Source organism: Buchnera aphidicola (Mindarus abietinus), from assembly GCF_964059085.1.
Classification (GTDB): Bacteria; Pseudomonadota; Gammaproteobacteria; order Enterobacterales; family Enterobacteriaceae; genus Buchnera_A; species Buchnera_A aphidicola_C.
Genome location: NZ_OZ060398.1, coordinates 237,171 through 294,841, shown reverse-complemented (window position 1 = coordinate 294,841; position 57,671 = coordinate 237,171). Strand labels below are relative to the sequence as shown.

Below are 57,671 nucleotides of genomic sequence, written 5' to 3'. Positions count from 1 at the left end.
ATAGCTTGTCTATAAATATGATCGGTAACGTCTCCAGCAGCAAAAATTCCTTTTATACTAGTTTGGGTTTTATATCCATGAAAATCAGAAAAATTAGTTTGTATGTAACCATTTTTCATTTTTAGTTGTTTTAAAAAAATATTTGTATTTGGAATGTTTCCTATACAAATAAAAGCTCCTGAAACATTTATTAATGTAGAAATATTATTTTGTTTTTTATTAAATATTTTTAATCCTGTTAATTCTTTATTGTTTCCTACAAATTCTTCGACCGAATAATTCATATAAGTATCTATTTTTTTTTCTTGAATTTTTTTATTTAATCGATCGATTAAAATTTTTTCTGCTGTGAAATATGGTTTTCTATGAATTAAATAAATTTTAGAGACTATATTGGATAAATATAATGCTTCTTCTATAGCTGTATTTCCTCCCCCTATGATTGCAATTTTTTTTTCTTTATAAAAAAAACCATCGCATACTGCACAAGTTGAAATTCCTTTACCAAGAAATTTTTTTTCAGAATTTAAATTTAAGTATCTTGGAGATGCTCCAGTTGCAATAATTACAGCTTCAGAAATATAGTGATATTCTTCCCCAGTTAGTTTAAATGGAGAATTTTTAAAGTTTACATTTAATATATGATCGGATATGATTTCAGAATCAAATTTTGTAGCATGTTCTTTCATACGATCCATTAATTTTATTCCAGGTAAAGCATTAATATCACCGGGCCAATTTTCAATATTCTCAGTTTTTGTTAACTGTCCTCCTGGAGTAGCTCCTGTAATTAATGTAGGTTTAAGATTTGCTCTAGCTGCGTATATAGCAGCTGTATATCCCGCCGGACCTGTCCCTATAATGATAAGTTTTCTTTTTTTTAATAATTTCACATATGTTTCCTTAAAAAAATATTTTTTGATTTTTATTAATATCAGGAAATTAATAATTTTAAATCATTAATAAAGATTTAATTCATTCCATTATAAAAATTATAACATGATTTTTTTATTTTTAATATATTTTAAAAAAATGTTTTTTTTACAGAACATTAAAAAAATATATATAAAGTATATAAATAATTTTTTAATTATTTATATATTAAATTTTATTTTTTTAATATATTTAATTTTATTAACAAAAATTATATAAAATTACTAATTTTATTAGTAATTAATAATTATATATTAACTTTTAATTAAATATTAAAGTTTTAACTTTTTATTACTAATAATAATATTTTTTTGTATTTAAAAATACTATATTATATTTTATACATTAACTGAATAAGAAATTATTTTTATTATGATAGATCAAAATTTATTACGCCATCAACTAGAAATTATTAAAAAAAAATTATTAATTCGAGGATTTACGTTAAATGTTAAAAAAATTGAAAAAATGGAAAAAGATAGAAAAATTTTTCAGATTAAAACAGAAAATTTTCAAGCTATTAGAAATACTTTATCTAAAAAAATAGGTATTTTAAAAAGGACAAAAAAAAATACTTCAGAAATCGAAAACAAAGTTTCGATCATAAATAAAAAGATATATAAATATCAAAATAAATTGAATGATTTAAAAGTAGAATTATTTAAAATATATAGTGAAATTCCTAACATTCCATCGGAAGATACAATCTTTAATTGTACAGAAGAAAAAAATAAAGAAATAACGAAATGGGGAAAAATTAAAAAATTTAATTTTAAAGTTAAAGATCATATTGAATTAGGTAAAAAATTAGAAGGATTAGATTCAGAATCTTCAGTAAAAATATCCGGATCAAAATTTGTTGTTATGAAAGGGAAAATAGCATTATTACATCGTGCTTTAAGTCAATTTATGATAGATACTCATACTGTTCAACACGGTTACTTAGAAACCTATGTACCTTATTTAGTTAACTCAGAAAGCTTATATGGAACAGGGCAACTTCCTAAATTCAGTTCAGATTTGTTTCATATTCAATCTTTTGATCAAAAAAATCAAAAAATTCAATATACTTTAATCCCCACAGCAGAAGTTCCTCTAACTAATTTAGTAAGAAATAAAGTTCTTAATAAAAAAGATTTACCTGTTAAGCTAACAGCTTTGACTCCTTGTTTTAGAGCAGAACCTTCTTCTTATGGAAAAGAATCTAGAGGTTTAATTCGAATGCATCAATTTGAAAAAGTAGAAATAGTACAAATTGTACATCCTAAATACTCTATGCAAGCACTAGAAGAGTTAACTCTACATGCAGAAAGAATATTAAAATTATTAAATTTACCATATAGAAAGGTACAGCTATGTGCTTTAGAATTAGGATTTGCTGCTTCAAAAACTTATGATTTAGAAGTGTGGTTCCCTGCTGAAAAAAAATATCGAGAAATATCTTCTTGTTCAAATATGATAGACTTTCAAGCAAGAAGAATGAAATCTAAATATAAGAGCTCTTCTAAAAAAACAAAAAAAAAGTTTCTTCATACTATAAATGGTTCTGCTTTAGCCTTAAGTAGAACATTAGCAGCAATATTAGAAAATTATCAATTAGAAGATGGAACAATAGAAGTTCCAATAGTTTTGCAAAATAAATATATGAACGGATTAAAAATAATTTCTTAATAATATTTTTTTTATTTAATTTTTTTCATTTTTTATAAAAAACATTGGTGAATAATATGAATAAGATTTATAATTTTAGTGCTGGTCCTTCTATGATACCAAAAGATGTTTTAGTTCAATATAAAAAAGAATTTTATAATTGGAAGAATTTAGGAGCATCGGTTATTGAAGTTAGTCACAGAAGTTTTGAATTTATGAGAGTAATAGAAGAATGTGAAAAAAATCTACGGTTTTTAATGAATATTCCAAATAATTATCATGTTTTATTTTTTTCAGGAGGAGCAAGAGGACAGTTTTCAGCTATTCCTATGAATTTAATAAAAAAAAATGAATTTGCTGATTATATTTGCAGTGGTTATTGGTCCAATGCTGCTTTTAAAGAAGCTAAAAAATATTGTTTTCCTAAAAAAATAAATGTTATTGAAAATCATAATAACATTGTAAATGTTACTCCATTTTCAAAATGGAAACTTAATAAAAAATCATCTTATGTTCATTATTGTCCTAATGAAACTCTTGAAGGAATAGAAATAAGAGAAGAACCTAACTTTTTAGATAAAATAATAATAGGGGATTTTTCTTCAACTATTTTATCTAGATGTATAGATATTAAAAAATATGGTTTAATTTATGCTAGTGCTCAAAAAAATATTTCTGCAGCTGGAATAACATTAGTTATTATTAGAGAAGATTTAATTACAAGTGAAAAAAAGTTAGTTCCTTCTATTTTAGATTATAATATAGCAATAAATCATCAATCTATGTTTAATACACCTGTAACCCTTTCTTGGTATTTAGCAGGTTTAGTTTTTAAATGGCTAATTAATAAGGGTGGGGTGAAAAAAATAGAACAAGATAATAAAGTAAAAGCTAATTTACTTTATAAAAAAATAGATGATACAAATTTTTATATTAATAATATTAATAAAAAATATAGATCGTATATGAATGTTCCATTCTATCTAAAAAATGAAAAATTAAATAATATTTTTATAAAAGAAGCTCAATCTTTTGGATTATATGCTTTAAAAGGGCATAAAATAGTAGGTGGAATACGTGCATCCATTTATAATGCTATGCCTATAGAAGGAGTAAAAAAATTGATAAAATTTATGAATTATTTTGAAGAAAAGTATAGATAAATCTTTATTTTTTTTAAAATTTTTTAGAATTTATTTTAAATAAATACTTGAGTTTTTATATTATGAATAAAAAAATAAAATTAGAGACTATAAAAAAAATAAATGGAGACATTTATTTACCTGGTTCAAAAAGTATTTCTAATAGAATATTACTTTTATCTGCTATGTCAAATGGAAAAACTGAAATAAATAATTTATTAGATAGTGACGATACCAAATATATGCTCGAAGCATTAAAAACTTTAGGAATTAAATATAAATTATTTAATAAAAAAAAATCTTGTATAATTTATGGAAACATCAAAGCTTTTCAAGTTATTAAAAAAACAACCTTTTTTTTAGGAAACGCAGGAACAGTAGTTAGGCCTTTAACAGCACTTTTTTCTCTAGAAAAAAATAATGTGGAATTAACTGGTGATCCAAGAATGCTTGAACGACCAATAAAACATTTAGTTAATGCTCTTCAACAAGGAGGTGCTAAGATTAATTATTTAGAAAAAAAAGGATTTCTCCCAATTTTTATTAAAGGAGGATATATTGGAGGAGAAATTTATCTGAAAGGGAATATTTCTAGTCAATTTTTAACAGCTTTATTAATAGCGTCTCCTTTATCAAGAAACAATACAAAAATTTTTATTTTAGGTAAATTAGTATCTAAGCCATATATAGAATTAACTATTCAATTAATGAAAAAATTTGGAGTTCTAGTTAAAAAAAATAAATATTCTTCTTTTTTTATTCAAGGAAATCAATCTTATAAAACTCCTGAAAAAATTAATATAGAAGGAGATGCTTCATCGGCTTCTTACTTTTTAGCCGCTGCAGCAATTAAAGGAGGAATGGTTAAAGTTCATGGAGTTGGAAAAAATAGTTTACAAGGAGATATCAAATTTGCTGAAGTTTTAGAAAAAATGGGCGCTAATATTGTCTGGGGTTCTAATTCTATAACTTGTTCAAAAAATCAATTAAATTCTGTTCAATTAGATATGAATCATATCCCAGATGCAGCTATGACTGCAGCAATAGTTGCATTATTTTCTAAGGGAACAACAAAAATTAAAAATATATATAATTGGAGATTAAAAGAAAGTGATCGTTTATTAGCTATGGCAACAGAATTAAGAAAAATAGGAGCTTTTATCAAAGAAGGAAAAGATTATATTTTAATTAAACCTCCAGAAAAATTTTTACATGCAGAAATTAATACTTATAACGATCATCGTATAGCAATGTGTTTTTCTTTAATAGCTTTATCTACCGTTCCAGTGACTATTTTAAATCCTCAATGTGTAAATAAAACATTTCCAACATATTTTGATGAATTTCAGAAAATTAGTACTTTTAATTAGTTTTTTCTAAATAGTATCCACTGATGTATTTACAAAAGTTTTTTTATATCTTAAATTTAAGATATTTAAAAAAAATTAATAATTTTTAAACAACTAAATTAGTTAACAAATTAAAAAATTATAGAAATTTAATATATTTATAATTAAATTACACTAATTTAGTTTTAACAGGAGAAAAAAATGAAAATATATGCTCCTGTAATTACTATAGATGGACCCAGTGGGGCCGGAAAAAGTGTTATATGTAAGGCTATAGCGAATAAATTAAATTGGTTTTTTCTTGAATCAGGAATTATTTATAGAGCTTTAGCATTAATAGTTATAGAAAACAATATTTCTATTTTAGACTTAGATTTAATTTCAATTTCAAAAAATTTAAAATTTAAGATTTTAAAAAAAGAAAATGATTTTTTGTTTTTTTCAAATGGAAAAAATATATCTAAAAAAATTATTTTTCAACAAGTTAGTGATATAGCTTCACAATTAGCTATGCTTCCTCATATACGAAATGCTTTATTAAAAAAACAACGAATGTTTCAAAAATTTCCCGGATTAGTAGCTAATGGAAGAGATATGGGAACAGTAGTATTTCCGAACGCTGGAATAAAATTTTTTTTAAAAGCTGATTTAATTAGTCGTGTAAATAGAAGAATGCTAGAACTAAAGAAAAAAGGTTTATTAATTGATACAAATAAATTGTTTATTGAAATGAAAAAACGAGACCATCGAGATTATACTCGAACTATTTCTCCTTTAATTCCAGCGAAAAATGCTATAATTATTGATTCAACAAATATGAGTATTAAGGAAGTGCTTACATTATGTATGTATTACATAAGTAAAAAATATAAAAAAGAACTAAAAAAAAATATTTAATTCACGGTTTTATAAAATGGATATTATAAAAAAATATAAACAATATTTAATTAATAGGATTTTAATTAAAAATTTAAAATGAATTTTCTAAAGAACCATTAATATGACAGAATCTTTTTCACAATTATTTGAAGAATCTCTAAGAGAGATTAAAACTCGACCTGGATCAATTATTCAAGGAACTATTATTTCAATTAATAAAGATATGGTATTAGTAGATGCAGGGTTAAAATCTGAATCTGTTATTCCAATAGAACAATTTAAAAATTCTAAAGGAAAAGTAGAAATTTCTGTAGGTGAAATTGTCGATGTAGCATTAGATGCTATAGAAGATGGATTTGGAGAAACATTGCTTTCTAGGGAAAAAGCAAAACGACATGAAGCATGGATTTTATTAGAAAAAGCTTATGAAAATTCAGAAACAATAATTGGAATAATAAATGGAAAAGTAAAAGGTGGATTTACAGTTGAATTAAATGATATTCGAGCATTTTTACCCGGTTCATTAGTAGATGTTCGTCCGATTAGAGATAGTATTCATTTTGAAGGGAAAGAATTAGAATTTAAAGTGATTAAACTAGATCAAAAAAGAAATAATGTAGTGGTTTCTCGTAGAGCTGTTATTGAATCAGAAAACAGTGCTGAAAGAGATCAATTGTTAGAAAGTCTTAAAGAAGGAGCTACTGTTAAAGGAATCGTTAAAAACTTAACTGATTATGGAGCTTTTGTAGATTTAGGTGGAGTAGATGGATTATTACATATTACTGATATGGCATGGAAAAGAGTAAAACACCCTAGTGAAATAGTTAGTGTAGGAGATGATATTTTAGTAACAATTTTAAAATTTGATCGAGAAAAAATTAGAGTTTCATTAGGATTAAAACAATTAGGGAAAGATCCTTGGATAGAGATTGCTAAAAAATATCCAGAAGGCACTAAATTAACCGGAAGAGTAACAAATTTAACGGATTATGGATGTTTTGTAGAAATTAAAGAGGGAGTTGAAGGATTAGTTCATGTTTCAGAAATGGATTGGACAAATAAAAATATTCATCCTTCTAAAGTTGTAAATATTAATAATACTGTAGAAGTTATGGTATTAGATATTGATGAAGAAAGAAGAAGAATTTCGTTAGGATTAAAACAATGTACTTTAAATCCTTGGAAAGAATTTTCAGAAACTCATCAGAAAGGATGTCATGTTATTGGAAAAATTAAATCTATTACTGATTTTGGAATTTTTATAGGTTTAAAAGGCGGTATTGATGGTTTAGTACATTTATCAGATATTTCTTGGACAATTCCTGGGGAAATAGCGGTTCAAAAATATAAAAAAACTGATGAAATTAAAGCTGTTGTATTACAAGTTGATTCTGAAAGAGAAAGAATTTCTTTAGGAATTAAACAATTACAAGAAGATCCTTTAAACCAATTTATTAATTCTAATAAAAAAAATACAATAATTTCTGGAAAAATAATTTCAACTGATACTAAAAGTATATTGGTTAGTTTAGAAAATGGTTTGGAAGGAATTATTAAAATTTCTGAAGTCTCAGAAATATTTAAAAAAAATAAATACAATAATTTCTTTAAAGTAGGTAATATAATAACAGTAAAAATTAATAATATTGATAGAAAAAATCGAATTATTTATCTTTCATTTCAAGAAAAAGAAAAAAACAAAGAAAAAAAGATAAATAATATAAAGAAACCTAAATTGAAAGATGAAAATTTTTCTAATGTTATGTTTGAAGCTTTTAAAGCAGCAAAGAATAGCGAATAAATTTTATTTAAATATGAAAAATATATATAAAAATATATTAATTTTATAAAAAAAAATTTCTGGAGTACTGATGTACTTCAGAAATGTAATTATAATATTTTAGGAGTATTAATTATATGAATTTGCCCTTAATAATAGCTAATTGGAAATTAAATGGAAATAAAAAAATTTTTTCTACATTATTAAATTTTTTAAAAAAAAATAAAAAAGTTTTTAAACAAAAATGCAAGCTTAACATAGCTCCTTCTCATATTTATTTATATAAATTTAGAGAAATTATAAAAGAAAATCAATGGATTAATTTAAGCGCTCAAAATGTTGATATACATGTTTCCGGGGCTTTTACAGGAGAAATATCAGCGTTAATGTTAAAAGATATGTTGGTAACTCACGTAATTATTGGTCATTCTGAAAGAAGAAATTTTCATAATGAAAATGAATACCTAATTGCTGAAAAATTTAATTTATTAAAAAAACAAAATTTAATTCCTATTTTATGCATAGGAGAAACCATAGAAGAAAAAAAAGATAATAAAACCATAGAAATTTGTAAAAAACAAATAGATATTATTTTTGAATTAGTTGGAAAAAAAGCATTTTATAATACTATTATTGCTTACGAACCTATTTGGTCTATTGGTTCAGGAAATTCTGCTAATCCTAAAGAAGTGCAATTTATTTTAAGTACATTACGTACATATATTAAAGAAAAAAGCTCTTCTTTTTTAGAAGATTTTTATTTATTATATGGTGGTTCTGTCAATGAAAATAATATTCATTTTTTTTGTAAAGAAAAAGATATAGACGGATTTTTAGTAGGAACAGCCTGTTTAAATTTTGATATTTTTTTAAATATTTTAAAGAAAATTTGATAAATACATATATTTTTTATAAAAATAGGCCGGTTTACCCGGCACCATTTTTTAAAATAATTTTTTAGCGGTTTCTAACCAATCTTTTTTGAAAGGACGTCTCATATGTTTTAAAGCATCAATTATATCATGATTAACCATTTTTTCATTTTGTATACCAATACACCTTCCATTACTATTTCCTTGTAATAATAGTTCAATAGAGTACGCTCCCATACGAGAAGCTAAAATTCTATCATATACTACAGGAGAACCTCCTCTTTGAATATGTCCTAAAATAGTAGCTCTTGTTTCTCTTCCAGTTTCTTTTTCAATATATTTAGCTAATTTTTCTACATCACATATATATTCTGTAATGGCGACTATTGCATGTTTTTTCCCTTTTTTAATGCCTCTTTTAATTTCTAATAATAATTCTTTTTTTTTATATTCTAATTCTGGTAATAATATGAATTCACAGCCTCCAGCTATTGCTGCTCCTAAAGTTAAATCTCCGCAAGTTCTACCCATCATTTCTACAATAGAAATTCTCTGATGAGAAGATGAAGTATCTCTTAGTCTATCTATAGCTTCAACGACTGTTCCTAATGCTGTAAAATACCCTATTGTATAATCTGTTCCTGGTATATCATTATCTATGGTAGCAGGTAAACTAATACATGGAAATCCTGTTTCTGAAATTAATTTCGCCCCTATATATGATCCATCTCCTCCAATAACTACCAAAACATCAATTCCATTTTTTTTCATATTTGAAATAGCAATAGAACGTACATTTTTTTTAGAAAATTCAGGAAATCTTGATGAACCTAAAAAAGTTCCTCCTTTATTAATAATATCTGAAACACTATATCTATCTAAATTTTTCATTTTATTTTTAAATAAACCTAAAAATCCGTCATATATTCCAAACACTTCTAGTTTTTCACTAATTCCTGCCCTTACAACACTTCGAATAGCTGCATTCATACCTGGAGAATCTCCTCCACTAGTGAGTACACCAATTCTCTTAATCATTTTTATCTCCAGATAGTTTTAATTATTTATAAAAATTTTATATTTTTTAAATAACACTTATTTTTTTGAAAATAAAAATTTTTTGTAACTCTAATAAAATAATGTGGAAAATATTTTAAGAAGTTTAAAATTTCTTTTATCTAAAAAAAAATAATATAAATTATTTTTTAAATTAAAAAAATAATTTTAAAAATATATATTATTTATTTTTTTAAATTTTATTTTTTAAGAAAATAATATTTAATAGGTATTATTTTTTCATCAAATTCATAAACAATTGGAGTTCCAGTAGGAATATCTAAATTTATAATTTGGTTATCTTTAATATTAGATAAATGTTTCATCAATGCTCTTAAAGAGTTACCATGAGCTACTATTAAAACAGTTTTATTTTTTTTTATTTTAGGAAATATTTCTTTATTCCAAAAAGGAATTACTCTATCTTTTGTCATTTTTAAACTTTCAGACATTGGTTTTTCTAGATCACTTATTTCTCTATATTTTTCATCATATCCTGAATAAATTTGATTAATTTTCTCTAGTTTTGGAGGAACAATTTCATAACCTCTTCTCCATTGTTCTACAACTTTTTCACCATATTTTGAAATAGTTTCTAATTTATTTACACCTTGTAATGATCCATAATGTCTTTCATTAAGACGCCATGTTTTTTTTGTTGGTAACCAAGATTGATTCAGTTCTATTAAAATATTCCATAATGTATGAATGGCTCTTTTTAATAGAGATGTAAAACAATAATCGAAGTAAAATTTTTTAGATTTTAATAATTGTCCTGATTTTTTTGCTTCTAATAAACCTTGTTCAGATAAATCTATATCGTGCCAACCAGTAAATCTATTCAACTTATTCCATTGACTTTCCCCATGACGAATTAAAACCATTTTTGTAATTTTCATTAGAATTCCTTAGTATGTAGTTTTAAAATTTTTTTTAAGTTCTATTAAACAAGTAATTGTTTTTAACAAAATTAATAGAGTTAACAATAATTGTTAAAAATATATTTTTATTAATAAATAATAGTAAAATTTATTAAAAATAAAATTTTCTTTAAAGCTCTAAAAATAACATTGATATGTTTTCTAACATTTCTTTTAAATAATTTAAAAAATTTATAGATTCTTTTCCGTCTATAATTCTATGATCGTAAGATAATGATAAATACATCATAGGAGCTATTTTTATTTCATTGTTTATTACCACTGCTCGATCTTTTATCGTATGCATTCCTAAGATAGCTGCTTGAGGAAAATTAATAATAGGAGTCGATAGTAAAGATCCAAAAACTCCTCCATTAGTAATTGTGAAAGTTCCGTTTTTAAGTTCTTTAATATCTAATTTCCCTTTATTACCTTGTTCAGAAAAATATCTTATTTTTTTTTCTATTTTCGATATGCTCATTTTATTTGCATTTTTTAAAATAGGAGTAATTAAGCCTCTTTCAGTAGAAACTGCAATATTAATATCAAAATAATTAAACAGTATTAAATCATCATCTTTAATAGAGGAATTAATTGAAGGAAATTTTTTTAAACATTCTACTACTGATTTAATAAAAAAAGACATTAAACCTAATTTAATACCATGTTTTTTTTTAAAGAAAATACCGTATTTTTCTCTATATTTAATAATAGAGCGCATATTAACTTCATTAAAAGTTGTTAACATAGCCGTAGAATTTTTAGCAATAAGTAAACGTTCAGCAATACATTTTCTTAAAGGACTCATTCTTTTTCTTGTTATACTTCTGGTGCTTGAATTTAAATCAATTTTATTTTCTTTTAATTGAAATCTTTCGTTATTATTTTTGTTATTAATAGTATTTTTTTGCGTATTATAAAAATTTTCTTTTTTATGTTCTTTTTTTAATAAAGAAAAACTTTCATTTTTTAAAACATTATTTTTTTTAGAAGATAAAGATCTTCTTAAAGATGGACTGAAATGTTTCTTTTTATTTTCTTCATTTAATTTACTTTTTTCTTTTATTTTTTTTTCTTTATTTTCTTTTTCAATAATTTCTCCTAAAATTTGTTTTGATGTTACAATTGATCCTTCTTTTTCAAAAATTTTAGAAATAATTCCTTCATAAGAAGATGGTATTTCCAATATTACTTTATCGGTTTCGATATCTACTAAAATTTCATCTTTTAAAATAACATCTCCAGTTTTTTTATGCCAAGAAGCAACAGTAGCGTTTAAAACAGATTCTGGAAGATCAGGAACTAATATTTCTACTTTTTTCATTTTTTCCTTAACTATTATTAAATTATATTTAGAGCATCAAAAATTATTTTTTGTTGTTCTTTTTGGTGAATATAAAGAAATCCTGTAGCTGGAGAAGCTGATTTAGAACGTCCCACATAACTTATTTTTTGATTTTTAAACATTATTTTTTTAAAATAACTTTTAACGTAATTCCATGAACCTTGATTTTTTGGTTCTTCTTGACACCAAATAATATCATCAATTTTATCTAAAGATTTAAATATTTTTATTATTTTCTTATTTGGAAAAGGGTATAAATTTTCTATTCTAACTATTAAAATATTATTTTTTTTGTTTTTTATTTGATTAATTAATAGTTCATAATATATTTTTCCAGAACAAAAAATAATTTTATTTATTTTTTCCTTTTTAATTTGATTTGTATCATAAATAACTGTTTTAAAATTTCCATTTTTAAGATTTTCTAAAGAAGAAAAAGTTAATGGATTTCTTAAAAGTGATTTTGGAGAAATAATAATTAAAGGTTTTTTATTTTTATTATAAGCATGTTCAATTAATAAGTGATACATTTGTCCAGAAGTTGTAGGAATAGAAATCCGCATATTTTTTTGAGCGCATAATTGTAAAAAACGTTCTAATCTTGCTGAAGAATGTTCAGGTCCTTGACCTTCATATCCATGCGGTAATAATAATACCAACCCGCTTTGTTGATTCCATTTTTGTTCGCTTGAACTTAAAAATTGATCGATAACTATTTGGGCGCCATTAGAAAAATCCCCAAATTGTGCTTCCCATACAACTAGCATTTTTTGATTAGTAGAACTATATCCATATTCAAAAGCTAAAGCTGCTTCTTCCGATAAAACAGAATCCCAAATATAAAATTTAGATTGTTTAAATTTAGAAAAAGATTTTAAAGGAATGTAAGTTTCTCCATTTTTTTGATCATGAATAATAGCATGTCTATGAAAAAAAGTTCCTCTAGAAACATCTTCTCCTGTTATTCGACAAGATATTCCTTGATTTAATAAAGTGGCATAGGCTAATAATTCCGAAGCTCCCCAGTCAAATTTTTTTTTTCCATTTGCCATATCTAATCTATCGTTATAGACATTTTTTATTTTTTTATGTAAATTAATTGTATTAGGTATAGAAAAAATGTTTATCGCTATGTCTTTAATTTTTTCAGAAAAAAAATTTTTTTTGTGATTTAAATAATTTATATCTTTTTTTATTTTTATTGGAAAAAAAATATTCTTTTTTGGTTTTATATGAATATATTTTTCATATTCGATATCTAATTTTTTACGATATTGTGATGATAAGAGTTCAATTTCATCTAATTGTATTATTTTTTCTTGTATTAATTTATTTTCATATATTTCTTTTACTGTTTTATGATTTTTTATTTTTTGATACATAATAGGTTGTGTTACGGAAGGATCATCAATTTCATTATGTCCAAATCTGCGGTAACAGACTAAATCTATAAAAATATCTTTTTTAAATATTTTTCTATATTTTATAGCTAATTTAGATATAAAAATAGCCGCTTCTGGATCATCAGCATTAATATGAAATATTGGTGATTGAATCATTTTGGCAATGTCACTACAGTACTGAGTAGATCGCAAATCTTTTCTATTAGAGGTTGTAAATCCTATTTGATTATTAATTATAATATGGATACTTCCACCAACACTATACCCTCTCGTTTGAGACATGTTCAAAGTTTCCTGAACTACTCCTTGTCCGGTAATAGAAGCATCACCATGAATAATTATTGGAACAATTGTATTACTATTAAATAATTTTTTTTTATCCAAATAAGCTCTAGAAGAACCAAGAACAACAGGAGAAATAATTTCTAAATGAGAAGGATTGAATTTTAATTCTATTAAAATTTCATTTATTTTTTTTAGCTTTGATTTAAAACCCATATGGTATTTTACATCTCCACTATACGATCTTTCTAAATTTTTTGAAGAAAATTCAGAAAAAATATTCCTTATTTTTTTTCCAATAATATTAGCTAATACATTTATTCTTCCTCTATGTGCCATTCCTAAAAATATTTTTAAAACATGTAATTTACTAGATTGTAATATCATTTCGGATAGCATTGGTATTAATGTTTCTGAACCTTCTAAAGAAAATCTTTTTACTCCTGGAAATTTGATATTCAAGTATTTTTCTAAGCTTTCAGCAGAAATTAAATATTTTAAAATTTCTTTTTTTTTATGTGTATCGAATAAAAAACTTTTATCTATAGATTCAACATTTTTTTGTATCCAATTTCTTTCTTCGACATTTTCAATGTGCATATATTCAATTCCAATAGAATTGGAATATATTTTTTTTAAATCGATATAAAGATTTTTTAAAGAAGAATATTCTTTACTATTATTTAAATAGTAAAAATTTTTATTTTGAACGAATTGATTTATGTTTTTTTTATAATAAAAATATTTCATGTCTTCGCTAAATTCTGTTCGAGAATTTTTTAAAGGATCTAGTTTAGCGTATCGATGGCCATATCTTCTAAATGAATCAATTAATTTAAATATTTCAATAGAAAAACTATTTATTTCTTTATTTTCAAATTCATTTTTTTTTAAAAAGTTTTTATTAAAAACATTATCTTTATTTTTTGTTTTTTTAAAAAATTGTAAAAATATTTTTTTCCAATTTTCATCTATCAAACTTGGATTATTCAAAAATTTTTTATATAGATTTTCTACATAAAATTGATTACTATTTATCATATTAATAAAATCATCCCATGATTTTATAAGTTCATTATTCATAAAATTTCCTTAAGGTTCTAAAAATAAAAAATATTTTTTTGTTCATAAAAAACTTTTATTACTTTCAGTATTCATAAATTTTTTTAGATTTTTCTTATATATTGATTTTTTCTAAAAATTTTATAAATTAAGAAATTTATTTATACCGGATTATCTATATTAAAAAACTTAGCATTTAACGCATATTTTTCTTTTAACCATTTAGTTAAAGCTTTTATTCCATCTATTTCGCTTACATGATGTCCTATAGAGAAAAAATGAATTTGGTTTTCTTTAACAAAATGAATAGTTTCTTCAGACATTTCTCCAGTTAAAAATGTATTTATTCCAAATTTTACTGCTTCTTCTAAAAATTTTTGTCCTTTCCCACTACACCAAGCTATTTTATCTATATATTTTTTTTCATTAGGTGCATAATAGAAAGGAATTCTATGATATTTATTTATAATTTTTTCTCTTAATTCTTGTCCTGTTATTTTTTTTTTAAATTTTCCCCAAGGTACTATAGGTAGTATATTACCAATAATTTCTATACCTAATTTGTTTGCTATTTGCCTATTATTTCCTATTTTTTCGTGTATATCTAATGGAAGGTGCCAACTATATAAATTAATATCATTACATAATAATGTTTTAATTCTTTTCTTTAAAATTCCTGTAATAGGTCTAGGAGATCCATTCCAAAAATAACCATGATGAACAATAATTGCATCTGCTTTTTCTTTAACGGCTAAATTTAATAAATCTTGGCAAGCTGTTACTCCAGTAACTATTTTTTTTATATTTTTTTTTCCTTCTACTTGTAATCCATTAGGAGAATAATCTTTAATTATTGTACTATTTAATTTTTTATTAATTATTTTTTCTAAAGTTATATTTAACAATTTTAAAAGAACTCCTCTTTTTTAATTTTCTTTATTATTTTTAGCTTTTTTAAATTCTTCACAAAATTTTTTTTTTGTTAATTGGTAATTAACAATTGGACTAGGATAATTAATATTATTTTCTTTTTTATCTTTCCATTCTTCTGGATTATGTATAAATTTAACAGGTACTTTTTTTAACTCGGGAATAAAAGAATATATAAATTTTCCTTCAGGATCAAATTTCTTACTTTGTATTGTTGGATTGAAAATCCTAAAGTAAGGAACAGAATCGAATCCTACTGAAGCTGTCCATTGCCATCCTCCAATATTAGAAGAAAAATCTCCATCAATCAATTGAGACATAAAATATCTAGCACCCTTTCTCCAATCTATTAAAAGATTTTTAGTTAAAAAAGAAGCTGTGATCATTCTTAATCTATTATGCATCCAACCTATTTTTTTTAATTGCCTCATAGCAGCATCTATTATCGGATAACCTGTTAACCCTTTTTTCCAAAAAGAAAAATATTGATTATTATTATTCCATTTTATTTTTTTTTCCCAAAAAAAAATAGATTCTTCTTTTCCAATTAAAGAGTATGAGTTCAATGTATGTTTATAAAACTCTCTCCATATTAACTCATTTAACCAAGTCATTTTATCATTATTAATATTTTTAAAAGAAATTTTTTCTTTAAATATTTTAGCTAAACATTGTCTAGGAGACAAAATTCCAATACTTAGGTAAGGAGATAATAAGCTAGTTGAATTTAATCCAAAAAAATTTCTATTTAAAGCATAATTAAAATATTTTTTTTTAAAAAAAGTATTTAATTGTTGAATAGCATGATCTTCTCCAACAGGAAAAAGTTTAGTAGAAAATTCTTCTTTAGGAAAAGAAAAATAAGAAATTTTAGAAGAAGTATCTTTTATTCGTTTAAAACAAATATCTGGAGTTGGAAAACATTTTATTTTTTTATTATCTAAATAACTAAAAACTTTATTTTTAAAAGGAGTATATTTTATATATTTTTTTTTTTCGGAGTTATAAATCAATTTTGGTGATACGATAATAGAATCATGATATCCAATCATACTTATATTTTCTAAACATAATAATTTTTTTATTTTTTTATCTCTATTTTTTTCATTTATTTCATATTGTTTGTTAAAAAATAATGTTTTAACATGTTTTTTTTTACAAAATTCGATTAAAAATGGAATCGAGGCATCGAAGTTTGGTTTTTCATAATAAAAAAAAGGAATACCCAATAAATTTAAGTTTTTTTCTAATAAAATTAAATGTTTATAAATAAAAGAAGATTGTTTAAAAGACATAAAATGAGAATTCCATTGTTTGGGAGTAGCTATAAAAATAGCTATAACTTTTTGTATTTTATTCTTACATGCTTGATATAAAGCAGTATTATCGTGTATACGTAAATCGTTTCTAAACCAAACTAAGTTAACATTCATATTTACTTTTTCTTGTTTTAAATTTAAATTTTAAAAAATTTATTTTTTATATTTTAAACTAAATTAAATTTTAATTGAATTTGAATGTAATCTTTTTATAATATTTAATATAAAAATATTTTTTTAATTAATTTAAAATATTAATTATATTAATAATTTTCGATAATTCAAATAAATATTAAATATTTAAACAGGAAAAAAAATGAAAGAAATTGGTATTTTTTTTGGTAGTGATACAGGTAATACAGAACTAGTTGCTAAATTAATTTTTAATCATTTTGGAAAAGAAAAAGCAAAATTATTTGATATAGCAAATAGTGAAAAAAAAGAAATGGAATCATTTAAAACACTAATTTTAGGCATACCTACTTGGTTTTATGGAGAAATGCAATCTGATTGGGATGATTTTTTACCAATTTTAAAAACTATCAACTTTGAAAAAAAAACTATTGCTTTATTTGGTTGTGGGGATCAAGAAGATTACGCAGAATATTTTTGTGATGCAATGCGTGTTGTATATGATATTGTTAATAATAATAAAGGGAAAATAATTGGAAAATGGCCAACAAAAAATTATTCTTTTGAATCTTCAAAAGCTTTATTAAATAAAGAATATTTTTTAGGTTTAACAATTGATGAAGATAGACAACCTAACCTAACTAAAAAAAGAGTATTAACTTGGACTAACAGCCTTATTATCAAATTAAAAAATGCAAAAAAATAATTTTTTATAATTATTCTTCATTGAGAAAAAATAATGTCTTTAAAAATATTAAAGGGAATTTTAAGAGAAAACGTTCGTAAAAAAACAAAATTTAATTTAAAAAATAATTTTTTCATAGGATATGATATTTGGAACTTATATGAATTATCATGGTTAAATTTAAAAGGTATTCCACAATTAGCTTTAGGAATAGTAGAAATTGATGCAAAAAGCATCAATTTGATAGAATCGAAAAGTTTAAAACTTTATCTACATGAATTGAGTAATAAAACTTTCTTTTCAAAAAAAGAATTCAAGGAAAAAATTAAATCTGATTTAAAAAAAATAGTTAAAGGAAAAATAGTTGTTAATTTATTTAGATTAAATCATGAAAACTTTAATTTAATTAGAGAACCTTATGGAGTAAATCTAGATAATGAAAAAATTAATTTTTTTAATAATTTAAAAGATAAAAATATTTTATGTATAAATAATAAAACTGAAATAATAAAAGAGTCTTTATATAGTAATTTATTAAAATCTAACTGTCCAATTACCAATCAACCTGATTGGGCGTCAATAGAAATTTCGTATAAAGGATTTCCTATAAATAGGAAATCATTATTTATATATTTAATAAAGTTTAGAAACACTAATAAATTTCATGAAGATTGTGTTGAAAAAATTTTTTCAGATATTATAGATTTTTGTAATCCTATAGAACTAACAGTTTATGCTAGATATAACAGAAGAGGAGGTATTGATATTAATCCTTGGAGAAGTAATAAAGCTTTTTCTCCTTCATATAAAAGATTTGTTAGACAATAAAATTGTTTACTATGCTATGTTACATAGCATAGTAAATATTACCGAATAGTATTAATTTTTAATTTGATATATTTTTTGTAATTTTTTCATTTTTACTTTCGATATTTATTTTTCTTGGTTTTTCTTTTTCAGGAATTTCATATTCAAATACTATCTTTAATATTCCTAAATTCAAATTTGCTTTTTTAACTTCAAAATGGTGATCTAAATTAAAAATTAAAGAAAAATTATTTTTTTTAATTCCATAATGTAAAATCTTTTCTTTTTTATCAGTAGAAACAGATTTTTTTTGTTTTCCGATAATTTTCAATTGATTTTTATGAATGCTGATATCTAAATCATTTTCAGAGTATCCTGGTATACTGATTTCTAATTCATATTTTTTTTCGTCTTTTTGAATTAAATTATACACGGGATAGTTAGATATAGGTTGTTCTCCTGTTAAAGTGCTAAACATTTTATCTATTTGATTAAATCTATCAGAAAAAATATTTTCATTAAATGATGGTATTAAAGATAAAGTATGATAAGACATTTTATCCTCCCTTTAAATATCATTTTTATAAAATTTATAATTTTTATTATTTTTCATAGAATTTTACATTCTACTAAGTAATATTGTGTTTATTTTTTATTTTTCAATAGTGTATTTAAAAAAAATATTTATTTTAATACTAATTATTAATTAAACATTTTTACTGTTTATTAGCACGGCTAAATCTAATACTTTACTGGAATAACCGGTTTCATTATCATACCAGGAAATTAATTTTACAAAATTATTATTTAATGCTAATCCGGCTTTTTCATCAAAAATAGAGGTACATTTATTTCCATTAAAATCTGAAGACACTAGCTCTTCATTTGTATAACCAATAATGCCTTTCATTTCGTTTTTTGATGCAGATTTTATAGTTTTACATATTTCGGAATAACTTACTGATATTTTACATCTAATAGTAAGATCGACAACCGATACATTTGCAGTAGGAACTCTAAACGCTATTCCAGTTAATTTTCCTTGTAGTTCGGGTAATACTTTTCCTACAGCTTTAGCAGCTCCTGTAGAAGAAGGTATAATATTTTGTAAAGCTCCTCTACCGCCTCTCCAATCCTTAATAGAAGGACTATCTACGGTTTTTTGTGTAGCAGTAGTAGCATGTATTGTTGTCATTAAACCTTCGATAATATTAAATTTTTCATGAATAATTTTTGCTATGGGTGCTAAACAATTTGTAGTGCAAGAAGCATTAGAAACTATTTTTTCTCCTTTATATTTATCAAAATTCACACCTTTAACAAACATAGGAGTTTTATCTTTAGAAGGACCAGTAATAATAACTTTTTTTGCTCCTCCCAAAATATGTCTATAAGCTGTTTCTTTAGTTAAAAAAATACCAGTTGATTCTATTACTACATCTACATCTAATTTACCCCAATTTATATCTTCAGGATTTTTTTTTGAAAAAACTCTAATTTTTTGTTTATTTATAAATAAATAATCATCTTTAACTTCTATTTTTTTATAAAATGTACCATGAGTTGAATCATATTTGAGTAAATAAGCTAAATATTTAACATCAACAAGATCATTTATTGCTACTACTTGAATTTCAGAACGTTCTTGAGCTAATCTAAATACTATTCTACCAATTCTACCAAATCCGTTAATTCCAATTTTAATAGTCATATTTTTTCGCTTTATTTAGGATTATAATTTAAAAACAAGTTTTAATTAAAATTATTAAAAGTACTTGTATACTAATACAATATTATATATTTGATAAATAAAATTTATTTTTTTTATTTTAAAAATAAAAGAAAATTTTTATTTTTTTAGAAAAAATTTTTTTTATTAGAAAATAAATTTTGTTATTAAGCTTACTTTTTGATTTTATAACTAATTTTATATATAAATATTACACCAAATTTAAAAAATAAAAATAAAAAAAATATTAAAAATTGTTTATCAATGCGCAAAAAGTATTTTTTTTAAAAAAAAGAGATATTTGATAAATATCAATATATTTTTATTAAAAAATAACTGAAAGTTAAAAAATAATTTATACATTATATAAATAGCATCTATAAAGTGTTATCTGCTAGATAATTAGGATATAATATTAATTATTAGTAATTATTAAAATTGAATTTCTATTCTTTTTAAAACTTAATTTCGGTTTATTTAATATGTCCCCATCATTTTATTTAGATGATATTTTTAACGACAAAAACAAAAAAGAAAAAAAAAATTTTTTTTCAATAAATGAACTTGTTGTACATTTTGAGCATGGTATAGGAAAATATTTAGGGTTAATTAATTTAAAAAATAATGAGGTTGAATCAGAATATATTATGTTAGGTTATGCTAACAATACAAAATTATATGTACCAATTGCCTCTTTACATTTAATTTCAAAATATAGAGGAATTAAAAAAGAAAATGTTGATTTAGATAAATTAGGAAATGAAAATTGGAAAAAAGAAAGAAAAAAAACCATTAAAAATATTGAAGATACAGCAATAATATTATTAGATATATATTCAAAAAGAAAAGTAAAAAAAGGATTTTCATTTGAAAATAATATAGATTTATATAAAAAATTTTGCAGAAATTTCTTATTTAAAACAACACCTGACCAACAAAATGCTATTGATTCTGTATTAAAAGATATGTCTAAGTCAATTCCAATGGATAGGCTTGTCTGTGGAGATGTAGGATTTGGAAAAACAGAAATTGCAATGAGAGCTGCTTTTGTATCAATATGCAATAAGAAACAAGTACTTATTTTAGTTCCTACAACTTTATTATCACAACAACATTTTTTTTCTTTTGAGGAAAGATTTAAAGATTTTTCAACAAAAATTTCTGTTTTTTCAAGATTTTGTAAAAAAGAAAAAGAAACTATTCTTCAAATTCAAAATGGAAAAATAAATATATTAATAAGTACTCACAAAATTTTATTTAAAAAAATAAAATGGCATAATTTAGGATTATTAATTGTCGATGAAGAACATAGATTTGGTGTAAAACAAAAAGAACTAATTAAAAAATTTAATATAAATATTGATATATTAACTTTAACAGCAACTCCTATACCTAGAACATTGAACATGTCTATGAATGGAATTAAAGATATTTCTATTATTAATACTCCTCCTAATAGAAGGCTAGCTGTTAAAACATTCGTAAAAAATTATGATTCTAAACTGATTAGAAGAATAATTCTTAAAGAAATTAATAGAGGAGGACAAGTTTATTATTTATTTAACAAAGTTAAACATATTTATAAAATAGCAAATAAACTAAAAAAATTAGTCCCAGAAGCTATGATAGACGTGGGACATGGAAAAATGAATGGAAAAGATATAAGAAAAATTATAAGAAATTTTTTTCATAAAAAATTTAATGTTCTTGTATGTACAACAATTATTGAGACTGGAATTAATATAACAAATGTTAATACTATCATAGTAGAACAAGCAGATTATTTTGGATTGTCACAATTACATCAATTAAGAGGTAGAGTAGGCAGATCTTTTTATCAGGGATATGCTTGGTTATTAGTATATGATTATAAAAAAATTACAGAAAATGCTAAAAAAAGATTATCCGTTATTTCTTCTTCAAAATATTTTGGTGCAGGACTAACCTTATCTACTTATGATTCTGAAATCAGAGGAAGTGGTGAGTTATTAGGAAAAAAACAAAGCGGACATATAAAAAAAATTGGAATTTCCTTATATACAAAATTTTTAAAAAATGCCATTTGGAACTTAAAAAATAAAAGTGAATTTTCATTATCGAGAATAACTACTTTTAAACCAGAAATAGATTTAAAAATATCCGCTTTTTTACCATCTAAATATATTTCAGATGTAGATATTCGCTTATTTTTTTATAAAAAGATCTCTAATTGTCAAACTATAAAAGAATTAAAAATTTTAAAAAATAAGATATTTATAAAGTTTGGGATTATTCCTAATGTTGTAAAAAATTTATTTAAAATTGAAAAAATTCGTCTTATAGCAAAAAAAATTGGAATTAAACGAATTACTTTTTCTGAACCAAAAGGTAAAATCGATTTTTTTAAAAAGAATTCGATTGATATTGAAAACTTTTTTAGAATATTAAATTCTGAAACTGAAACTTGGGAAATGAATGGAAAAACATCGATTTTTTTTAAAAAAAAATTTGATAAAAATATAAATTTTTTGAACTGGATAAAAAATATTTTAAATACAGTAAAATAAATAAAAAAATTATTTTAAATAAATATTAAATATTAATTACATATTGATATATTTATATATATCAATTATAGTTAATTTTATAAATACTTAATTGTATTTTTTAAGTTTTTTATTAAGGAACATTTATGAACTTGTATATTTATATTTCCTGTCCTGAAAGTAGAACTATTGAAGTATGGAGATTAAAAACTAATCATTCTATTCAGTTAATTCAAAGAATAAATACATTAGGAGAAGCCCAACCTATTAAAATTATTAAAGATATCAATAAACTTTATGTAGGAATTAGACCAAATTATTGTTTAATTACATATAATATTAATTCTAATGGTACTTTAACCGAAATTTCTCAAACAAAATTACCAGCTTCTCCTAATCATATTGCATCTGATGATGATTATAATTTTTTATTTATTAGTTCATATAAGTATGGCTGTCTCGTAGTTGTACCCTTAGATAATTTTTATATTCCAGGAAAATTTATACAAAAAATATCAAATTTAGATGGCTGTCATTTTTCTCATCTTAATTTATTTACTAATTCTTTATTTGTTACAGCTCTTTTAAAAGATAAAATTTATTTATATCCTTTCAAAAAAAACCAAGGATTAAAAGAAAAATCTTTACATTATATAAAAATAAATAAAAATTCTGGTCCTCGACATATGGTATTTCATAATAAAAAAAAAATGGCATATTCAATTAATGAACTTAATAGTACTGTTAATGTTTGGGAACTAAATAAAGATATTAAAAAAATAAAGTGTGTTCAAAATATAGATAGTTTGCCTAAAAATTATACTGGAAGTCGATGGGCTTCTGAAATACGTTTAAATTCCACTAACAATTTTTTGTATACTTCTGATCGTTCAAAAAATATTATTTCTCTTTTTTCGGTAGAAAAAGAAACAAGTTTGCTAAAATTAAAAAAACATTTTGATACTGAAGAACAACCTCGCTCTTTTAATATCGATGAAAAAAATAAAAAATTAATTGTTGTCGGCCAAAAATCTAATTGTATGAGTATATATACTATACTTTCAGATACAGGATATCTTCATAAAGAAAAATCTATTTTAATAGGAAAAGGACCTATTTGGATAGAAACTATGTATAAATAAAAATTTTTTTGCTATAGAAAATTTAAAAATTTAAAAAATATTTAATTTTGCATTAAAAATATTTTTAAATAAAAAAAAAGCGACTATTTAATGATTCTATCATAACGGAAATAAGTTTTTTTAACGATCTTTCATCAATAATATAAGCCGGCATAATATATATTAATTTTTTAAATGGTCTGATCCAAACTCCGTTTTGAACAAAAAAATATTGAATTTTTTTAATGTTTATCTCTTTTTTGCAATCAATTACAGCTATTGCACCTAGTATACGAACATCATACACCATAGGATGATTTTTTATCGCAAATAAATATTTAGAAAAAATTTTATTAATATTAGAAACTTGTTTTTTCCATTTATTTTCTTGTAATATACTTAAATTTTCTGTAGCCACAGCGCATGCTAATGGATTTGCCATAAATGTCGGTCCATGCATTAAATGTCCTGGATGATTATTACTAATTTTTTTGGAAATTTTTTTAGTGGTTAGAACAGCCGATAAAGTTAAGGTGCCTCCTGTCATTGCTTTTCCTAAACATAAAATATCAGGAGAAATATTGGCATGTTCATAAGCAAATAACTTTCCGGTTCTTCCAAATCCAGTAGCTATTTCATCTAAAATTAATGGTATTTTATAATCAGTGCAAAATGATCTAACTTTTTTTAAATATTTTGGATGATAAAATTTCATTCCACCAGCACCCTGCACTATAGGCTCTAAAATAACAGCAGCTATTTTTTTAAAATTTTTTTTTATTAAATTTTCAAAAGAATTAATATCATTTTTTTTCCATTTTTTCCCAAATTTTGATTTAGGAGAATCTGCAAAAAAATGAGTAGGTAAATAGTTTCTATATAGTTGATGCATCGAGTTTGTAGGATCAGAAACAGACATTGCTGAAAATGTATCTCCATGATACCCATTTTTAATAGTAAGAAAAAACTTTTTTTCAAAATCCTTTTTTTTCCAGTATTGTAACGCTATTTTCATAGCTATTTCAATAGCAACAGATCCGGAATCAGCTAGAAAGACATGTTCTAGTTTTTTATCGGTCATAGAAATTAATTTTTTACATAATGATATTGCTGCAGGATGAATAATTCCTCCAAACATAATGTGAGAAACATTTTTTATTTGATTTTTTAATGCGTTATTTAAACGAGGATTATTATAACCATGTATGGTTGCCCACCAAGAAGACATCCCATCGATTAATTTTTTTCCATTGCTTAATGTTAAAAATATTCCTTTAGCAGAAATTATAGGATAACAAGGTAATGGATTTTCCATTGAATCATAAGGGTGCCAAATATGCTTTGAATTAAAAATTAAATCATTTTTATTCATTTCGAATATATAAAAAACATAAATTTTTGTATAATACTTATTATAAGCTTTTACTTTAAAAATTCCATAAAATATTTATAAGGTTAAATATGAAAAAATCATGGTCTATTCTAGAAACTAAAAAACTTTTCAACATGCCTTTTTTAGACGTTATGTTTTATGCCCAGAAAGTTCATAGAAAAAATTTTGAACCTAATAAAATTCAAATTAGTACTTTACTTTCGATAAAAACCGGTACCTGTCCTGAAGATTGTAAATATTGCTCTCAAAGTTCTCGATACAAAACTAATATAAAAAATGAGAATTTAGTTAAAATAGAAAATATATTACAGGCAGCAAAAAAAGCAAAAAAATCTGGTGCTGAAAGATTTTGTATGGGCGCTGCTTGGAAAAACCCTAAAGAAAAAGATATGATTTATTTAGAAACTATTATTAAGCAAGTTAAAAAATTAGGTATTGAAACATGCATGACATTAGGGTCGCTTTCATTTGAACAAGCAAAAAGATTATCTGATGCTGGTTTAGATTTTTATAATCATAATTTAGATACTTCGGAAGAATTTTATAAACAAGTAGTAACCACAAGAAGTTATCAAGAACGATTAGATACTATAGATGTAGTTAGAAAAACAGGGATGAAAGTCTGTTCTGGAGGAATTATGGGTCTTGGTGAAACTGAAGAAGATAGAATCAAATTATTAATAAAATTGTCTAATTTACCCAAGCCTCCAGAAAGTGTACCGATAAATATGTTAGTTAAAATTCCTGGAACACCTATGGAAAATAATAAAATTATTAACAAATTTGATTTTATTCGAACTATTGCTGTTGCAAGAATAATGATGCCTAACTCATTTATACGTTTATCTGCAGGTAGAGAAGAAATGAGCGATGAAATGCAAACAATGTGTTTTATGGCAGGTGCAAATTCAATCTTTTATGGATCAAAGTTATTAACAACTAAAAATAAAGATGAAGAAAAAGATCGTTTTTTATTTAAAAAATTAGGAATTAAAATGAAAGTTGGAGATTAAGTTAAAAAATAAGTTTTTTTTATTAATCAAAAATTATATTTTTTATTTAAAAAAAATAAAAATCGTTTAAATGTACAAAAAAATATTTATAGATAGAATATAATTCTAAAATTATCCAATTTTAGAATTATATTCATATTTTAAGAAAAATTTTTTATTTTTAATTTTTTTATAAAAATATTGAATAATTACTTCATTTAATTTTAAAAATAAATAAATTTTTATTAATATAAATATCATTATTTAAGGTTAAACATAATGAAAAAAAAAATTTTCTTTATTACAGGAACAGATACTAATATTGGAAAAACTACAGCAAGTATTTTTTTACTAAAAGCTGCAAAAAAAAGAGGTTATTTTACAGCAGGATATAAACCTATTGCTGCAGGGTGTAAAAAAACAAATTTTGGATTAAGAAATAAAGACGCTATTTTATTGAAAACGTATAGTACTGTAAAATTGTCATATGAAGAAGTTAATCCTTATTCATATGAATTTTTTAATCCTCCATCATTTTTCATTAAAAATAATGAAAAAAAAAATATAAGTTTAAAAAAAATTTCTTCAGGTTTAAGTGGATTATCTAAAAAAAAAGCTGATTTTATCATAGTCGAAGGGGCTGGGGGATGGCATACTCCAATATCAACGAATTATTTATATTCTGATTGGGTTATTAAAGAAAAGTTAAGTGTAATATTAATTGTAGGCATAAAAATGGGATGTATTAATCATGCTATTTTAACTAGTCGAGAAATTATAAATTCTGGGGTTCATCTTTCGGGATGGATAGCAAATCATATTAATAAAAATCTTTTTAATTCTATTTTATATGTTAATTTTATAAAAAATAAAATAATGGCTCCTTTTTTAGGTGAAATACCTTATATTAAGAATATAAATGAAAAATATAATAAAAATATTAATTTAATTTTTCCAGAAAAATAACTTTTTTTTAATAAAAAATATGTTTTTTTAAATAGGTTTAAACATTTGATTAAGACTAACTTTCTTATTAAAAAAAAGAAAATTAGCTTAATTTATAACCTATAATATAAAAAAATAAATTTTTAAAAAAAATTATTTTTTATAAACCGGATATTTTTGACATAAATTTAAAACTTGTTTCTTTATATCAAGAATTTTATTCTGATCATTTATGTTATTTAATATATCACTGATCCAGTTAGCTACTTGAGCAGCGTCAGATGTTTTAAATCCTCTCCGAGTAATTGCTGGAGTACCTATCCGAATACCTGAAGTGATAAAAGGTCCATTTATGTCATTAGGAACAGTATTTTTATTTACAGTAATATTAGCTTTTCCTAAGATAAAATCTGCTTCCTTTCCTGTAATTTTTTTATTAGATAGATTAATTAAAAATAAATGATTTTCAGTTTTTCCAGATACGATCTGGAATCCTCTTTTTAAAAAAACATTTACCATTTCTTTTGAATTTTTTATTATTTCCTTTTGATATAAAATAAACCAAGGTTCCATTGCTTCTTTAAAAGATATTGCTTTAGCTGCTATAACATGTATAAGAGGTCCCCCTTGGTTTCCAGGAAATACTGAAGAATTTAATAAAGAATAAAATTTTTCATTTTGATTTTTAGATAAAATTAATCCTCCTCTAGGTCCTCCTAAAGTTTTATGAGTAGTTGTAGTAACAACATGCGCATAATTTATAGGACTAGGATATAGTTTTGCTGCCACTAAGCCAGCAATATGTGCCATATCAACAACAAAATAGGCATTTATTTGATCAGCAATAAGTCGGATTTTTTTCCAATTGCAAATACCTGAATATGCCGAAAATCCTCCTATAATCATTTTAGGTTTATATTTTTTAGCTAACTTTTCTATTTTAAAATAATCAATTTCTTCATTTTTATTTAATCCATATGAAATAACTTTATATAATTTTCCAGATAAATTTACTGTCGCTCCATGTGTTAAATGTCCTCCATGTGATAAGGACATTCCTAAAATACAATCCCCGGGTTTTAACAAAGCAGTGTAAACAGAAAAATTAGCTTGAGATCCAGAATGTGGTTGAACATTAGCATAATCGGCATCAAATAATTTTTTTGCTCTATTTATAGCCAAACTTTCAATTTTATCTATATATTTACATCCTCCATAATATCTTTTACCAGGATAGCCTTCAGCATATTTATTAGTTAACCAAGTTCCTTGTGCTTCCATTATAGACGGGCTAACATAATTTTCTGATGCTATTAATTCAATGTGTTGTTCTTGACGAAATTTTTCTTTTTCTATTGCTTTCCATAATTCTGAATCATATTCAGAAATTTTTTTTTGAGGAAGAAACATTCTATCTCCTAAATTTTTTTATTAATAATATAATTTTTTTATTGTATTAATATTTTTATCATTTATATAACTGATGTAATTTTTAATATAAATTTAAAATTTAAAGTTTTAAAAAACTTTGAATTTTATAAATTTTCAAAAATTTATAAAGAATTTTTTCTGAAAAAAATATTACTTATATAAACACTTCTTTTAGAAAAAGAAGCAATTCACTTTCAGAAAATTTAAAATCAACTTTTTTTTTAAGATCTTTAGTTAATATAGTTTTTTTTTTAATATTTTTTGAAGTAATAAAAATAAAAATTTTTGAATTTAATTTATTTGCTTTTCTTAAATATTTTTTTTTAATAGAATGTGTTATTTCCAATAATATTTTTACATTTGTAAAAATTTCTCTTATCTTTCTACTTAATTTAAGACTTTCTAAATATAAATTAGGATATAGAAAAGCAATGAATAAATCATTTTTTTTTATAAAAAAATTCGATTTTTTCGATATTAATGAATATAATGATATTAATCTTTCCATACCTATAGCACATCCTATTGCCGGAGAAGAATAATTTCCAATTTTTTTTACAAGATTATCGTATCTTCCTCCAGCACATATTGTATTTTGTGACATATTAGAAACTTTATATTTCCATTCGAAAACAGTGTCATTATAATAATCTAGACCCCTAACTAAATTATTATTAATAGTATATTTAACCTTTATTAAATCTAATAATTTACAAAATAAATTAAATCGGAAAATAGAATTTTTATTTAAAAAATTAAATAATTTTGGACCATTTAAAAGCAATTCTTGGATATTTTTATTTTTGCTATCTAAAATCCTAAAAGGATTTTTAAATAATCTATCCTTAGATTGCTGATCTAAATTTGATTTATTTTTCATAAGAAATTTCATTAATTCTTTTTGATACACCATTCTATCTTCTATCGAACCAATAGTATTAATTTCTAAAGTTAAATATTCGTCTATATTTAATTTTTTCCACCAATTTAAATTAAGTAGAATAATTTCTAAATCAATTTCAGGTTCTAAATATCCAAATACTTCGACTCCTAACTGAAAAAATTGTCTATATCTTCCTCTCTGAGGTCTTTCATACCTAAACATTGGTCCAATGTACCATAGTCTTTGCTTTTTTTTAAATATTAAACTATGATCTAGTACTGCCCTGACACAACCAGCAGTTCCTTCAGGACGTAAGCAAATTTTATTTTCACTTTTATCTTTAAAAGAATACATTTCCTTTTCAACAACATCAGTAATTGTACCTATTGATTTTTTAAAAAGTATTTCTTTTTCTATAATAGGCAGTCGTATTTCATCATAACAATGATTAATTAATATTTTTTTTAATATATTTTCTATATAGGTCCATTTGACAACATCATTCGGTATTAAATCATGCATACCTCTTACAATCTGAATAGTATTATTCATTTATTTTTCCTATATTCGGTAAAATTTATAAATGACTTTTATATTTTAAAATTATTATTTAATTGTCCACATGCAGCATAAATATCTTTTCCTCTATTTTTTCTAATAGTATTAAAAATTTTTCTTTTAGTTAAAATTTTTGAAAAATGAACAATATTACTAGCAGTACTAGTATTGTATACAGATTCTGGAAAAGAATTCCAAGGTATTAAATTGACTTTGCTAGGAATATTTTTTAAAATTACAGCTAATTCTTCAGCATTTTTTAAAGAGTCATTTACTTTATCAAGCATAACATATTCTATTGTTATTTTTCCCTTATTAGCTTTAGAATTTTTAAGATAATTATTTGCTGATTCCAATACTGATTGGATATTATATTTTTTATTAATTGGCATTAATCTATTTCTAATTTTATTATTTGATGCGTGTAATGAAATAGCTAACTTAATATCTATTAAACCGTTTAATTTATTTATCAAAGGAACTATTCCGGCTGTAGATAAAGTAACTTTATGTTTAGAAAAATTAAAACCGTGATCGTGTAAAATAATATTTAATGCCATTACTATATTTTTAAAATTTAATAAAGGTTCCCCCATTCCCATAAAAACAATATTAGTTATTTTTTTTATTTTATTTTTTTCATTAAATAATTTTATTACATTCCATAGTTGTCCTATAATTTCAAAAACTTTTAAATTTTTTTGAAATCCCATTTTTCCGGTATAACAAAAGTCACAATTTAAAAGACATCCAATTTGTGAAGAAATACAAACAGTTGCTCTATTTTTTTCAGGAATGTAAACAGTTTCCACATGTTTTTTATTAGTTAAAAAACTCCATTTTATTGTTCCATCAAATGATTTTTTTTCTTGTATAAATTTAGGTGGATTAATAAATGAATATTTAATTAATTTATTTTTTAATTTTTTGCTAATATTAGACATTTTAGAAAAATCATCACAAAAATGATGATATATCCATTTCATTATTTGATTTGCTCTAAAAGGTTTTTCTTGAATATATTTTAAGAAATCACGCATTTTTTCAAGATTTAAATTTAATAAATTTACTTTAGGAATTTCTTTAATATTAGCTATATCATTGAATTTAAACTTCACTTTTATTTTATCCTCTTTTATTTAAAAAATAATTTATATAATTTAAAAAATTAGTTCGTAATTAAATTTATCTTTAAAAATACTTTTTTAAGAAAATTGAATAATTAATGTCAAAGACACATAAGTACTTAGCTGATATAATTAATATTATTTATAATATATATAAGAATACAACATGCATCCAATACTAAATATTGCGATTCGGGCAGCTAGAAAAGGTGGTAATGCTATTAATTATGATTTTGATAATCAAAATATTTTTTTAAAAAATAAAATAGAACATTTTAAAAAAGTAGAAAAAACTATTTTTTTTTCCTATAAAATAATGAAAAACATAATTCTTAAAACTTATCCTGATCATTATATATGTAAAATTAATGAAAAAATTAAAAAAAATAAAGAAAAAAAAATACAATGGATAATTAATCCTTTAAATGGAATAGAAAATTTTAAAAATAATTTACCTCATTTTTGTATTTCAATTGCTGTAATAATAAATTTTCGTTTAGAAATTTCTGTAATTTATGATCCATTAAAAAATGAATTATTTACAGCTGTACAAGGTAGAGGAGCTCAACTGAATGGTTATAGAATAAGATGTAATAATGATCATGTTCAAAAGAACATAATTATAGCAATTAATAAACCTTTTAATAGTCAACAACATATTACTTATTATCAAAAAATATTTAAAAATTTTGCACTTGAAAATATACATTTTCGATGTACAGGATCTAAGATGTTAGATTTTGCGTATTTTTCTAGTGGTAGATTAGATGGATTATTTTATTTTAATTTAGAAAATACATGGGATAATTATATGGCAGGAATATTACAAGTTCAAGAATCAGGAGGATTAATTAGAAATTTTTTTGAAGAAAATATTTTATTAAAAAAAAAATCAATGTTAGTAGGAAATTCTTCATGTTTGAAAAAAGTTTTTAAAAATATTTAATGAGTTCATAAGATATATTATCAATAATAATATTTTATTTTTTAAAATATATGATTTGTATATACATCACTGTTTATAATCTTTTAATTTAAATTAATTAATTTTATGAAAAAATTTTAACTAAATTGATTTAATTTATTTTAAATATACGAAAATTTTTTAAAAATATAAATTTCGTATATTTAAGAATAATTAAATTTTTTTTATTTTATATTTTTCATAAAGCTTTTTATAACCTTTTATATATACAAATAATGTTTTATATAAAAAAATATTTTTTTAAAAAATGATTCTGGTAATAAAGTTAAAAATACACTTATAATTATAGGAATAAAAAATAAATGTTCGTTTAAAGAAATATTTTTTCCATAAATAAAAAACTCTAGAAACTCTGAAATTATTGGAACAATTAAAAATACTATTGATGCATAAAAATTATTAATACTTTTTTGAAGATAAAAATACATTAGTATTGCACCGATACTAACAAAACTGCTTAAATAAAAAACTGCCATTATTGAAATAATAGAAAATTGATTTATGCAAGGATTTTCTATAAAAAAAGATATTAGTATTAATAATATTCCAGAAAAAAAAGAAGGCATAGTATTAAATGTAATAATTGAAATTTGATAAGATTTTTTTTTACATAAAGCATAAATTATTGCGTGACTAATCATTGCAAATATTAAAGAAAAAATACCAATTAAAGAATCAAAATGATGTAAATATAACTCTTTTCCTACTAAAAGAATTAGTGATATTATTGATGTAAAAATACCTAATTTTCTTAAAAAATATATTTTTTCTTTTAATAAAATCATAGATGATATTAAAACAATTACTGGCATATTTGAAAATATGATTGATGCTAATACGGAGTTCAGCGTACTACCTGCATACAGCATTAATGAAAATGGAAAAAGAAAGTAAAAAATAGATATTATAAATTGAAATTTTCTTTGACCTAAAGGAAAAAATAAAGGGGCTTTCTTAAAATAAGCAATACTTAATAATAACGGAAATGACAATAAAAATCGAAATCCGGTAGCAAATAAAGGAGGAATGGTATTCGTCGCTATTTTCATGGCTATCCATGTTGTACCCCAAATAAAAGAAACTAAAATAAATAGTGAGATTATTATCACTTTTTGCACTAAAAATCTCCTGTTTCATATAATAATTAAACTTAATTAAATATTTTTTGTATAAGAAAAAAATAATTAAATATATATTTAAAAAAAATTTTTATATAAAAAAATAAAAGATCTAATTACCTAATAATAACATTAGAATTAAAAAAAAATAAAAAAATGAAAAAAATACTAAACAAAATTTATGAAAAAAAAAATATAAGTGAAAAAGAAAGTTATTTTTTATTTAAAAATATTGTTAAAGGGAGATTAACGTCTGTACAGTTATCAACAATTTTAATCTCAATGAAAATTAGAGGAGAAACAGACTTAGAAATATTAGGAGCTGTACGAGCATTTTTAAAATATTCAAAACCTTTTCCAACTCCATCATGTGTTTTTGCAGATATAGTTGGTACTGGTGGAGATAAATTAAATAAAATTAATATTTCAACAATTAGTGCTTTTGTAGCAGCATATTGCGGTTTTAAAATTATAAAACATTGTAATTATAGTATTTCAAGTCAATCTGGATCTGCAGATTTTCTAAAATCATATGGAATTGATCCAAAAATGACAGTTAAGCAATCTTTATATTTATTTAAAAAAAATAATATTTGTTTTTTACTTGCATCAAAATATCATCCTGGTTTTCAATTTTCAAGATCAGTTCGGAAAGAATTAAAAACAAGTACTATTCTAAATATTATTGGTCCATTGCTAAATCCAGCTAGACCTAAATTAGCTATTATCGGTGTATACAGTAAAAAATTATTAATTCCTATTAGTAAAATATTAAAAACATTAAAATATAAACATGTAATTTTAGTACATAGCAATCAATGTGATGAAGTAACTCTATGTAATCCAACTGAAGTTATAGAACTATATAAAGAAAAAATTATATCTTATACTTTATATCCAAAAGATTTTGGAATGAACTCATATTCAATGGATATGTTAATGGGAGGTACAGTAAAAGAAAACTATGATATTATGAAATCTATTTTAAAAGGTAAAGGAAAACCTGCCTATAATGAAACAATATCAGCAAATGTAGGATTATTATTAAAGTTATTTGGTCATAAAAACCTAAAAGAAAATACTAATTTTGCATTAGAAAGTATTAAAAGTGGTAAAATTTATAAATTTATAAAAAATTTTTCAAAATAAAGGAAAGTTATGATTAATTCTATCTTAAAAAAAATAATATTAGATAAACTTAGTTGGATTGAAGATAGAAAAAAAAAACAACCAATAAAAGAATTTCAGAATTTCTTAAAAAAGTCTGAAAGAAATTTTTATTCTTCTTTAGAAAAGAATAAACTAAATTACATTTTAGAATGTAAAAAAAAATCTCCTTCTTTGGGAATTCTTAATGAAGAATTTAATATTATAAAAATTTCTAAAACATATAAAAAATATGCTTCTGCTATTTCTATATTGACTGAAGAAAAATATTTTTTAGGAAAATTTGAAGATATTAAAGCTGTACGAGATACAGTGCCTCAACCTATTTTATGTAAAGATTTTTTTATTGATCCATATCAAATATATTTAGCGAGATATTATGGTGCTGACGCAATTTTATTAATGTTATCTATATTAAACAGTAATCAGTATATTTTACTTTCAAACATAGCTCATAAATTAAATATGGGAATATTAACAGAAATAAATAATGAAAAAGAATTAGAAAAAGCTATAGCTTTAAAAGCTAGAGTAGTTGGAATTAATAATAGAAATTTGAACAATTTATCAATTGACTTAAATAAAACAAAGAAAATAGCTCCGTTAGTCCCTAAAAATATTAAAGTAATTAGTGAATCTGGAATTAGTAATTACTCTCAAATAAGAAAATTGAGTGGAATAGTAAATGGATTTTTAATTGGTACATCTCTAATGAAATCAAAAAATTTAGATTACGATATTAAAAGATTACTTTTAGGAAACAATAAAATTTGTGGATTAACAAATATAGAAGATGTTAAGAAAGCAAAAAAAGCTGGAGCTAATTATGGAGGATTAATTTTTTGTCCGTTTTCTAAAAGAAAAATATCCATTAAAATAGCAAAAATATTAACAAATTTAATTGAATTTAATTATGTTGGTGTATTTCAAAATTCTTCTATAAATTATATATTATCTATAATAAAAAAAATAAATTTAAAAGTTATTCAACTACACGGAAATGAAAATCAAGAATATATTTCTTTTTTAAAAAGTAAAATTCCAAGAAAAATTTCTATATGGAAAGCATATAGTATCAGAAAAAATATTCCTCCCTTAAATTTAAAAAATATAGAATTTTATTTGTTTGATAACTTAAATGGAGGCAGTGGTAAAACATTCGATTGGTCTATTATAAAAAATAAAATCTTTGATAAAGAAAAAATATTTTTAAGTGGAGGAATTAATAAAAAAAATTGTTTGTCTGCATCAAATTTAGGATTTTCTGGATTAGACTTCAATTCTGGTGTAGAAAAAAAAATTGGAATAAAAAGTAATGAAAAAATTAAATTAATATTTACAATGTTAAGAAATCATTCTTAATATATAAAAATAAGAAAAAGAAATAATGAAACTATTAAACCCCTACTTTGGAAAATTTGGAGGAATGTACGTTCCTCAAATTTTAGTCCCAGCTTTGTACGATTTAGAAAAAATTTTTTTAAATTGCAAAAAAGAAAAAAAGTTTAATAAAAAACTTTCCGAATTATTAAAAAATTATGCTGGTAGACCCACACCTTTAACATTATGCAAAAACTTAACTAAAAATACAAAAACTCGAATTTATCTTAAAAGAGAAGATTTGTTACATGGAGGAGCTCATAAAACAAATCAAGTATTAGCTCAGGGAATTTTATGTTTAAAAATGAAAAAAAAAGAAGTTATTGCAGAAACAGGGGCAGGGCAACATGGCGTAGCTGTATCTATGATTTGTTCTTTATTAGGATTAAAATGTAGAATTTATATGGGGAAAAAAGATATTGATCGACAAAAATTAAATGTATTTAGAATGAAATTAATGGGAGCTAAAGTTATTTCTGTAAATATCGGTTCTTCTAGTTTAAAAGATGCTTGCAATGAAGCATTGAGAGATTGGTCAGGAAGTTATGAATATTCTTATTATATGATTGGAACAGCTGCTGGACCTCATCCCTATCCTAGTATTGTAAAAGAATTTCAAAAAGTTATTGGGAAAGAAAGTAAAAAACAAATTTTAGAAAAAGAAAATCGTTTACCTGATGCTGTTATCGCTTGTATCGGAGGCGGTTCTAATGCTATAGGTATATTTTCAGATTTTATTAAAGAAAAAAATGTTCGTTTAATAGGCGTAGAAGCAGGTGGGGAAGGACTGCATACTAAAAAACACGGATCATCTTTAGCATTAGGAGAAATAGGTATATATTTTGGTATGAAATCTAAAATTTTACAAAATGAAGAAGGGCAAATTCAAAATTCTTCTTCTATTTCTGCAGGACTAGACTTTCCTTCCGTAGGGCCTGAACATGCTTGGTTACAAGATATAGGAAGAGCTGAATATGTTTCTATAAAAGATTCGGAAGCTTTAAATGCCTTTAATATTCTTTGCAAAACAGAAGGAATTATTCCTGCTTTAGAATCAGCTCATGCTTTATCTTATGCTATTAAATTAATGAAAGAAAATCCTGATAAGAAACAATTATTTATTGTAAATCTTTCAGGCCGCGGGGATAAAGACCTTAATACCGTTTATAATTCTTTATTAAAAGAAGGAAAAGAATATGTCAAGATATAAGAATATGTTCGATTATCAAAAAGAAATAAAAAATGAAGGTATGTTTGTTCCTTTTGTAACAATTGGAGATCCTTCTTTTGATATTTTTTTAAAAATAGTGGATGCTCTTATAAAAAAAGGAGCCAATGCTTTAGAACTTGGAATACCATTTTCTGATCCTATGGCAGATGGTCCAATTGTACAAAACGCAAATTTAAGAGCTTTTAAAGCAGGAATTAATATCCAATCTTGTTTTTCTTTATTATCAATAATTAGAAATAAATATCCTAATATTCCTATAGGAATATTAGCGTATGCTAATATTATTTTTAAATATAAAATATCAAATTTTTATGCTAAATGTAATGAAGTTGGAATAGACTCCATTTTGATTCCAGATGTTCCAATAGAAGAATCTCTTCCTTTTTATAAAGAATCATTAAAAAATAATGTATCTCAAATATTTATTTGTCCTCCTAATGCAAATAGTATTTTTTTAAATAAAATTTCTTTATATGCAAAAGGATATATATATGTTTTATCTAGGTCCGGAGTTACAGGAATTGATCAGAGATCTTGTTCTCTTAATAAAAATATGATAGATAGATTAAAAAGATATTCTTCAATTCCTTTATTACAGGGATTTGGAATTCATAAAATTAAAGAAATTAAAAATTCTATAAAAATGGGAATATCAGGAGTTATCTGTGGATCTATTTTAATTAAAATAATAGAAAAGTACCATAAAGAAGTAAAAAAAATGATTACAAAAATTAAGGAAAAAACAGAGTTTCTTAAACTATCTACTAAAAATATATATTTCTAAATAAAAAATTATTAAGATTTATAAATAAAATTTATAAGAAAGTTAAAAAAAGATATTTTTAGAAATTCAGTTTTATGTAAAGGACGATAATATATGTACATTACAAATAAAATATTATTCAATAACTCTAAAAAATTTTTTATAAAGCGTTTTTGGATTATATTTTTAATTTCTCTTTTTTCTGCTTTAATTGCAATGACTGCAAATTATTTTGTTGCTCCAGAATATAGAAAATTAAGCATTTTTTATGAATTAAATAAATATAATACTAATTACTTATTTACAAAAATTCAAACTATGCATTTTTCAGAACAAAAAATATTACTTAAGATACTATTTTCTAAAATTTTTTCTTATTTAATAAGTAATACTATTTTATTAATTGGAATAATAGGTATTCTTGAACTTTTTTTTTCAAATGAAAGTAATTTATGGAAAAAAAAATTTTATAAAATGATTACTTTTTTTCCAAACTTATTACTATTAGTTATCGTATTAACAATTATTATTCAATTTGGTTCTATGATATTTATTATTCCTGGTTTATTTATATCTAGTTTATTATCATTATCTCCTATAATTTTATTTTCCGAAGAAAAAAATGTAGTGTTTTCAATTAAAAAGAGTATCAATATAACTTTTAAAAATATGAGATTTATTTTTCCAAGTATAATTTTTTGGATACTTAGCAAAACTACAATTTTAATTATTAGTTTTATTACCAATAGTATAATTTCTTCATATTTAAATATTTTTTTATTATATTGGATTAATAATCTTTTATTATCTTTTTTAATTATATATTTATTTCATTTTTATATTTTTATTGTTAATGAAGATAGGAATTTTTTATAGTGATAAATTTGTTAGATATATTTTCCATGCTAATTTTTTATATAATATATATTAAATATAATATTTTTTTAGCTTCTATATTTTTACTTTTATCTTCAATTTTTTCATTATTAATACATATTAAAATTTATAAAAAAATAGACTTAGTGAATTTAATTAATTTTTTATTAATAATATTTATTGCATTAAATTCTATGATATATAAAAATTTTTTATTCATACAATGGAAAGTTACTGTATTAAATATAATTCTTTCAATTACTTTATTAATTAATCAATTTTTTATGAAAAAAACTTTTATAGAAAAAATTTTTGAAAAAAAAATAAATATTCCAAATGAAGAATGGAAAAAAATTAATTTTTTTTGGGCTCTTTTTTTTATTTTTTTAGGCACTTTTAATGCTTATATAATTTTAAACTTTTCTGAAATAACATGGATAAAATTTAAAATTTTCGGAATAGTTATATTAACTAGTATTGCTTTTTTATTAAATCTCTTTTATGTTTTTTACATAAAAAACAAAAAAAAATAATTTTTTAAATTGATAAGGAAAAAGTTTTAATATGGAAATAAAAAAAAATCAACCTACAGGAAAAATGGTTTTGCGAATAGTTCCCACTAATTCAAATACTAATTCAAATGGAGATATATTTGGAGGATGGATTATGTCACAAATGGATATTGCGGGGGCTATTCTTGCAAAAGAAATTTCTAAAGGGAAAGTTGTTACGGTTCAAGTTAATAATATAACTTTCTTAAAACCTATTTCTATAGGAGATATTGTTAGCTGTTATGCGGAAATTATAAAAATAGGGACAAGTTCTATTTCTATTAATATAGAAATATGGATCAAAAAAATTTCTTCTACACCTATAGGAAAAAAATATATTGTTGCAATATCAAATTTTATATACGTAGCTATTGATGATACTGGTAAACCTCGTACTATTTTAATTTAAAAAATATTAAAATAGAAATCATAAAAGAAAAAAAAAATTCTATATATATAAAGTTAAAAATATAAATTTTTTTTTATTTCATGTATGTTTTTATAAAAAATAAAATATTTTTATGTTTTAAATAACATACATGAATATAATAATAGAATTATTAAAAATAAAAAATTTTTATAAAAATTCATTTTTTTTTCTAAATAAATAATATTTAAAGAAATTTAATAATTTATTTCGAATCATAAAATAATTTCTTAATCTAATATTGAGATTATCCAAATGAAAAATAAATTTAAAAAATTTAATAATATACGTATTTTGCGCTCTCAAACTAAAAAATTTTCGTTAAAAATTTTAGAACAGATATTAAAAAAAATTAAAATTATCGTTAATGAAAAAAGAAAAAAAGAAATAAAATTACAAGAAAAAATAAGAGAAAAAAATAAAAAACTCAATCATTATCGAAAAATGTTATTGGCTGATGGAATTAGCCCTAATGAATTATTCCCAAATAAAAATTCTAAAAAGGATATTAATCAAAACAATAAAATTATTAATCCTGCTAAATATAAATATTTTAATAAAAAAGGGGAAATTAAAACTTGGACTGGAAAGGGAAGAACACCTGGTATTATAAAAACTGCTATTTTAAATAAAGAAAAAAAATTAAAAGATTTTCTTTTATAAAAAATTTTTAGAATTTAATTTTTAATTTATTAAATATTATCTATTTAATAATGAATTAAATTAAAAGAACTTTTTTTAAATATTATATTCTTAATATTTTTAATTAAAATTAATTAACTTTTTTAAAAAAAATTTGAATAAAAATATTTTTTTTAATAGACTTATTTAGTATTTTTTAAATATTAATTTTGTAAAAAAAATCTTTTAAAAATCATATATAAAGTTTAAAATTAATTAAAAAAAAAAAAAAATAATTAAATTTAAATTTAAGTTTAATTATTTAAAATTTTAAAAATAAAAGAATATACAAATCAAAACTTTATATCATTAAAATTATAAAAATAGAATATTTTTGACAGGATTTAAAAAAAGAAATAATTAATTCTATAAAAAATTTTAATTTTATTTTTTTTAAATACATTAGAAATAAATTGCAAGTATAACAATTTTTTTTATTAATAAAGTTATTTTAAATAATGTCCCATTTTTTTTTCTTTAGTCATTAAATAATTAAAATTATTAGAATTTTTTCCTGCAATAATTGATATTCTTTCAGTAACTTCTAAACCTGATTCTTTTAAAATTTTTACTTTCAATGGATTATTAGTTAATAACTTAATTTTTTTTATATTTAATATATTAAATATATCTATACAAATAGAAAAATCTCTTTCATCCGCAGAAAATCCTAATTTTTGATTTGCTTCTACAGTGTCTAAGCCTCTATCTTGTAAAGAATAAGCTTTAATTTTATTTAATAATCCAATATTTCTGCCCTCTTGTCGATGATAAATTAAAATACCTTGATTTTCAATAGAAATTAATTCTAAAGCTTTTTTTAATTGAAAGCCACAATCACATCTTAAGCTAAAAAAAGCATCTCCTGTTAAACATTCAGAATGTATTCTTGATAAGATAGGAATATCTTTTTCTATATCTCCATAAATTAATGCTATATGATTTTTATAACTATTTTTTTCTTCAAATCCTATAATTAAAAAATTTCCCCATGGAGTTGGTAAATTAGCTTCTGATATTTTTTTAACTCGCATAATAAAAAAATCCTGTTTTTTTAATATATAAAATAAATAACTAATATAATTAAATCCCATCTATATTTAATTTAAATATATTAATTTTTTTAAAATATATATTGATGTTTATATTCGAAATAAAAATCTCAAAAAAATATTTGAGTTAATTAATAATTTCTTACAACAATTACAAAGTTTAAATTAAACTAGTTTATAATTTTTTTTTAAAGTAAATAAATTTATATAAATTTTATTTTTTTATTATTAATAAATAATTAATTAAAAATTAATAAATAGTTTTTTTTATAAAAAAATACTTTATTTTAATTTTTTTAAGCAATATTTTTATACTTTATATAAGTAAACTTTACTAGTTTATATAGCTCGAATAATTAAGTCAATTAGCAGCTGGGAGCTTAGCTGCTTATTAATTTAATAACTTTTTATTAAAAAAAGTATTTTCTAATAAAAAATTCTTTATATTTCTAACATAATTAGAGATATACGAAATATTTCTAAAAATCAATCCTGAAATATTATTTCAAAAATAAAAAAAATTAATTAAAAATTCTTGATCTGATCTTTTGCATGATAAGAAGAACGAACAAATGGACCGCAAAAAGCATTAGTAAATCCCATAGAAAGTGCTTCTTTTTGAAAATCTTTAAATTCTTGAGGAGTTATATAACGTTTTACAGTTAAATGAAATTTACTAGGTTGTAAATATTGCCCTATTGTGATCATATTTACTCCGTTATTTCTTAAATCTTTCATTACTTGAATAACTTCTTTTTCCGTTTCTCCTAAACCCAACATTAATCCGGATTTAGTGGGAATATTTGGATTTCTAATTTTAAAAATATTTAATAAATTTAGAGAAGAAAAATAATTTGCTCCTGGTCGTATTTCAGAATATAAACGAGGAACATTTTCTAAATTATGATTAAATATATCTGGAAGTTCTAATTCTAATATATCCAATGCTATTTGGACTTTTTTTCTAAAATCAGGTACTAAAATTTCTATTTTTATATTCTTTTTTTTTCTAATTTCTTTGATACATTTTAAAAAATGTTTAGCTCCTCCATCACGTAAATCATCTCTAGCAACAGATGTAATAACCACGTAATTTATATTCATACTATGAATAGTTAAAGCTAAATTTTTAGGTTCATCTTTATCAATAGGCATAGGCCTACCGTTTAGTATAGCACAAAAGGGGCATTTTCTTGTGCAAATTTTTCCAAGAATCATAAATGTCGCTGTCCCATTATTAAAACATTCTCTTAAATTAGGACATTTAGCTTCTTCACAAACAGAGTTTAATTTTTTTTTTCTTAATCTATTAATCATTGTATCAATTTTTTCTGAATTCGTTGGAACTTTAATTTTTATCCAATTAGGTTTTTTTAACATAATTTATAAGAAAAAATTCTTTAAAAAATAACAAAAATTCCATTTTTTATATAAATAAAATCCTGAAAAAAATTATTTTTTTATTTTATTAGTTAACTAATAATAATAGCATAAAAGAAATAAATTTTAAGTGATAAAAAATTATTATTAATATTTTCCAAATTCTTTTAAAATTTGTTTTTTTAAAATGTTTTCTATATTTTTTAATTTTTTTGAAGACGCAAATTCAGAAAGATTTACCATTTTTATGGAATTATTTCCACAGGGAATAATATTTTGAAAAGGAATTAAATCCATATTTATATTTATCGAAAAACCATGCAAAGAATAACCATTTTTTATTTTTAATCCTAATGAACATATTTTCTTATTTTTTATATAAACTCCTGGCATTTCTTTTTTGATTTTTCCTATAACATTAATTTTCTTTAAAGTATTTAAAACAATTGTTTGTAATATTTCAATTAATTTTCGAACATGTATTTTTCTTCTCTTTAAATCAATTAAAAAATACACTAATTTTTGTCCAGGACCATGATAAGTAATTTGTCCACCTCTATCACTATTTTCTATAGGAATGTTAGTAACTTTAATAATATTTTTTTTATTCTTAATCTGACCTTGAGTATAAACAGGATAATGTTCAACGAACCAAACTTCATCTAAAGTCGTACTTTTTCGAAGAAAGTTAAATTCATTCATGGCATTAAAAACGATTTTCCAATTTTTTAATCCTAAACTGCGAATAATAATTTTTTTTTTATACACATCAAATTCCTGATTAACGTTAAAAAAATAAAAATTATTTAATGAAATTAAAACTTGATTGTTAAAAGTTATTTATTAAATAAATAATGAATATCGAATATTCATTATTTTTATTTTTAATTCGAAAAAAATTAATTTTTTTATAAAAAATTTATAAAAGTAAAAATATTCTAGATATTTAAAATGGATTTAATTCCAGTAGTTATAAATTCAATTCCTATAGAAAATAATAATAATCCCATTATTTTAGTCATAATATTAATTCCATTTTTTCCAAGAAAATCTACTATTAAAGGAGAAATTCTAAATAATGTCCAACAAAAAAATGAAAAGATTAATATCATTACACTGCAAATTGTTAAGTTTTGTAAACTAGGATGTTGACTACTCCAAACAATAGTAGAGCTTATAGCACCCGGGCCCGCTATTAAAGGCATTGCTAATGGTACTACACTAACATCATCTGATACAGCAGAGTCACATGTTATAGATTTTTTATTTTTATCTGCTTTTTTTACAATTTTTCCAGTTAACATAGAAAAAGCAATGGCAATTACTAGTATACCTCCAGCAATTCGAAAGGAATTAATTGAAATACCAAAAATATTTAAGATAGTTTGTCCTAAAAATAAAGAAATACTTAAAATAATACTGACGGATATATTAGCAATTAAGTTAGTTCGATTTCTTTCTTTAATTGTTTGTTTGCTTGTTATACTAGAAAAAATAGGAATTAATCCTATTGGATTGACTAATGCAAATAAACTAAAAAAAAATTCTATATAAATAAAAAAATCACCGAATAATATATTCATATTTTATCTCCATATTTTTGAATTAAAAATTTAAATAAAATATAATACTATTAGTCATTTTAGAAGAAATAATTAATGCATAAAAAATTAAATTTCTAATTTAAAATTAACAAATTTAAATTAATTAAAAATAAAAAATTTTCTAATAAAATTTAAAAAATAATAATATATTATATTTTTATATTGGACAAGCTATTATATTTTTTTTATCGATTTGAATATCAACAATAGTTACTGATAAAATATCAGATATTCTATAAAATATATGTGTTAAAACTTCTATAATTCCATATTCTTTATTGCATACTACTTCATTTTTTTTAGAATGTAAAAAAAATAAAGGAATAAATACATAAGCACCATTTTCAATAATTCTTGCCTTAATTCCATTTTTATAAATATCTATAATTTCTGCAGAATAAATTTTATCTTTTTCATCAATTTTTTTTAAAAAATTTACATATAGCCAATTTTGTATTTCTTTTTCAGCCATTTTATTTTTTCTACGTTGTTCATTTATTTTAATTAAAATAGATTTTTTTGGTTTTTTTACTGTTTCTTCTTTAATAATAGATTTTATTAATCGATGATTTAAAATATCTCCATATTTTCTGATTGGAGAAGTCCATGTTGCATATGCTTCTAATCCTAAAGCTAAATGTGGCTTAGGAAGTATACTTATTTTTCCAAAAGCTTGAAATTTTCGAATTCTTGCTTCAAGATAATTATCTGATAATTTGTTTATAATAAGATAAAGTTTTTTGAATCCTTTTAAAGTATTAATTTTTTTACTATCAAAAAAAATTCCATATTTTTTTAAAAATTTAACTGTAAATTTAGTATTTTTTAAATCAAATCCAACATGAGTATTATATATTCCAAATCCTAATTTTTTAGATAATATATTAGCAGCACATATATTAGCCGCGATCATTGCTTCCTCTACTATTCTATTTCCAATTTTTCGAGGTTCTATATAAATATTAATAATTTCTCCTATATTATTAACTTGAAATCGATATTCTAACCTTTCTTTAAAAACTAAATTATTTTTTTTTCTCCAATTTAAACGAAGTAAAGAAAATTTTTTCAATAAAATCAACTTTTTTGCTATAGAATCGCTACTTGGTTTCCAAGAACCTATATTATTTAACCAATTAGAAACATTTAAATATGTTAATTGTTTTTTGGATTTTATCCAAGCTGTAAAAAATTTAGTTTTTTTTTCTAAAATGTTTCCATCTTGAGAAATTATAATTTCGCAAACTAATGCTGGTCTTTTTTTATTCGGACATAAAGAACATAAATTTTCTGATAATAATCTCGGTAACATAGGAATATTAAATCCTGGTAAGTAACTAGTAAATGCGCGTTTTTCAGCTGATTTGTCTAATTTACTTCCAGCTAATATATAAGAAGTTGGATCTGCAATAGCAACGATTAATTTAATTTTATTACTTTCTTCTTTTTGAATGAATAAAGCATCATCAATATCTTTAGTATTATCATTATCAATAGTAATAAATTCTAAATTTGTTAAATCTTTCCGATTTAATTCATCTGAAATAAATTCTATATCTTCCTTAATATCTATAGAAGGTTCTTTTTTTTTTAAATTATATTTTGAAAGTATCACACTCCATAAATAAAAAGGATTATTTGAATTTACAATAAATTCTAATAACTCAGCAAAAAATACCTTATAACCATTTAATTTATGTTGTATTAATTTAGCAATTACCCAGTCTCCCTCTTTAAACATTTTTGACATATTATTTTTTTTATTACAAAAAATTGTTCTTTTTATTAATAAATTTTCTGGAATTATATAAAATATATTTTTCTTTTTTTTTATTCTTCCAATAAATTTTTTTAGACTAGGTGCTAATAATTTTCTTATAAATACAATTTCTTTATTATTTTTAAAAATAATTTCAGCTTTTACCTTATCTCCGTGCATTACTTTTTTCATTTCTTTAGGGGATAAGAAATAAAATTTATGAGAGTTAGTTTCTAAAAAACCAAATTCTTTTTTAGTGCTTTTAACTGTTCCTTCTATTTCAACTGTTGATATTTTTTTTTCTAATTTTTTCTTTAACTTTATTAATAATGGATTGTTATAAAACATAATATTAAAACCTAATTGATAAAATACGTTTAAAATTTTTATAAAAAAATTATTTTTTTAATTTTTAGTAATTTTTTTTTATTTTTTATTTTTTTAAAAAATAATACTTTTTACATTTATTACTTAAAAATAAAATTGATAATATGTTAAATAAATTTAAAATTATTCGGGTAGAAGTAAAAATATTAACTCATGACAGAAACATTAAATCCTCCATCAACATAAATAACTTGTCCAGTAATACCTATAGATAATTCAGAACACAAAAAAACAACAGAATTCCCTATATTTAAAATACTAATAGGTTTTTTAATAAAACTATTTTTAATAGAATTATTCATAATTTTTTTAAAACCTTTAATACCATATGAAGAAACAGTTTTAATAGGACCTGAAGAAACTGCATTAACTCGAATATTTTTTTTTCCAAGAGAAGAAGCTATATAACGAACATTTGATTCAAGAGAAGCCTTAGCTAAACCCATAACATTATAATTTGGAATAACTTTAGTGGAACCAATATAAGAAATAGTTACTAAGGAAGAGGAGTCATTTAACATATTTTTAGATTCTTTTGCTAATGCGGAAAAACTATATGAACTAATTTCATGAGAAAGTATAAATTCTTTTCTAGTTAGTACATCTAAAAAATCTCCATCCAATTGTTTTTTAGAAACATAGGCTATCGAATGAACAATTCCATCAAATTTTTTCCAAATTTTTTTTAAATTTAAAAAAAAATTTTTAATGCTATTATCTTTTTTAACATTACAAAAAAAAACAATATCTGAATTTAAAAATTTAGCTAATTCTATAACTTTTTTTTTATTTTTTTCAGAATAATAACTGAATGCTAATTCAGCTCCATATTCATGAATTTTTTTTGCTATTCCATATGCAATTGAAAACTTATTTAAAACTCCAGTAATTAGTATTTTTTTTCCTAAAAGTATTTTTTTTTGATAATTTTTCATATTAGTTTAATTTTATCTATTATTTTTTTTTAAAAAATATAAATTTTCTTAACTTATTATGTGTTTTAAAAGTTAATTAATAATTAAGTAAATTTATGTATTAGTAAAATAAAAATTTTATATTTAAATATATTCTTATATATTATTAATTTTTTCTTAATGTACAATTTTAATTAAAAATTAATATTTTCTAAAAATATAAATTAAAAAAGAAGGTTTAAACCTTCTTTCTTTGAAATAAATATTTTTAAATATCAAATTAATCAATTTTATTTTTATTATTTTAATTCCTTATCAATTTAAGATAAAAAATAAATTTTTTATAAGTTATGTTTTCGCTTAATTTTTTATTATATATTAAAAAATAATTTTTAATTAAAGTGCGTTTATTTTAAAAAAAATAAAAATTAAATTTTGTTTAAATTTAATTGACAATGAATTATTTTTTATAAAATTCGATTAGTCAGTTCAACTGATAATCCTATGTAATTACTAGGTGTTAATCTTTTTAATCTTTCTTTCTCTTCTTTTGGAATAGATAAATTATCGATAAATTTAGAAATATTTTCTGAATTAATTTTATTTTTTTTAATTTCTTCTTTTAACTTTTCATAGGAATCTTTAATAGAAAAACGCCTCATGACTGTTTGTATTGCTTCTGTAAGTATTTCCCAATGATTATTTAGATCTTTTTTTATCTTTTTTTTATTAATCGAAATTTTTTTTATTCCTTTTTGTATAGAAGAATACGCTATTACTGAATATCCTAACCCTACACCTAAATTTCTTAATATAGTAGAATCACTTAAATCTCTTTGCCAACGAGAAATAGGCAATTTTTCTCCAATAAAATTTATAATAGCATTAGATAATCCTAAATTTCCTTCAGCATTTTCAAAATTTATAGGATTTATTTTATGTGGCATTATAGAAGAACCTATTTCTTTTATTAATTTTTTTTGAGAAAAATACCCAATTGAAATATATCCCCAAACATCTTTAGAAAAATTGATAAGTATTAAATTAAATATAGCTATGCAATTAAATAATTCGGCAATGTAATCATGAGGTTCTATTTGCGTTGTATACGGATTCCATTTAATTCCAAGCTCAGTTACAAATTCTCTGCTTATTTTACACCAATCAACATTTGGATAAGCAATTAAATTAGCATTATAATTTCCTACTGTTCCATTTATTTTTCCTAAAATTTCTACTGTTTTTATTTTTTTTAATTGTCTAGATAAACGAAAAATAAAATTTGCTATTTCCTTACCCATTGTAGTTGGAGTTGCAGGCTGCCCATGAGTACGAGAAAGCATTGGAATATTTTTATACAAAAAAGAAAGTTCTTTAAGTAAAGAAATAATTTTTTTCCAAGAAGGTAATAAAGAAACTTTAATAAATTTTTTTAACATTAAAGCATATGCAAGATTATTAATATCTTCTGATGTACAAGAAAAATGAATGAATTCTGAAATAAAATTTAAATTTTTTATTTTTAGTATTTTTCTTTTTAAAAAATATTCAATTGCTTTTGTATCATGATTAGTTTCTTTTTCAATTTCTTTGATTTGAAAAGCATCTTTTTTATCAAATTTTTTATAAATTTCATTCAACTTTTTAATTGTAATTTTATCAAATAAAGGCAATTCTTTTATTTCTGTAATAGTGGATAACTTTTTTAACCAACTAATTTCTACTTTAATTTTAAATTTAAAAAAAGCATATTCGCTAAATATTTTTTGTAAAAGAAAAGTTTCTTTAAAATATCTTCCATCTATAGGAGAAACGGCCATTAGATTACTTAATTTCATTAAAGGAATTCCTATGTTTTACTTAATTCATCTAAAAATATAGTTTTAATTATTTAAAACTCTAGAAAAAAATTTTAAATTTTATAAGTTTTTTTTTAAGTAAAAATATTTAATCTAATTAAAAAATATTTTTATATTTTATAAATAAAATTTAATTAAAGATAATATTCAACGTTTCTTATATATTAATTTTTTTTAAAGCAATTCTTTTTTTGATAATGCCTCCCCCTAAACAAATACTTTTTAAATAGAAAACAGCTGACTGTCCAGGGGTCACTGAAGAAACAGGTTTTTTAAACCTGACTTTAATTAAATCTTGACTAACTTTGTTTATTACACATTTAATATCTTTTTGTTGATATCTAGTTTTAACTGTACATTCGAAAGAATCACAAACTAAATAATCATTTATCCATGATAAGTTGGTAACTAAACATCCTTTAGACATTAAATATATGTTATTAATTCCTTGTTCTACAATTAGGGAATTAGTATCAATATGTTTTTCAACCACATACCAAGGCTTAGAAGAAAAATTTTTTTTTCCTCCAATTTTTAATCCCTTACGCTGTCCTATCGTATAATTTACTAATCCAGAATGTTTCCCTAATAATTTTTTTTTAACAGAAATAATATTTCCTTCTTTAACCTCTAAATATTTTTTTAAAAATAATTTAAAATTTTTTGGATTTATAAAACAAATTCCGGTAGAATCTTTTTTTTCTGCTACTACTAAATCTAATTTTTTAGCAATTTTTCTAACTTCTTTTTTACAAAAATTCCCCAAAGGAAACAAAGTTTTTTTTAAAGCATAATTAGTAATAGAATATAAAAAATAACTTTGATCTTTTTTTAAATCTCTTCCCTTTAATAAATAAATTTTTTTTAAAATTTCTTTTTTTCGTACATAATGACCTGTTGCTATAAAGTCTGCGTTTAATACTTTTATTGAAAAATTTAAAAAGAATCTAAATTTTATTTCTTTATTACATAAAATATCAGGATTTGGTGTTCGACCAAATTTATGTTCTGATAAAAAATTCTTAAAAACATAATTCCAATATTCTAAAGAAAAATTTATAGTATGTAAGTATATGTTTAATTGTTTACATACTTTTTTTGCATCTTTTAAATCTTTTTTAGATCCACAATATTCAGAATTATCATCTTCTTCCCAGTTTTTCATAAATAATCCTTCTACCTGATAATTTTTCCTTTTTAATAACCAAGCAGATACTGAAGAATCCACTCCTCCTGACATTGCAACAATAACTTTAGGATTTTTTATTTTTTTTTTAATCATTATCATATTTTAATGTTCAATAGTTTATATCAATTTTATAGTTCTGTTAAATAAAATAAGGTGTTTTTTATCTTTGATGATATTATCATTAATTAAATAATGCAAATGACATTTTTGTATCATTTAATATGTTTAAAATAAAACATATAAAAAATACAATTATTTTTTTTATAATGGTAAATTAATTTAAAAATGAAATATTTAAGAAATTTTTCTATTATTGCACATATTGATCATGGAAAATCAACAATTTCTGATCGGTTAATTCAAATATGTGGAGGATTATCTAATCGGGAAATGTCTAATCAAGTTCTTGACTCTATGGAATTGGAACGAGAAAGAGGAATTACTATTAAAGCTCGAAGTGTAAGTATTAACTATTTATCTAAAAAAAAGCAAAATTTTAAATTTAATTTTATTGATACTCCCGGACATGTTAATTTTTCTTATGAAGTATCTAGATCATTGTCAGCATGTGAAGGGGCTTTATTGGTAATAGATGCAAGTCAAGGAATAGAAGCACAAACTGTTGCTAATTGTTATACAGCTATTGAACAAAAACTGAAAGTTATTCCTGTTATTAACAAAATTGATTTACCTACTGCCGATCCTAAAAAAATTAGAAAAGACATAGAAGAAATAATTGGCATTTCGTCTAAACAAGCAGTTGAATGTTCTGCAAAAACAGGATTTGGAATTATTGATATATTAGAAAAAATAATTACTGATATTCCAGCTCCCACTGGAAAAATTGAAAAACCTTTACAAGCTTTAATAATTGATTCTTGGTTTGATAAATATTTAGGAATAGTTTCTCTTGTTTGTATAAAAAATGGATCTTTAAAAAAAGGAGAAAAAATACAAATTATGAGTACTAAAAGAAAATATTTTATAGAAGAAATTGGAATTTTTACACCTAAACAAATAAAAAAAGATATTTTAAATTGTGGAGAAGTTGGTTGGATTATTTGTGGAATTAAAAATATTTTAGGAGCTCCGGTCGGAGCAACTATAACATCTTCAATACGACCAGCTATTAATCAACTACCCGGATTTAAAAAAGTTAAACCTCAAATTTATGCTGGATTATTTCCAATTTCTTCAGAACAATATACTTTGTTTCGAGATGCTTTAGGAAAATTAAGTTTGAATGATTCTTCTTTATTTTATGAACCTGAAAATTCAATTGCTCTTGGATTTGGATTTAGATGTGGATTTTTAGGTTTGCTTCATATGGAAATTATACAAGCTAGATTAGAACGAGAATATCAATTGAATTTAATTTCAACAGCTCCAACGGTTGTTTATGAAATAGAAGATGAAAATGAAAAATTAATATATATTGATACTCCTGCTAGAATTTCCGCATTAAAAAATATTAAATCTTTTAGAGAGCCTATTGCAGAATGTTATATTCTATCTCCCATTCAATATTTAGGAAATATTATAAAATTATGTAATTTAAAGAGAGGTATTCAAACAAAAATTTTTTTTTATGAAAAACAAGTATCTTTAACTTATGAAATACCAATGTCAGAAATTATCTTAAATTTTTTTGATGAACTTAAATCTATTTCAAGTGGCTATGCTTCATTAGAATATGATTTTAAAAAATTTAAAAAATCTAATATGGTTTGTTTAGATATATTAGTGAATGCTCAAAAAATAGATGCTTTTTCAATTATTATTCATGAAAGCCAAGTTTTAGAGAGAGGTAAAGAAATAATCAAAAAAATGAAACATTTTATACCTCGTCACCAGTTTGATATAGCTTTACAAGCTAAGGTAAAAAACCGAATTATTGCTCGCTCCACAATAAAACAATTAAGAAAAAATGTTTTATCTAAATGTTACGGAGGAGATATTAGTCGTAAAAAAAAATTACTTCAAAAACAAAAAAAAGGAAAAAAAAGAATGAAAAAAATTGGTAATGTAAATTTGCCTCAAGAAGCTTTTTTCTCAGTACTAAACACCTGTAAAAAATAATTTTTAAAGGATTTTATATGCGAAATGAAATAATATTTTTTATTTTTTTTTTATTAACTTTAATCTCTGGAATATTTAGATTATTAAAAAAATGTTTTCTTAAAAAAAAAATATCTAATTATATATTTTTATATAAAAAAAAATATTTTTCCAAATTTATAAAAAATATAAGTAAATTACTAATAGAAAAATCAATGTTTATAACATTTTTTATTATTTCTTTTATTTTTTTTATTAGATCATTTTTCTTTGAACCTTTTCAAATTCCATCAAGTTCCATGGTACCAACGTTATTTCCTGGAGATTTTATTTTAGTTAAAAAATTTGAATATGGAATAAAAATTCCATTTCTAAAAAACATTTTTATAAAAAAAAATTTTCCTAAAAGAGGAGAAATTATAGTTTTTGAATATCCTAAAAATCCTAAATTAAATTTCGTAAAAAGAATTATCGGTTTACCTGGAGAAACAGTATTCTATAATTTTTTTAAAAAAAAAATAATAATTAAAGAAAAATGTAGTATAAAAAAAAAATGTAAAAAAAATATTTATATCTATTCAAAAAAAATTGTAAATGAATGTATTTTTTTAAATAAAATTGCTAAATCAGTTAATAAAAAAAGCGTTCATTTATCTTTTAATACTTATGAAGAAAAATTAGATACTATAAATCATAAAATATGTTTATTAAAACAAAAGATAAAAAAAAATCCTAATCAATCCAATGAAATTATTTTTCAATGGAAAATACCTGAAAACTCTTATTTTGTTTTAGGAGATAATAGAGACAATAGTTTAGATAGTAGATTTTGGGGATTTGTTCCAAAAAAAAATATTTTAGGAAAAGCCACAATAATTTGGATGAGTTTAAAAAAAAAGGAAAATGAATGGCCTACTGGTATTCAAATTAATCGAATAGGAAAAATTTATTAAAAAAATAAATATTAAATACTGTTATTGTTTATTTCTGTTATATATGTCACTCAATTACCAAACATTTGGAATTGCTATAAAATGACAAATTTTATAATAAATAAACTGCAAAAAATATTAGGTTATAAATTTAAAAATAAAGAACTACTAATTCAAGCATTAACTCATCGAAGTGCTAGTAGTCAACATAATGAAAGATTAGAATTTTTAGGAGATTCTATCTTAAGCTTTATTATTGCAAATGCTTTATATAAATATTTTCCTCATATTAATGAAGGTGATATGAGTAGGATAAGAGCCTCTTTAGTTTGTGGTCATACATTGGCTACAATTGCTTATGAATTTGATTTAGGAGAATACTTACAATTAGGACAAGGAGAACTTAAAAGTGGAGGTTTTAGACGAGAATCCATTCTTGCAAATACTATTGAAGCTTTAATAGGAGCTATCTTTTTAGATAGTAATATTTATAAAATAGAAATACTGATTCTTGATTGGTATAAACATAGATTAAAAAAAATAAATCCTATTAATACAAAAAAAGATCCTAAAACAAGATTACAAGAATATTTACAAGCTAAACATTTACCTTTACCTTCTTATTTAATTGTTAAAGTATATGGAGAAGCACATAATCAACTCTTTACAATTCATTGTGAAATTTCAGGAATTAATGAAAATTTAATAGGAGTAGGATCCAGTCGAAGAAGAGCTGAACAAGATGCTGCTCAACATGCTTTAATAAAATTAGGATTAACGTGAAAAATAAACAAACTTATTTTGGTAAATTAATAATTGTTGGAAAATCCAATACAGGAAAATCTACATTATTAAATAAATTAATGAATAAAAAAATTTCTATTACATCATTTAGAAAAAATAGTACTCGAAGTTGTATAACAGGAATAAAAACAGAAAAAAAACATCAATTTGTTTATTTAGATACTCCTGGAATGATCGATAATCCAAAAAAAAGAGAAATTATTAAACGAATTATTAAAAAAGAAAAAAAATGTGCATGTATATTATACATGACTAAATATTTATGCTGGGACAGCATTGATACTTTTTTTCTAAAAAATATTAAAAAATATGATATACCTATAATTTTATTAATTAATCAAATTGATAAAGTTAAAAAAAAAGAAAATCTTTTACCCTATATAAAAAACATAAAAAATAAATTTAATTTTTCAGAAATTATTCCTATTTCAGCTAAGACAGGAGAAAATATAAATACTTTATCATTTTTTATTAAAAAAAAATTATTTTTATCATCACACTTATTTCCTAAAGAATATATCACTCATTCTTCTACTATTTTTATAGTAACAGAAATAATACGAAAACAAACGTTATTCTTTTTAAAAAAAGAATTGCCTTATAATACAAAAATTATGGTTCAATCATTTAAAATTATTAATAATAATTATTATATTCAAGCTGTTATAAAAACAAATTACGAAAAACACAAAAAAATTTTTATTGGAAAAAATGGAAATATGATAAAAAAATTAAGTTTATCTTCTAGAAAAAATATAGAGTTGAACTTTAGAAAAAAAATTCATCTTTTTCTTAAAATTATGTAAGTAATAAAAATATTTTTTAAATTCAAATAAACATTCAAAAAAAATTAAAGGTTAATATTTTAATATGTGTATTTTTGGAATAGGAATAGATATTGTTGAAATTAAAAGAATTCAGAAAATAGTATTTCGTTTGGGTGACAAACTTCCTCTTAGAATTCTATCCAAAATAGAATGGAAGAATTTTTTAATTCATAAAAATAAAGTTTTTTTTTTAGCTAAATGTTTTGTAATAAAAGAAGCTGCTTCTAAAGCATTAGGTATTGGAATTCAAAAAAAAATATCTTTTAAAAATTTTCAAATAGAAAATGATAGTTTTGGAAAACCGAAATTAAGTCTTCTTAAAGAAGCAAAAAAATTAGCTATTTTTTTTAAAATTAAAAGAATTCATGTAAGTTATACAGATGAAAGAATGTATGCCTCTGCAGTGGTAATAATGGAAAAGTAATCTTTTTTATTTTTTTCTTTTTTTAGAAAAAAAATTTTTTAAAATAATTGCACATTTATTTTGTAAATTTATATTTTTAATTTGAATAAATTTTTTTTTATAGGAATAAATATATTTCAAATCAATTTCTTTCTTGTTTTTTGTTCCAAACACTAATCGATTTACTCTGCTGTGTATAATGGCTCCCAAACACATTATACATGGTTCTAAAGTAACATATAAGGTAGTATTTAATAATCTATAATTTTTTATCTTTTTAGAACCTAATCTTAAAGCAACAATTTCTGCATGAGCAGTAGGATCATTTTTATTTATAGAAGAATTATATCCTTTTCCGATTATTTTATTATTTAATACTAATATTGCCCCAACAGGTACTTCTTCTTTTTTTTTACTTAAATGAGCTAATTTTAAACTGTATTGAATCCAATATTCATCTGTTTTTTTCATGTTCAATTTTTATTTCTTTTTAAAAAATATATTAATTTTAATTATTCAATTATCTTAATGTTCTTTTAATTAATTTTGATTGCTCTATTTTCCAACTTTTTTTCTTTTCTATATTTCTTTTATCATATTTTTTTCTTCCTTTAGAAAGACCAATTTTTATTTTGCACCAATTTTTTTTCCAAAATATAGATAATGGAATTATCGTGTATTTTTGATTTTTAACTTCATTAAATAATAAATTTATTTCTTTTTTTGTTAACAACAATTTTCTTTCTCTTAAAGGATCTATTTTTTCGTAATTATTTTTTATTTGTTTAAATTCAATTTTTACTGAATTTAAATATGCTTCTTGAGAGCGTAAAAGAACATATCCATTGCTAATGTCTATCCTTCTTTCCCGAATTGATTTAACTTCCCAACCTTGCAATACAATTCCTGCTGTAAATGTATTAATAATAGAAAAATTATAATAAGCTTTATTATTAATAATAACATTTTTATCTTTTTTTGACATATGAAATATTCCAGTTAAGATTAATTAATCAATTATTATAATTTTAATTAATTAAAAAAAATGTTTGTAAAAAAAATAAATGTTACTTTAGTTTATGCATTTCCAGAAATTCAATATTTATTAAAAATAAAAGTTTTTAAAAATTCGACTGTAAAAGATGTAGTTATGAAATCTAATATTTTAAAAATATTTCATAATATTAATCTATCTAAAAACAAAATTGGTATTTATGGAAAGATTGTATCTTTAAATGATTATATTAAAGAAGGAGATAGAATTGAAATATATCGAAACCTTTTTTTTACTCCTCAAGAATTAAGAATAAGAAATTTAAATAAAAAAATATAAAAATTTCTTTCAGAGGTAGTAGTTTTTCTAAAACCTCTGTTAAATTAGCAGATTTTTAAATATAGATATATCTTTTATTCAGCAACTATAACCATAGCAGGACGTAATAATCGGTTATTTAACCTATATCCTTTTTGCATAACTAGAATAACATAATTTGATTTAATGTATTTTGATTTTTGAACCGATATTGCCTGATGAATTTCAGGATTAAATAAAATATTTTTTTCTTTAATTACTTCTATATTAAAGGAATTTAATATATTTAAAATTAAATCTATTAATTTTTTTAATTTTCTAGATATTAAAATTACAGATTTTTCATTATTTTTAATGATTGATTCTAATGCTCTTTCCAAATTATCTATTATAGGAAGTAACTGTTTTATAAATTTTTCTAAATAAAATTTATGATTTTTTTCTATTTCTTTTCTAAATAAAAACTTAGTCGTTTCTAATTTTTTTTCTAAAAAAATTTTGTTTTTTATTAAATTATTTTCAGATTTTAATATTTTATCTTTTAATTCTTTTATTTCTGGATCATTAATTTCTTTAAAAAAATTTATTTCTTTTAATTTATTTTCTTTATCTATAGTAGATTCAAGATCATTAATTTTATTTTCTTTATCTATAGTAGATTCAAGATCATTAATTTTATTTTCTTTATCTATAGTAGATTCAAGATCATTAATTTTATTTTCTTTATCTATAGTAGATTCAAGATCATTAATTTTATTTTCT

The 57,671-nt window shown here is 22.1% G+C and carries 50 protein-coding genes and 2 pseudogenes (1 of these 52 only partly in view); 27 read left to right on the top strand and 25 right to left on the bottom strand.

Annotated elements, in window-relative coordinates; translation table 11 throughout:
* Nucleotides 1–893: the 5' portion of a thioredoxin-disulfide reductase gene (trxB, locus tag AB4W62_RS01330; RefSeq protein ID WP_367679709.1), read on the bottom strand. Its footprint begins 67 nt before the window's first position; only the first 893 of its 960 coding nucleotides appear in the window; the start codon lies at nt 891–893; its stop codon lies beyond the left edge, outside the window.
* Between the two features lie 412 nt (nt 894–1,305).
* Here trxB and serS point away from each other — a divergent pair, with 412 nt between their 5' ends.
* The 6 genes from serS to tpiA all read left to right on the top strand — a co-directional run bounded on the left by serS (nt 1,306) and on the right by tpiA (nt 8,626).
* Entirely contained in the window at nt 1,306–2,604 is a 1,299-nt protein-coding gene (serS, locus tag AB4W62_RS01325) for a serine--tRNA ligase (RefSeq protein ID WP_367679708.1), read from the top strand.
* A 56-nt stretch (nt 2,605–2,660) separates the two neighbouring features.
* Nucleotides 2,661–3,746 carry a 3-phosphoserine/phosphohydroxythreonine transaminase gene (gene serC / locus AB4W62_RS01320; protein WP_367679707.1) on the top strand — a complete coding sequence of 362 codons (1,086 nt, stop codon included), beginning with the start codon at nt 2,661–2,663 and terminating at the stop codon, nt 3,744–3,746.
* Nucleotides 3,747–3,808: 62 nt separating this feature from the next.
* Nucleotides 3,809–5,095 (top strand): 3-phosphoshikimate 1-carboxyvinyltransferase, encoded by a 1,287-nt coding sequence (gene aroA / locus AB4W62_RS01315; RefSeq protein WP_367679706.1) that lies wholly within the window; start codon nt 3,809–3,811, stop codon nt 5,093–5,095.
* A 180-nt stretch (nt 5,096–5,275) separates the two neighbouring features.
* Entirely contained in the window at nt 5,276–5,971 is a 696-nt protein-coding gene (cmk, locus tag AB4W62_RS01310) for a (d)CMP kinase (protein ID WP_367679705.1), read from the top strand.
* A 103-nt stretch (nt 5,972–6,074) separates the two neighbouring features.
* Nucleotides 6,075–7,754, top strand: a complete 1,680-nt coding sequence (gene rpsA / locus AB4W62_RS01305) for a 30S ribosomal protein S1 (protein WP_367679704.1) — start codon at nt 6,075–6,077, stop codon at nt 7,752–7,754.
* Nucleotides 7,755–7,870: 116 nt separating this feature from the next.
* Nucleotides 7,871–8,626 (top strand): triose-phosphate isomerase, encoded by a 756-nt coding sequence (tpiA, locus tag AB4W62_RS01300; RefSeq protein WP_367679703.1) that lies wholly within the window; start codon nt 7,871–7,873, stop codon nt 8,624–8,626.
* A 51-nt stretch (nt 8,627–8,677) separates the two neighbouring features.
* On the opposite strand, the gene pfkA is transcribed toward tpiA, so the two are convergent.
* The 6 genes from pfkA to phrB all read right to left on the bottom strand — a co-directional run bounded on the left by pfkA (nt 8,678) and on the right by phrB (nt 17,036).
* Nucleotides 8,678–9,643 carry a 6-phosphofructokinase gene (gene pfkA / locus AB4W62_RS01295; protein WP_367679702.1) on the bottom strand — a complete coding sequence of 322 codons (966 nt, stop codon included), beginning with the start codon at nt 9,641–9,643 and terminating at the stop codon, nt 8,678–8,680.
* 218 nt (nt 9,644–9,861) lie between these two features.
* On the bottom strand, nt 9,862–10,560 hold the full coding sequence (gene gpmA / locus AB4W62_RS01290; protein ID WP_367679701.1) for a 2,3-diphosphoglycerate-dependent phosphoglycerate mutase: 699 nt from the start codon (nt 10,558–10,560) through the stop codon (nt 9,862–9,864).
* Between the two features lie 151 nt (nt 10,561–10,711).
* The gene (gene sucB, locus AB4W62_RS01285; protein ID WP_367679700.1) at nt 10,712–11,905 is read right to left on the bottom strand and encodes a dihydrolipoyllysine-residue succinyltransferase; all 1,194 of its coding nucleotides are present in this window, start codon (nt 11,903–11,905) and stop codon (nt 10,712–10,714) included.
* Between the two features lie 17 nt (nt 11,906–11,922).
* Nucleotides 11,923–14,694 carry a 2-oxoglutarate dehydrogenase E1 component gene (locus AB4W62_RS01280; protein WP_367679699.1) on the bottom strand — a complete coding sequence of 924 codons (2,772 nt, stop codon included), beginning with the start codon at nt 14,692–14,694 and terminating at the stop codon, nt 11,923–11,925.
* Nucleotides 14,695–14,834: 140 nt separating this feature from the next.
* The gene (locus AB4W62_RS01275) at nt 14,835–15,578 is read right to left on the bottom strand and encodes a Nif3-like dinuclear metal center hexameric protein (protein ID WP_367679698.1); all 744 of its coding nucleotides are present in this window, start codon (nt 15,576–15,578) and stop codon (nt 14,835–14,837) included.
* A 21-nt stretch (nt 15,579–15,599) separates the two neighbouring features.
* Nucleotides 15,600–17,036, bottom strand: a complete 1,437-nt coding sequence (phrB, locus tag AB4W62_RS01270; protein ID WP_367679697.1) for a deoxyribodipyrimidine photo-lyase — start codon at nt 17,034–17,036, stop codon at nt 15,600–15,602.
* Nucleotides 17,037–17,238: 202 nt separating this feature from the next.
* On the opposite strand from phrB, the gene fldA reads away from it, so the two are divergent.
* Both fldA and queF read left to right on the top strand, forming a co-directional pair.
* Nucleotides 17,239–17,760: a flavodoxin FldA gene (fldA, locus tag AB4W62_RS01265; RefSeq protein WP_367679696.1), complete on the top strand. Its 522-nt coding sequence runs from the start codon at nt 17,239–17,241 to the stop codon at nt 17,758–17,760.
* A gap of 33 nt (nt 17,761–17,793) precedes the next feature.
* Nucleotides 17,794–18,567, top strand: a complete 774-nt coding sequence (gene queF, locus AB4W62_RS01260) for an NADPH-dependent 7-cyano-7-deazaguanine reductase QueF (RefSeq protein WP_367679695.1) — start codon at nt 17,794–17,796, stop codon at nt 18,565–18,567.
* Nucleotides 18,568–18,625: 58 nt separating this feature from the next.
* Here the strand turns inward: queF and AB4W62_RS01255 are convergent, their stop codons facing one another.
* Nucleotides 18,626–19,102, bottom strand: a complete 477-nt coding sequence (locus AB4W62_RS01255; RefSeq protein WP_367679694.1) for an Hsp20 family protein — start codon at nt 19,100–19,102, stop codon at nt 18,626–18,628.
* A 150-nt stretch (nt 19,103–19,252) separates the two neighbouring features.
* On the bottom strand, nt 19,253–20,257 hold the full coding sequence (gene gap / locus AB4W62_RS01250; protein WP_367679693.1) for a type I glyceraldehyde-3-phosphate dehydrogenase: 1,005 nt from the start codon (nt 20,255–20,257) through the stop codon (nt 19,253–19,255).
* 500 nt (nt 20,258–20,757) lie between these two features.
* Here gap and mfd point away from each other — a divergent pair, with 500 nt between their 5' ends.
* Nucleotides 20,758–22,821 carry a transcription-repair coupling factor gene (mfd, locus tag AB4W62_RS01245; protein ID WP_367679692.1) on the top strand — a complete coding sequence of 688 codons (2,064 nt, stop codon included), beginning with the start codon at nt 20,758–20,760 and terminating at the stop codon, nt 22,819–22,821.
* 125 nt (nt 22,822–22,946) lie between these two features.
* Entirely contained in the window at nt 22,947–23,942 is a 996-nt protein-coding gene (locus AB4W62_RS01240) for a beta-propeller fold lactonase family protein (protein WP_367679691.1), read from the top strand.
* Nucleotides 23,943–24,006: 64 nt separating this feature from the next.
* On the opposite strand, the gene bioA is transcribed toward AB4W62_RS01240, so the two are convergent.
* Entirely contained in the window at nt 24,007–25,293 is a 1,287-nt protein-coding gene (bioA, locus tag AB4W62_RS01235) for an adenosylmethionine--8-amino-7-oxononanoate transaminase (protein WP_367680129.1), read from the bottom strand.
* Nucleotides 25,294–25,382: 89 nt separating this feature from the next.
* Between bioA and bioB the strand changes: the two are divergent.
* Together bioB and bioD are read left to right on the top strand one after the other, a co-directional pair.
* Nucleotides 25,383–26,306: pseudogene (gene bioB / locus AB4W62_RS01230) on the top strand (biotin synthase BioB); the annotation flags it as partial.
* 279 nt (nt 26,307–26,585) lie between these two features.
* Nucleotides 26,586–27,272 (top strand): dethiobiotin synthase, encoded by a 687-nt coding sequence (gene bioD / locus AB4W62_RS01225; protein WP_367680128.1) that lies wholly within the window; start codon nt 26,586–26,588, stop codon nt 27,270–27,272.
* Nucleotides 27,273–27,404: 132 nt separating this feature from the next.
* Here bioD and glyA read toward each other — a convergent pair whose 3' ends face one another.
* The 3 genes from glyA to rlmN all read right to left on the bottom strand — a co-directional run bounded on the left by glyA (nt 27,405) and on the right by rlmN (nt 31,241).
* Complete coding sequence (glyA, locus tag AB4W62_RS01220; protein WP_367680127.1) at nt 27,405–28,661, bottom strand: serine hydroxymethyltransferase; 1,257 nt, start codon at nt 28,659–28,661, stop codon at nt 27,405–27,407.
* A 175-nt stretch (nt 28,662–28,836) separates the two neighbouring features.
* Nucleotides 28,837–30,117, bottom strand: coding sequence for a histidine--tRNA ligase (hisS, locus tag AB4W62_RS01215; RefSeq protein ID WP_367680126.1), 1,281 nt, complete (start codon nt 30,115–30,117; stop codon nt 28,837–28,839).
* Nucleotides 30,118–30,155: 38 nt separating this feature from the next.
* Nucleotides 30,156–31,241, bottom strand: a complete 1,086-nt coding sequence (gene rlmN / locus AB4W62_RS01210; RefSeq protein WP_367680125.1) for a 23S rRNA (adenine(2503)-C(2))-methyltransferase RlmN — start codon at nt 31,239–31,241, stop codon at nt 30,156–30,158.
* 175 nt (nt 31,242–31,416) lie between these two features.
* Between rlmN and AB4W62_RS01205 the strand changes: the two genes are divergently transcribed.
* The gene (locus tag AB4W62_RS01205; protein WP_367680124.1) at nt 31,417–32,196 is read left to right on the top strand and encodes an inositol monophosphatase family protein; all 780 of its coding nucleotides are present in this window, start codon (nt 31,417–31,419) and stop codon (nt 32,194–32,196) included.
* 239 nt (nt 32,197–32,435) lie between these two features.
* Here the strand turns inward: AB4W62_RS01205 and AB4W62_RS01200 are convergent, their stop codons facing one another.
* Nucleotides 32,436–33,353 carry a DMT family transporter gene (locus AB4W62_RS01200; protein WP_367680123.1) on the bottom strand — a complete coding sequence of 306 codons (918 nt, stop codon included), beginning with the start codon at nt 33,351–33,353 and terminating at the stop codon, nt 32,436–32,438.
* 156 nt (nt 33,354–33,509) lie between these two features.
* On the opposite strand from AB4W62_RS01200, the gene trpD reads away from it, so the two are divergent.
* From trpD to AB4W62_RS01160, 8 genes are all read left to right on the top strand, one after another.
* Nucleotides 33,510–34,502: an anthranilate phosphoribosyltransferase gene (gene trpD, locus AB4W62_RS01195; RefSeq protein WP_367680122.1), complete on the top strand. Its 993-nt coding sequence runs from the start codon at nt 33,510–33,512 to the stop codon at nt 34,500–34,502.
* 9 nt (nt 34,503–34,511) lie between these two features.
* Nucleotides 34,512–35,882 (top strand): bifunctional indole-3-glycerol-phosphate synthase TrpC/phosphoribosylanthranilate isomerase TrpF, encoded by a 1,371-nt coding sequence (trpCF, locus tag AB4W62_RS01190; protein WP_367680121.1) that lies wholly within the window; start codon nt 34,512–34,514, stop codon nt 35,880–35,882.
* Nucleotides 35,883–35,904: 22 nt separating this feature from the next.
* Nucleotides 35,905–37,110, top strand: a complete 1,206-nt coding sequence (trpB, locus tag AB4W62_RS01185) for a tryptophan synthase subunit beta (protein ID WP_367680135.1) — start codon at nt 35,905–35,907, stop codon at nt 37,108–37,110.
* Nucleotides 37,097–37,915 (top strand): tryptophan synthase subunit alpha, encoded by an 819-nt coding sequence (gene trpA, locus AB4W62_RS01180; protein WP_367680120.1) that lies wholly within the window; start codon nt 37,097–37,099, stop codon nt 37,913–37,915. The genes trpB and trpA overlap by 14 nt, the downstream gene beginning before the upstream one ends.
* A gap of 93 nt (nt 37,916–38,008) precedes the next feature.
* A complete protein-coding gene (locus tag AB4W62_RS01175; RefSeq protein ID WP_367680119.1) occupies nt 38,009–38,770 on the top strand; it encodes a YciC family protein in 762 nt (253 codons plus the stop codon).
* A complete protein-coding gene (locus AB4W62_RS01170) occupies nt 38,770–39,303 on the top strand; it encodes a septation protein IspZ (RefSeq protein WP_367680118.1) in 534 nt (177 codons plus the stop codon). Before AB4W62_RS01175 ends, AB4W62_RS01170 begins: the two co-directional genes overlap by 1 nt.
* 31 nt (nt 39,304–39,334) lie before the next feature.
* Entirely contained in the window at nt 39,335–39,730 is a 396-nt protein-coding gene (yciA, locus tag AB4W62_RS01165) for an acyl-CoA thioester hydrolase YciA (RefSeq protein WP_367680117.1), read from the top strand.
* Nucleotides 39,731–40,003: 273 nt separating this feature from the next.
* Complete coding sequence (locus AB4W62_RS01160; RefSeq protein ID WP_367680116.1) at nt 40,004–40,411, top strand: H-NS family nucleoid-associated regulatory protein; 408 nt, start codon at nt 40,004–40,006, stop codon at nt 40,409–40,411.
* A gap of 464 nt (nt 40,412–40,875) precedes the next feature.
* On the opposite strand, the gene ribA is transcribed toward AB4W62_RS01160, so the two are convergent.
* The 8 genes and pseudogenes from ribA to mnmA form a co-directional block, all read right to left on the bottom strand.
* Nucleotides 40,876–41,463 carry a GTP cyclohydrolase II gene (gene ribA / locus AB4W62_RS01155; RefSeq protein WP_367680115.1) on the bottom strand — a complete coding sequence of 196 codons (588 nt, stop codon included), beginning with the start codon at nt 41,461–41,463 and terminating at the stop codon, nt 40,876–40,878.
* Nucleotides 41,464–42,006: 543 nt separating this feature from the next.
* A pseudogene (lipA, locus tag AB4W62_RS01150) lies at nt 42,007–42,861 on the bottom strand (lipoyl synthase); the annotation flags it as partial.
* Nucleotides 42,862–43,008: 147 nt separating this feature from the next.
* A complete protein-coding gene (gene lipB, locus AB4W62_RS01145; protein WP_367680114.1) occupies nt 43,009–43,629 on the bottom strand; it encodes a lipoyl(octanoyl) transferase LipB in 621 nt (206 codons plus the stop codon).
* 170 nt (nt 43,630–43,799) lie between these two features.
* Complete coding sequence (locus AB4W62_RS01140; protein WP_367680113.1) at nt 43,800–44,444, bottom strand: YchE family NAAT transporter; 645 nt, start codon at nt 44,442–44,444, stop codon at nt 43,800–43,802.
* Nucleotides 44,445–44,622: 178 nt separating this feature from the next.
* Nucleotides 44,623–46,572, bottom strand: coding sequence for an exoribonuclease II (locus tag AB4W62_RS01135; protein WP_367680112.1), 1,950 nt, complete (start codon nt 46,570–46,572; stop codon nt 44,623–44,625).
* Between the two features lie 185 nt (nt 46,573–46,757).
* Complete coding sequence (locus AB4W62_RS01130) at nt 46,758–47,546, bottom strand: enoyl-ACP reductase (protein ID WP_367680111.1); 789 nt, start codon at nt 47,544–47,546, stop codon at nt 46,758–46,760.
* A gap of 446 nt (nt 47,547–47,992) precedes the next feature.
* On the bottom strand, nt 47,993–49,363 hold the full coding sequence (purB, locus tag AB4W62_RS01125; RefSeq protein ID WP_367680110.1) for an adenylosuccinate lyase: 1,371 nt from the start codon (nt 49,361–49,363) through the stop codon (nt 47,993–47,995).
* Between the two features lie 178 nt (nt 49,364–49,541).
* Complete coding sequence (gene mnmA, locus AB4W62_RS01120; RefSeq protein WP_367680109.1) at nt 49,542–50,666, bottom strand: tRNA 2-thiouridine(34) synthase MnmA; 1,125 nt, start codon at nt 50,664–50,666, stop codon at nt 49,542–49,544.
* A 192-nt stretch (nt 50,667–50,858) separates the two neighbouring features.
* Here mnmA and lepA point away from each other — a divergent pair, with 192 nt between their 5' ends.
* The 5 genes from lepA (at nt 50,859) to acpS (ending at nt 55,618) form a co-directional block, all read left to right on the top strand.
* Complete coding sequence (gene lepA / locus AB4W62_RS01115) at nt 50,859–52,652, top strand: translation elongation factor 4 (protein WP_367680108.1); 1,794 nt, start codon at nt 50,859–50,861, stop codon at nt 52,650–52,652.
* Between the two features lie 17 nt (nt 52,653–52,669).
* Nucleotides 52,670–53,584 carry a signal peptidase I gene (gene lepB, locus AB4W62_RS01110; protein ID WP_367680107.1) on the top strand — a complete coding sequence of 305 codons (915 nt, stop codon included), beginning with the start codon at nt 52,670–52,672 and terminating at the stop codon, nt 53,582–53,584.
* 81 nt (nt 53,585–53,665) lie between these two features.
* Nucleotides 53,666–54,346: a ribonuclease III gene (rnc, locus tag AB4W62_RS01105; RefSeq protein ID WP_367680106.1), complete on the top strand. Its 681-nt coding sequence runs from the start codon at nt 53,666–53,668 to the stop codon at nt 54,344–54,346.
* Complete coding sequence (gene era / locus AB4W62_RS01100; protein WP_367680105.1) at nt 54,343–55,173, top strand: GTPase Era; 831 nt, start codon at nt 54,343–54,345, stop codon at nt 55,171–55,173. Before rnc ends, era begins: the two co-directional genes overlap by 4 nt.
* A gap of 64 nt (nt 55,174–55,237) precedes the next feature.
* Complete coding sequence (gene acpS / locus AB4W62_RS01095) at nt 55,238–55,618, top strand: holo-ACP synthase (protein WP_367680104.1); 381 nt, start codon at nt 55,238–55,240, stop codon at nt 55,616–55,618.
* 6 nt (nt 55,619–55,624) lie between these two features.
* On the opposite strand, the gene tadA is transcribed toward acpS, so the two are convergent.
* Complete coding sequence (gene tadA / locus AB4W62_RS01090; protein ID WP_367680103.1) at nt 55,625–56,068, bottom strand: tRNA adenosine(34) deaminase TadA; 444 nt, start codon at nt 56,066–56,068, stop codon at nt 55,625–55,627.
* 49 nt (nt 56,069–56,117) lie between these two features.
* Entirely contained in the window at nt 56,118–56,582 is a 465-nt protein-coding gene (gene smpB / locus AB4W62_RS01085; protein ID WP_367680102.1) for an SsrA-binding protein SmpB, read from the bottom strand.
* Between the two features lie 60 nt (nt 56,583–56,642).
* On the opposite strand from smpB, the gene AB4W62_RS01080 reads away from it, so the two are divergent.
* Nucleotides 56,643–56,930, top strand: a complete 288-nt coding sequence (locus AB4W62_RS01080; protein WP_367680101.1) for an RnfH family protein — start codon at nt 56,643–56,645, stop codon at nt 56,928–56,930.
* Nucleotides 56,931–57,004: 74 nt separating this feature from the next.
* Here AB4W62_RS01080 and grpE read toward each other — a convergent pair.
* Nucleotides 57,005–57,671: nucleotide exchange factor GrpE (gene grpE / locus AB4W62_RS01075; RefSeq protein WP_367680100.1), on the bottom strand; the 667-nt coding region annotated here is incomplete at its 5' end.

Excerpts from the sequence above, each read along its gene's own strand:
- serS (WP_367679708.1), top strand. The coding sequence starts at position 1,306 with ATGATAGATCAAAATTTATTACGCCATCAACTAGAAATTATTAAAAAA.
- serC (WP_367679707.1), top strand. The coding sequence starts at position 2,661 with ATGAATAAGATTTATAATTTTAGTGCTGGTCCTTCTATGATACCAAAA.
- aroA (WP_367679706.1), top strand. The coding sequence starts at position 3,809 with ATGAATAAAAAAATAAAATTAGAGACTATAAAAAAAATAAATGGAGAC.
- cmk (WP_367679705.1), top strand. The coding sequence starts at position 5,276 with ATGAAAATATATGCTCCTGTAATTACTATAGATGGACCCAGTGGGGCC.
- rpsA (WP_367679704.1), top strand. The coding sequence starts at position 6,075 with ATGACAGAATCTTTTTCACAATTATTTGAAGAATCTCTAAGAGAGATT.
- tpiA (WP_367679703.1), top strand. The coding sequence starts at position 7,871 with ATGAATTTGCCCTTAATAATAGCTAATTGGAAATTAAATGGAAATAAA.
- pfkA (WP_367679702.1), bottom strand. The coding sequence starts at position 9,643 with ATGATTAAGAGAATTGGTGTACTCACTAGTGGAGGAGATTCTCCAGGT.
- gpmA (WP_367679701.1), bottom strand. The coding sequence starts at position 10,560 with ATGAAAATTACAAAAATGGTTTTAATTCGTCATGGGGAAAGTCAATGG.
- sucB (WP_367679700.1), bottom strand. The coding sequence starts at position 11,905 with ATGAAAAAAGTAGAAATATTAGTTCCTGATCTTCCAGAATCTGTTTTA.
- AB4W62_RS01280 (WP_367679699.1), bottom strand. The coding sequence starts at position 14,694 with ATGAATAATGAACTTATAAAATCATGGGATGATTTTATTAATATGATA.
- phrB (WP_367679697.1), bottom strand. The coding sequence starts at position 17,036 with ATGAATGTTAACTTAGTTTGGTTTAGAAACGATTTACGTATACACGAT.
- fldA (WP_367679696.1), top strand. The coding sequence starts at position 17,239 with ATGAAAGAAATTGGTATTTTTTTTGGTAGTGATACAGGTAATACAGAA.
- queF (WP_367679695.1), top strand. The coding sequence starts at position 17,794 with ATGTCTTTAAAAATATTAAAGGGAATTTTAAGAGAAAACGTTCGTAAA.
- AB4W62_RS01255 (WP_367679694.1), bottom strand. The coding sequence starts at position 19,102 with ATGTCTTATCATACTTTATCTTTAATACCATCATTTAATGAAAATATT.
- gap (WP_367679693.1), bottom strand. The coding sequence starts at position 20,257 with ATGACTATTAAAATTGGAATTAACGGATTTGGTAGAATTGGTAGAATA.
- mfd (WP_367679692.1), top strand. The coding sequence starts at position 20,758 with ATGTCCCCATCATTTTATTTAGATGATATTTTTAACGACAAAAACAAA.
- AB4W62_RS01240 (WP_367679691.1), top strand. The coding sequence starts at position 22,947 with ATGAACTTGTATATTTATATTTCCTGTCCTGAAAGTAGAACTATTGAA.
- bioA (WP_367680129.1), bottom strand. The coding sequence starts at position 25,293 with ATGAATAAAAATGATTTAATTTTTAATTCAAAGCATATTTGGCACCCT.
- bioD (WP_367680128.1), top strand. The coding sequence starts at position 26,586 with ATGAAAAAAAAAATTTTCTTTATTACAGGAACAGATACTAATATTGGA.
- glyA (WP_367680127.1), bottom strand. The coding sequence starts at position 28,661 with ATGTTTCTTCCTCAAAAAAAAATTTCTGAATATGATTCAGAATTATGG.
- hisS (WP_367680126.1), bottom strand. The coding sequence starts at position 30,117 with ATGAATAATACTATTCAGATTGTAAGAGGTATGCATGATTTAATACCG.
- AB4W62_RS01205 (WP_367680124.1), top strand. The coding sequence starts at position 31,417 with ATGCATCCAATACTAAATATTGCGATTCGGGCAGCTAGAAAAGGTGGT.
- trpD (WP_367680122.1), top strand. The coding sequence starts at position 33,510 with ATGAAAAAAATACTAAACAAAATTTATGAAAAAAAAAATATAAGTGAA.
- trpCF (WP_367680121.1), top strand. The coding sequence starts at position 34,512 with ATGATTAATTCTATCTTAAAAAAAATAATATTAGATAAACTTAGTTGG.
- trpA (WP_367680120.1), top strand. The coding sequence starts at position 37,097 with ATGTCAAGATATAAGAATATGTTCGATTATCAAAAAGAAATAAAAAAT.
- AB4W62_RS01175 (WP_367680119.1), top strand. The coding sequence starts at position 38,009 with ATGTACATTACAAATAAAATATTATTCAATAACTCTAAAAAATTTTTT.
- yciA (WP_367680117.1), top strand. The coding sequence starts at position 39,335 with ATGGAAATAAAAAAAAATCAACCTACAGGAAAAATGGTTTTGCGAATA.
- AB4W62_RS01160 (WP_367680116.1), top strand. The coding sequence starts at position 40,004 with ATGAAAAATAAATTTAAAAAATTTAATAATATACGTATTTTGCGCTCT.
- ribA (WP_367680115.1), bottom strand. The coding sequence starts at position 41,463 with ATGCGAGTTAAAAAAATATCAGAAGCTAATTTACCAACTCCATGGGGA.
- AB4W62_RS01140 (WP_367680113.1), bottom strand. The coding sequence starts at position 44,444 with ATGAATATATTATTCGGTGATTTTTTTATTTATATAGAATTTTTTTTT.
- AB4W62_RS01135 (WP_367680112.1), bottom strand. The coding sequence starts at position 46,572 with ATGTTTTATAACAATCCATTATTAATAAAGTTAAAGAAAAAATTAGAA.
- AB4W62_RS01130 (WP_367680111.1), bottom strand. The coding sequence starts at position 47,546 with ATGAAAAATTATCAAAAAAAAATACTTTTAGGAAAAAAAATACTAATT.
- purB (WP_367680110.1), bottom strand. The coding sequence starts at position 49,363 with ATGAAATTAAGTAATCTAATGGCCGTTTCTCCTATAGATGGAAGATAT.
- mnmA (WP_367680109.1), bottom strand. The coding sequence starts at position 50,666 with ATGATTAAAAAAAAAATAAAAAATCCTAAAGTTATTGTTGCAATGTCA.
- lepA (WP_367680108.1), top strand. The coding sequence starts at position 50,859 with ATGAAATATTTAAGAAATTTTTCTATTATTGCACATATTGATCATGGA.
- lepB (WP_367680107.1), top strand. The coding sequence starts at position 52,670 with ATGCGAAATGAAATAATATTTTTTATTTTTTTTTTATTAACTTTAATC.
- rnc (WP_367680106.1), top strand. The coding sequence starts at position 53,666 with ATGACAAATTTTATAATAAATAAACTGCAAAAAATATTAGGTTATAAA.
- acpS (WP_367680104.1), top strand. The coding sequence starts at position 55,238 with ATGTGTATTTTTGGAATAGGAATAGATATTGTTGAAATTAAAAGAATT.
- tadA (WP_367680103.1), bottom strand. The coding sequence starts at position 56,068 with ATGAAAAAAACAGATGAATATTGGATTCAATACAGTTTAAAATTAGCT.
- smpB (WP_367680102.1), bottom strand. The coding sequence starts at position 56,582 with ATGTCAAAAAAAGATAAAAATGTTATTATTAATAATAAAGCTTATTAT.
- AB4W62_RS01080 (WP_367680101.1), top strand. The coding sequence starts at position 56,643 with ATGTTTGTAAAAAAAATAAATGTTACTTTAGTTTATGCATTTCCAGAA.